At 69.7% G+C, this 55,046-nt stretch carries 60 protein-coding genes and 1 pseudogene (1 of these 61 running past the window's edge); 37 read left to right on the forward strand and 24 right to left on the reverse strand.

The window, feature by feature from the left end; all coding sequences use genetic code 11:
- Positions 1-82: 82 nt before the first annotated feature.
- On the forward strand, positions 83-1,453 hold the full coding sequence (locus tag ABD256_RS15320; protein WP_344418179.1) for a cytochrome P450: 1,371 nt from the start codon (positions 83-85) through the stop codon (positions 1,451-1,453).
- Positions 1,454-1,459: 6 nt separating this feature from the next.
- Here the strand turns inward: ABD256_RS15320 and ABD256_RS15325 are convergent, their stop codons facing one another.
- From ABD256_RS15325 to ABD256_RS15335, 3 genes are read right to left on the reverse strand one after another with little or no spacing between them, the layout of a single operon-like run.
- Positions 1,460-2,599: a sulfotransferase family protein gene (locus tag ABD256_RS15325; protein ID WP_344418181.1), complete on the reverse strand. Its 1,140-nt coding sequence runs from the start codon at positions 2,597-2,599 to the stop codon at positions 1,460-1,462.
- 10 nt (positions 2,600-2,609) lie between these two features.
- Entirely contained in the window at positions 2,610-3,392 is a 783-nt protein-coding gene (locus ABD256_RS15330; RefSeq protein WP_344418183.1) for an SDR family oxidoreductase, read from the reverse strand.
- A 3-nt stretch (positions 3,393-3,395) separates the two neighbouring features.
- Positions 3,396-4,562 (reverse strand): hypothetical protein, encoded by a 1,167-nt coding sequence (locus tag ABD256_RS15335; RefSeq protein WP_344418185.1) that lies wholly within the window; start codon positions 4,560-4,562, stop codon positions 3,396-3,398.
- 87 nt (positions 4,563-4,649) lie between these two features.
- Between ABD256_RS15335 and ABD256_RS15340 the strand changes: the two genes are divergently transcribed.
- On the forward strand, positions 4,650-5,540 hold the full coding sequence (locus ABD256_RS15340; protein WP_344418187.1) for a helix-turn-helix domain-containing protein: 891 nt from the start codon (positions 4,650-4,652) through the stop codon (positions 5,538-5,540).
- A 9-nt stretch (positions 5,541-5,549) separates the two neighbouring features.
- Here the strand turns inward: ABD256_RS15340 and ABD256_RS15345 are convergent, their stop codons facing one another.
- Positions 5,550-6,017: a nuclear transport factor 2 family protein gene (locus ABD256_RS15345; RefSeq protein ID WP_344418189.1), complete on the reverse strand. Its 468-nt coding sequence runs from the start codon at positions 6,015-6,017 to the stop codon at positions 5,550-5,552.
- Positions 6,018-6,109: 92 nt separating this feature from the next.
- Here ABD256_RS15345 and cysD point away from each other — a divergent pair, with 92 nt between their 5' ends.
- Entirely contained in the window at positions 6,110-7,018 is a 909-nt protein-coding gene (gene cysD / locus ABD256_RS15350) for a sulfate adenylyltransferase subunit CysD (RefSeq protein WP_344418541.1), read from the forward strand.
- Positions 7,018-8,871: an adenylyl-sulfate kinase gene (cysC, locus tag ABD256_RS15355; RefSeq protein WP_344418191.1), complete on the forward strand. Its 1,854-nt coding sequence runs from the start codon at positions 7,018-7,020 to the stop codon at positions 8,869-8,871. The genes cysD and cysC overlap by 1 nt, the downstream gene beginning before the upstream one ends.
- A 7-nt stretch (positions 8,872-8,878) precedes the next feature.
- Here cysC and ABD256_RS15360 read toward each other — a convergent pair whose 3' ends face one another.
- Positions 8,879-9,154: a hypothetical protein gene (locus ABD256_RS15360; protein WP_344418193.1), complete on the reverse strand. Its 276-nt coding sequence runs from the start codon at positions 9,152-9,154 to the stop codon at positions 8,879-8,881.
- Between the two features lie 314 nt (positions 9,155-9,468).
- Complete coding sequence (locus tag ABD256_RS15365) at positions 9,469-9,876, reverse strand: hypothetical protein (protein WP_344418195.1); 408 nt, start codon at positions 9,874-9,876, stop codon at positions 9,469-9,471.
- A 451-nt stretch (positions 9,877-10,327) separates the two neighbouring features.
- Between ABD256_RS15365 and ABD256_RS15370 the strand changes: the two genes are divergently transcribed.
- Complete coding sequence (locus tag ABD256_RS15370) at positions 10,328-11,953, forward strand: carboxylesterase/lipase family protein (protein WP_344418197.1); 1,626 nt, start codon at positions 10,328-10,330, stop codon at positions 11,951-11,953.
- A gap of 43 nt (positions 11,954-11,996) precedes the next feature.
- Here ABD256_RS15370 and ABD256_RS15375 read toward each other — a convergent pair whose 3' ends face one another.
- Positions 11,997-12,677 carry a response regulator gene (locus tag ABD256_RS15375; RefSeq protein ID WP_344418199.1) on the reverse strand — a complete coding sequence of 227 codons (681 nt, stop codon included), beginning with the start codon at positions 12,675-12,677 and terminating at the stop codon, positions 11,997-11,999.
- Entirely contained in the window at positions 12,674-13,894 is a 1,221-nt protein-coding gene (locus tag ABD256_RS15380; protein ID WP_344418201.1) for a sensor histidine kinase, read from the reverse strand. Before ABD256_RS15380 ends, ABD256_RS15375 begins: the two co-directional genes overlap by 4 nt.
- Before the next feature lie 165 nt (positions 13,895-14,059).
- Here ABD256_RS15380 and ABD256_RS15385 point away from each other — a divergent pair, with 165 nt between their 5' ends.
- The 8 genes from ABD256_RS15385 to ABD256_RS15420 all read left to right on the forward strand — a co-directional run bounded on the left by ABD256_RS15385 (position 14,060) and on the right by ABD256_RS15420 (position 21,715).
- Positions 14,060-14,389 carry a hypothetical protein gene (locus ABD256_RS15385; RefSeq protein ID WP_344418203.1) on the forward strand — a complete coding sequence of 110 codons (330 nt, stop codon included), beginning with the start codon at positions 14,060-14,062 and terminating at the stop codon, positions 14,387-14,389.
- Positions 14,386-15,708: a cytochrome P450 gene (locus ABD256_RS15390; RefSeq protein WP_344418205.1), complete on the forward strand. Its 1,323-nt coding sequence runs from the start codon at positions 14,386-14,388 to the stop codon at positions 15,706-15,708. Before ABD256_RS15385 ends, ABD256_RS15390 begins: the two co-directional genes overlap by 4 nt.
- A gap of 92 nt (positions 15,709-15,800) precedes the next feature.
- A complete protein-coding gene (locus tag ABD256_RS15395; protein ID WP_344418207.1) occupies positions 15,801-16,991 on the forward strand; it encodes a lipid-transfer protein in 1,191 nt (396 codons plus the stop codon).
- A 19-nt stretch (positions 16,992-17,010) separates the two neighbouring features.
- Positions 17,011-17,445 carry a type II toxin-antitoxin system Rv0910 family toxin gene (locus ABD256_RS15400; RefSeq protein ID WP_344418209.1) on the forward strand — a complete coding sequence of 145 codons (435 nt, stop codon included), beginning with the start codon at positions 17,011-17,013 and terminating at the stop codon, positions 17,443-17,445.
- Positions 17,438-18,298, forward strand: coding sequence for a MaoC/PaaZ C-terminal domain-containing protein (locus tag ABD256_RS15405; RefSeq protein WP_344418211.1), 861 nt, complete (start codon positions 17,438-17,440; stop codon positions 18,296-18,298). The genes ABD256_RS15400 and ABD256_RS15405 overlap by 8 nt, the downstream gene beginning before the upstream one ends.
- The gene (locus tag ABD256_RS15410; protein ID WP_344418213.1) at positions 18,298-19,167 is read left to right on the forward strand and encodes an SDR family oxidoreductase; all 870 of its coding nucleotides are present in this window, start codon (positions 18,298-18,300) and stop codon (positions 19,165-19,167) included. The genes ABD256_RS15405 and ABD256_RS15410 overlap by 1 nt, the downstream gene beginning before the upstream one ends.
- On the forward strand, positions 19,164-20,405 hold the full coding sequence (locus tag ABD256_RS15415; RefSeq protein ID WP_344418215.1) for an acyl-CoA dehydrogenase family protein: 1,242 nt from the start codon (positions 19,164-19,166) through the stop codon (positions 20,403-20,405). The genes ABD256_RS15410 and ABD256_RS15415 overlap by 4 nt, the downstream gene beginning before the upstream one ends.
- 311 nt (positions 20,406-20,716) lie before the next feature.
- Entirely contained in the window at positions 20,717-21,715 is a 999-nt protein-coding gene (locus ABD256_RS15420; RefSeq protein ID WP_344418217.1) for a TerC family protein, read from the forward strand.
- A gap of 7 nt (positions 21,716-21,722) precedes the next feature.
- Here the strand turns inward: ABD256_RS15420 and ABD256_RS15425 are convergent, their stop codons facing one another.
- Both ABD256_RS15425 and ABD256_RS15430 read right to left on the reverse strand, forming a co-directional pair.
- Positions 21,723-22,046, reverse strand: coding sequence for a winged helix-turn-helix domain-containing protein (locus ABD256_RS15425; protein ID WP_344418219.1), 324 nt, complete (start codon positions 22,044-22,046; stop codon positions 21,723-21,725).
- Entirely contained in the window at positions 22,043-22,546 is a 504-nt protein-coding gene (locus tag ABD256_RS15430; protein ID WP_344418221.1) for a hypothetical protein, read from the reverse strand. Before ABD256_RS15430 ends, ABD256_RS15425 begins: the two co-directional genes overlap by 4 nt.
- A 146-nt stretch (positions 22,547-22,692) precedes the next feature.
- Here ABD256_RS15430 and ABD256_RS15435 point away from each other — a divergent pair, with 146 nt between their 5' ends.
- Complete coding sequence (locus ABD256_RS15435) at positions 22,693-24,723, forward strand: ATP-binding protein (RefSeq protein ID WP_344418223.1); 2,031 nt, start codon at positions 22,693-22,695, stop codon at positions 24,721-24,723.
- 15 nt (positions 24,724-24,738) lie between these two features.
- On the opposite strand, the gene ABD256_RS15440 is transcribed toward ABD256_RS15435, so the two are convergent.
- Entirely contained in the window at positions 24,739-24,993 is a 255-nt protein-coding gene (locus ABD256_RS15440) for a hypothetical protein (RefSeq protein ID WP_344418225.1), read from the reverse strand.
- Positions 24,994-25,176: 183 nt separating this feature from the next.
- On the opposite strand from ABD256_RS15440, the gene ABD256_RS15445 reads away from it, so the two are divergent.
- Entirely contained in the window at positions 25,177-25,863 is a 687-nt protein-coding gene (locus ABD256_RS15445; protein WP_344418227.1) for a HEAT repeat domain-containing protein, read from the forward strand.
- Positions 25,857-26,870: a HEAT repeat domain-containing protein gene (locus tag ABD256_RS15450; RefSeq protein ID WP_344418229.1), complete on the forward strand. Its 1,014-nt coding sequence runs from the start codon at positions 25,857-25,859 to the stop codon at positions 26,868-26,870. The genes ABD256_RS15445 and ABD256_RS15450 overlap by 7 nt, the downstream gene beginning before the upstream one ends.
- A gap of 25 nt (positions 26,871-26,895) precedes the next feature.
- On the opposite strand, the gene ABD256_RS15455 is transcribed toward ABD256_RS15450, so the two are convergent.
- From ABD256_RS15455 to ABD256_RS15465, 3 genes are all read right to left on the reverse strand, one after another.
- Positions 26,896-27,273 (reverse strand): hypothetical protein, encoded by a 378-nt coding sequence (locus ABD256_RS15455; protein WP_344418230.1) that lies wholly within the window; start codon positions 27,271-27,273, stop codon positions 26,896-26,898.
- Complete coding sequence (locus ABD256_RS15460; RefSeq protein WP_344418232.1) at positions 27,245-27,505, reverse strand: hypothetical protein; 261 nt, start codon at positions 27,503-27,505, stop codon at positions 27,245-27,247. Before ABD256_RS15460 ends, ABD256_RS15455 begins: the two co-directional genes overlap by 29 nt.
- 63 nt (positions 27,506-27,568) lie before the next feature.
- Positions 27,569-28,009, reverse strand: a complete 441-nt coding sequence (locus tag ABD256_RS15465; protein WP_344418234.1) for a DUF6463 family protein — start codon at positions 28,007-28,009, stop codon at positions 27,569-27,571.
- 98 nt (positions 28,010-28,107) lie between these two features.
- Between ABD256_RS15465 and ABD256_RS15470 the strand changes: the two genes are divergently transcribed.
- Positions 28,108-28,680: a TetR/AcrR family transcriptional regulator gene (locus tag ABD256_RS15470; protein WP_344418236.1), complete on the forward strand. Its 573-nt coding sequence runs from the start codon at positions 28,108-28,110 to the stop codon at positions 28,678-28,680.
- 10 nt (positions 28,681-28,690) lie between these two features.
- Here the strand turns inward: ABD256_RS15470 and ABD256_RS15475 are convergent, their stop codons facing one another.
- On the reverse strand, positions 28,691-29,035 hold the full coding sequence (locus ABD256_RS15475) for a hypothetical protein (RefSeq protein ID WP_344418238.1): 345 nt from the start codon (positions 29,033-29,035) through the stop codon (positions 28,691-28,693).
- A 71-nt stretch (positions 29,036-29,106) separates the two neighbouring features.
- On the opposite strand from ABD256_RS15475, the gene vanH reads away from it, so the two are divergent.
- Genes vanH through ABD256_RS15500 form a run of 5 tightly spaced genes read left to right on the forward strand, consistent with a single transcriptional unit; the run spans position 29,107 to position 32,830 of the window.
- Positions 29,107-30,159, forward strand: a complete 1,053-nt coding sequence (gene vanH, locus ABD256_RS15480) for a D-lactate dehydrogenase VanH (RefSeq protein WP_344418240.1) — start codon at positions 29,107-29,109, stop codon at positions 30,157-30,159.
- Entirely contained in the window at positions 30,152-31,192 is a 1,041-nt protein-coding gene (vanA, locus tag ABD256_RS15485) for a D-alanine--(R)-lactate ligase (protein ID WP_344418242.1), read from the forward strand. The genes vanH and vanA overlap by 8 nt, the downstream gene beginning before the upstream one ends.
- Positions 31,189-31,797, forward strand: a complete 609-nt coding sequence (vanX, locus tag ABD256_RS15490) for a D-Ala-D-Ala dipeptidase VanX (RefSeq protein ID WP_344418244.1) — start codon at positions 31,189-31,191, stop codon at positions 31,795-31,797. The genes vanA and vanX overlap by 4 nt, the downstream gene beginning before the upstream one ends.
- A 17-nt stretch (positions 31,798-31,814) precedes the next feature.
- Positions 31,815-32,297, forward strand: coding sequence for a GNAT family N-acetyltransferase (locus tag ABD256_RS15495; RefSeq protein WP_344418246.1), 483 nt, complete (start codon positions 31,815-31,817; stop codon positions 32,295-32,297).
- On the forward strand, positions 32,294-32,830 hold the full coding sequence (locus ABD256_RS15500) for a GNAT family N-acetyltransferase (RefSeq protein ID WP_344418248.1): 537 nt from the start codon (positions 32,294-32,296) through the stop codon (positions 32,828-32,830). The genes ABD256_RS15495 and ABD256_RS15500 overlap by 4 nt, the downstream gene beginning before the upstream one ends.
- On the opposite strand, the gene ABD256_RS15505 is transcribed toward ABD256_RS15500, so the two are convergent.
- Both ABD256_RS15505 and vanR-Sc read right to left on the reverse strand, forming a co-directional pair.
- Positions 32,810-33,973, reverse strand: coding sequence for a sensor histidine kinase (locus ABD256_RS15505; protein WP_344418250.1), 1,164 nt, complete (start codon positions 33,971-33,973; stop codon positions 32,810-32,812). The two genes, ABD256_RS15500 and ABD256_RS15505, sit on opposite strands and share 21 nt — an antisense overlap.
- Positions 33,966-34,649 (reverse strand): VanSc-type vancomycin resistance response regulator transcription factor VanR, encoded by a 684-nt coding sequence (gene vanR-Sc / locus ABD256_RS15510; protein ID WP_344418252.1) that lies wholly within the window; start codon positions 34,647-34,649, stop codon positions 33,966-33,968. The genes ABD256_RS15505 and vanR-Sc overlap by 8 nt, the downstream gene beginning before the upstream one ends.
- 105 nt (positions 34,650-34,754) lie before the next feature.
- Between vanR-Sc and ABD256_RS15515 the strand changes: the two genes are divergently transcribed.
- The 3 genes from ABD256_RS15515 to ABD256_RS15525 all read left to right on the forward strand — a co-directional run bounded on the left by ABD256_RS15515 (position 34,755) and on the right by ABD256_RS15525 (position 37,457).
- The gene (locus tag ABD256_RS15515) at positions 34,755-35,267 is read left to right on the forward strand and encodes a D-alanyl-D-alanine carboxypeptidase family protein (protein WP_425546457.1); all 513 of its coding nucleotides are present in this window, start codon (positions 34,755-34,757) and stop codon (positions 35,265-35,267) included.
- 294 nt (positions 35,268-35,561) lie between these two features.
- Positions 35,562-36,059 (forward strand): DinB family protein, encoded by a 498-nt coding sequence (locus ABD256_RS15520; protein ID WP_344418256.1) that lies wholly within the window; start codon positions 35,562-35,564, stop codon positions 36,057-36,059.
- Between the two features lie 216 nt (positions 36,060-36,275).
- On the forward strand, positions 36,276-37,457 hold the full coding sequence (locus ABD256_RS15525) for a serine hydrolase domain-containing protein (protein ID WP_344418258.1): 1,182 nt from the start codon (positions 36,276-36,278) through the stop codon (positions 37,455-37,457).
- Between the two features lie 76 nt (positions 37,458-37,533).
- Here ABD256_RS15525 and ABD256_RS15530 read toward each other — a convergent pair whose 3' ends face one another.
- Together ABD256_RS15530 and ABD256_RS15535 are read right to left on the reverse strand one after the other, a co-directional pair.
- A complete protein-coding gene (locus tag ABD256_RS15530) occupies positions 37,534-37,674 on the reverse strand; it encodes a hypothetical protein (RefSeq protein ID WP_344418560.1) in 141 nt (46 codons plus the stop codon).
- A gap of 69 nt (positions 37,675-37,743) precedes the next feature.
- Positions 37,744-37,917, reverse strand: a complete 174-nt coding sequence (locus ABD256_RS15535) for a CsbD family protein (RefSeq protein ID WP_344418260.1) — start codon at positions 37,915-37,917, stop codon at positions 37,744-37,746.
- Positions 37,918-38,240: 323 nt separating this feature from the next.
- Here ABD256_RS15535 and ABD256_RS15540 point away from each other — a divergent pair, with 323 nt between their 5' ends.
- Positions 38,241-38,603, forward strand: coding sequence for a PRC-barrel domain-containing protein (locus ABD256_RS15540; protein WP_344418262.1), 363 nt, complete (start codon positions 38,241-38,243; stop codon positions 38,601-38,603).
- Positions 38,604-38,800: 197 nt separating this feature from the next.
- Here the strand turns inward: ABD256_RS15540 and ABD256_RS15545 are convergent, their stop codons facing one another.
- Complete coding sequence (locus tag ABD256_RS15545; protein ID WP_344418264.1) at positions 38,801-39,487, reverse strand: IclR family transcriptional regulator; 687 nt, start codon at positions 39,485-39,487, stop codon at positions 38,801-38,803.
- 115 nt (positions 39,488-39,602) lie between these two features.
- Between ABD256_RS15545 and ABD256_RS15550 the strand changes: the two genes are divergently transcribed.
- The 6 genes and pseudogenes from ABD256_RS15550 (at position 39,603) to ABD256_RS15575 (ending at position 44,385) form a co-directional block, all read left to right on the forward strand.
- Positions 39,603-39,995, forward strand: coding sequence for a nuclear transport factor 2 family protein (locus tag ABD256_RS15550; protein WP_344418266.1), 393 nt, complete (start codon positions 39,603-39,605; stop codon positions 39,993-39,995).
- Between the two features lie 20 nt (positions 39,996-40,015).
- Entirely contained in the window at positions 40,016-40,849 is an 834-nt protein-coding gene (locus ABD256_RS15555) for an SDR family NAD(P)-dependent oxidoreductase (protein WP_344418268.1), read from the forward strand.
- A gap of 49 nt (positions 40,850-40,898) precedes the next feature.
- A pseudogene (locus tag ABD256_RS15560) lies at positions 40,899-41,333 on the forward strand (SDR family NAD(P)-dependent oxidoreductase); the annotation flags it as partial.
- 115 nt (positions 41,334-41,448) lie between these two features.
- The gene (locus ABD256_RS15565) at positions 41,449-41,628 is read left to right on the forward strand and encodes an SDR family oxidoreductase (RefSeq protein WP_344418270.1); all 180 of its coding nucleotides are present in this window, start codon (positions 41,449-41,451) and stop codon (positions 41,626-41,628) included.
- Positions 41,625-43,043, forward strand: a complete 1,419-nt coding sequence (locus ABD256_RS15570; protein ID WP_344418272.1) for an FAD-dependent oxidoreductase — start codon at positions 41,625-41,627, stop codon at positions 43,041-43,043. Before ABD256_RS15565 ends, ABD256_RS15570 begins: the two co-directional genes overlap by 4 nt.
- 31 nt (positions 43,044-43,074) lie before the next feature.
- A complete protein-coding gene (locus ABD256_RS15575) occupies positions 43,075-44,385 on the forward strand; it encodes an MFS transporter (RefSeq protein ID WP_344418274.1) in 1,311 nt (436 codons plus the stop codon).
- Between the two features lie 400 nt (positions 44,386-44,785).
- Here ABD256_RS15575 and ABD256_RS15580 read toward each other — a convergent pair whose 3' ends face one another.
- Both ABD256_RS15580 and ABD256_RS15585 read right to left on the reverse strand, forming a co-directional pair.
- Positions 44,786-45,835: an alpha/beta hydrolase gene (locus tag ABD256_RS15580; protein ID WP_344418276.1), complete on the reverse strand. Its 1,050-nt coding sequence runs from the start codon at positions 45,833-45,835 to the stop codon at positions 44,786-44,788.
- Positions 45,836-45,873: 38 nt separating this feature from the next.
- Positions 45,874-47,199 carry a cytochrome P450 gene (locus ABD256_RS15585; protein WP_344418278.1) on the reverse strand — a complete coding sequence of 442 codons (1,326 nt, stop codon included), beginning with the start codon at positions 47,197-47,199 and terminating at the stop codon, positions 45,874-45,876.
- A gap of 163 nt (positions 47,200-47,362) precedes the next feature.
- Between ABD256_RS15585 and ABD256_RS15590 the strand changes: the two genes are divergently transcribed.
- The 4 genes from ABD256_RS15590 (at position 47,363) to ABD256_RS15605 (ending at position 52,383) form a co-directional block, all read left to right on the forward strand.
- Positions 47,363-48,184 carry an SAM-dependent methyltransferase gene (locus ABD256_RS15590; protein ID WP_344418280.1) on the forward strand — a complete coding sequence of 274 codons (822 nt, stop codon included), beginning with the start codon at positions 47,363-47,365 and terminating at the stop codon, positions 48,182-48,184.
- 123 nt (positions 48,185-48,307) lie between these two features.
- Complete coding sequence (locus tag ABD256_RS15595) at positions 48,308-50,461, forward strand: putative bifunctional diguanylate cyclase/phosphodiesterase (RefSeq protein ID WP_344418282.1); 2,154 nt, start codon at positions 48,308-48,310, stop codon at positions 50,459-50,461.
- 183 nt (positions 50,462-50,644) lie between these two features.
- Positions 50,645-51,502 carry an LLM class F420-dependent oxidoreductase gene (locus ABD256_RS15600; protein WP_344418284.1) on the forward strand — a complete coding sequence of 286 codons (858 nt, stop codon included), beginning with the start codon at positions 50,645-50,647 and terminating at the stop codon, positions 51,500-51,502.
- A 266-nt stretch (positions 51,503-51,768) separates the two neighbouring features.
- The gene (locus ABD256_RS15605) at positions 51,769-52,383 is read left to right on the forward strand and encodes a hypothetical protein (RefSeq protein ID WP_344418286.1); all 615 of its coding nucleotides are present in this window, start codon (positions 51,769-51,771) and stop codon (positions 52,381-52,383) included.
- 101 nt (positions 52,384-52,484) lie between these two features.
- Here the strand turns inward: ABD256_RS15605 and ABD256_RS15610 are convergent, their stop codons facing one another.
- Together ABD256_RS15610 and ABD256_RS15615 are read right to left on the reverse strand one after the other, a co-directional pair.
- On the reverse strand, positions 52,485-52,967 hold the full coding sequence (locus tag ABD256_RS15610; protein WP_486303467.1) for an MmyB family transcriptional regulator: 483 nt from the start codon (positions 52,965-52,967) through the stop codon (positions 52,485-52,487).
- 258 nt (positions 52,968-53,225) lie between these two features.
- Positions 53,226-54,356, reverse strand: coding sequence for an NsdA family TPR-like regulatory protein (locus ABD256_RS15615; protein WP_344418288.1), 1,131 nt, complete (start codon positions 54,354-54,356; stop codon positions 53,226-53,228).
- 475 nt (positions 54,357-54,831) lie between these two features.
- On the opposite strand from ABD256_RS15615, the gene ABD256_RS15620 reads away from it, so the two are divergent.
- Positions 54,832-55,046 carry the start of a hypothetical protein gene (locus ABD256_RS15620; RefSeq protein WP_344418290.1) on the forward strand. Its footprint extends 340 nt past the window's final position, so the window shows 215 of its 555 coding nt (coding positions 1-215); the start codon lies at positions 54,832-54,834; its stop codon lies beyond the right edge, outside the window.

Here is a 55,046-nt window from a genome sequence, read left to right on the forward strand (position 1 = left end):
ACGCACGCGACCGCGCCTCCTCGGCCACCGCGCTGATCGCCCTCGTCGACCACCTCTTCACCACCACCCGCCAGGAGCACCCGTGACCTCAGCCTTCCCACCACCCCGATGCCCGGCGCACAACGGCCGCGCGCAGCTCTACACCCCGGAGTTCGCGGCCGATCCCGCGGCGGTCTACGCGCGGCTGCGCGAGCAGCACGGTTCCATCGCGCCGGTCGAGCTCGCACCCGGCGTACCCGCGAACCTGGTGATCAGCTACGCCGCCGCGCTGGAGGTCCTCCGCGAACCGAGCACGTTCCCCCGCGACCCGCGGCGGTGGGAGCAGAGCCAGCCGCCGGACAACCCCGTGCTGCCGATGATGGGGTACCGGCCGAACTACCTGTACACCGACGGCGCGGTGCACGCCCGGTTGCGCGGCGCGGTGACCAGCAGCCTCGGCAGGGTCAACCCGCACCTGCTCCGCGGTTACGTCGAGCACCTCGCGCGCGGGCTGATCGGCAAGTTCGCCCACCTCGGCTCCGCGGACCTGCTTGGCGCCTACGCCACTTCGGTGGCGCTGGAGGTGTTCAACCACCTGTTCGGCTGCCCGCCCGGCCTCGGCGAGCGGCTCCTCGCCGGGGTACGCGGACTCTTCGACTTGGACGACCCCGAGAGGGCCAACAGGGAAATGGGACAGGCCATGGCAGAACTCATCGCACTCAAGCGGCGCGAACCAGGGCCGGACCTGCCGTCCTGGATGATGGCCCACCCGTCCCGGCTCACCGACGAAGAGCTGCTGCACCAGATGATCCCGATGCTGGGCGCGGGAACCGAGCTCGAGCAGAACCTGATCGCCAACGGGGTGCGGTTGCTGCTCTCCGACGACCGGTTCGCCGGTGACCTCGCCGGTGGCAGCATGCCGGTCGAGGAGGCGATCGACGAGATCCTCTGGACCGATCCGCCGATGGCCAACTTCTCGGCCACCTACCCGGTGGCGGACCTGGATCTCTTCGGCACGCGGCTGCCCGCGGACCAGCCGCTGTTGATCAGCTTCGCCGCGGCGAACACCGATCCGGCACTGGAGGGTTCGCACCGGGCAGGCAACCGCGCCCACCTCGCCTGGAGCGCCGGGCCGCACACCTGCCCGGCGCAGGTGCCGGCGCGGGTCATCGCCTCCGCGGCGATCGAGACGCTGCTCGACGTGCTGCCGGACCTGCGCCTCGCCGTGCCCGCCGGCCAGCTCGTGTGGCGGCAGGGCCCGTTCCACCGCGCGCTGACGGCGTTGCCCGTCACCTTCACCCCGGTCACCGTGCCGACCTCCGCGGTCCCGCCCGCCAGGGTGCCGGACGAGGGACGCTGGGCCGCCCCGTCCGTCTCGTCGGCCGGGATCTCCACGGCGCAGACGACCGGCACCGCGCGGCCGTCGCCACGGCGCTGGCGGAACTTCCTGACCGGCTGGTGGCGCGGCAAGTGATCCGGCTCAGGCGGGGAACCGTTCGTCCACTTCCTCCGCGCTGAGCCCGAAGTCGGCCAGGTCGTACCGGTGCACGGGCTTGCGCTCCCCGGAGCGGCTGGCCGCGTGCACGGCCGTCATCGCGTCGCGCGCCTCGGTGCTCAACGGCAGCCCGAAGTGCCGGTACGCGCCTTCGACCGTGCCGATCGGATCGGCCACGAAGTCCTCGTACCGGACGTCGTGGAACCGGGCCGGATCGTGCCGTGCCCTGGCTTCCCGGAACCGGTCGACACCGCGCGCCCAGAGGTCGAGCTGCCCGCGCCCGACCACGCTTCCCCGGAACTTCGACGACCAGCCTTCCGATGCCTGTTCGGTGAGGCTGCACACCGACGCGATGATCGTGCTCGGCGCCCGGTGGGTCTGGATGATCAGCGCGTCAGGGTAGACCGCCAGCAGCTCGTCGAGCGCGAAGAGGTGGCTGGGGTTCTTGAGCACCCAGCGGCGTCCGGCGTCGGGCAGCCCGATCAGCTGCAGGTTGCGCCGGTGCCTGCGGTACGCGTCGGTCCAGTCCTGGCCGTCGAGCCAGCGCGAATACGACGGCACGTGCGCGAGGCATTCGTAGGACACGGATTTCAGCGACTGCCGCAGTAGCTGCCAGCACTCCTCGACCTGGTCGGCTGACATGTGGTGCAGGCCCATGAACTCGGGGTGCTCCACGTGGTGCCGCTCGTACCCGGACTGGATCCGCTGGAACACCGGGTTGGCCGCCCAGGTCCCCCTCGGCGGCCGCGGCTGGGGCATCTCGGTCAGCCAGACCTCGAGTCCCTGGTGCGCGGGATCCTCGGTCAGCAGCCGGTGCAGCGCGGTGGTCCCGGTCCTCGGCAGGCCGGTCACGAAGATCGGGCGCTCGACCGGAACGGTGGCATACTCCGGATTCCGCTGCCACGACGCCTCGCTCAGCAGCCGCGCGACCAGCGCGCCGCGCAGGAACGCGCGGTGGACCTTGTTGCCGTACGGGGTCAGTTCGGCCTCGCGGGCGTAGGACTCCAACAGCACTCGCAGGCCTTCGAGGTGGTCGCTGCCGCCGAAGTCGTCCAGCCCGATCAGCTTCGTCGCCGACGCGTGCAGGTCCTCCACCGTGCCGACGTCTTCCCGCCCTGGAAGCATGCTCTCCCCTTCAGTGGTGGTACTCGCCGCCGTTGACGTCGAGGCATTGCCCGGTCACGCATCGGGCCAGCGCCGAGGCCAGGAAGACGACGGTGTCGGCGATCTCGTCCGGTTCCGGGAGGCGGCGGAGGTCGATCGTTTCCGCCGTCTCGGCGTACACCTGCTCCGGCGGCACACCTCGTTCCTTTGCCAGGTAACCGAAGTACCACTTCAGCGAGTCGGCCCAGATATAACCCGGCGCCACGGAATTGACCCGGACCCCCCGCGGCCCGAGTTCCGAGGCGAGGCTCTGCGCCAGTGCGAGCAGGCTGGCCTTCGCCATCTTGTACGCGCCGAACGTCCGCCGGGAATGCCGCAGCACCGCCGAATTGATCATCACCACCGAACCGCCGCTTTCTTCGAGCGCGGGCGTGCACAGGCGCGTCAGCCGGAGCGCGGCGAGCACGTTCGTCTCGAAGCCCGCCCGGACGGCGTCCAGGTCGACGTCGGCGAGATCCATGATCGGCGGGATCGCGAAAGCGTTGTGCACCAAGGTGTCCACTCGCCCGAACGCTTCCACCGCTTTCCCGGCCAGCGCTTCGGCGGAGGATTCGTCGGTGATGTCCGTCGGCACGGTGACCGCCCGCCGCCCGAGCGCGCCGATCTCCCCGGCCACTTCGGCCAGCCGCGACTCGGTGCGCGCCGCGAGCACGACGTCCGCACCGGCGAGCGCGCTGCGCACGGCGATGGACCGGCCGAGCCCCGGCCCGATGCCCGATACCAGGACGACCTTGCCGGCCAACAGATCCGTCATGGTTCAGCCCAGCATCCGGGAGGCGACGGCGGCCTGCCTCGCCGCGATCCGCCCCGCCCATTCGGCAGCGCTCACGCGCGCCTGCTCGTGGAACGGGAGCCGGTCGGCGAGCTCGCCGAACTTCACCACCTCGACCTCGGGACCGTCGGCGCCGGTCAGTTCGCGGGACAGCCGCTGCCAGCGGATCTGGACGTACCCGCGATCGTGCCCGGTGCGTTCGAGCCAGTTGACGAGGCCGGGATCGCGTTCGCTGAGCACGAACCGGATCTTCCCGTCGGGGTCGACGCGCGCCTGATCGGCGGTGAGGCTGGTCTGGTGGTTGATGTAGTCCAGCGAGAGGTACCACATGCTACCGAGCTGGATGCCCTGGTACGGCGCGTCCGATCGCGGCACGGTGACGATCATGACCTCGTCGTCGCCGAGTTCGTAGTGCCCTGCCGAGGAGTACTGCGTGGTCAGCCCGCCGGGGGTCGGGCGCGGTTCGGTCATCGTGTTCACCGGCAGGTTCAGGTAGAACCACTTCGGGAAGGCCAGGAAGGTCCGGAGCCTGCTCAGCAGGATCTTCCCGGTGACGCCGTACCGCTTCGCCATCGTGTCGCGCGTGGGCGGCGGGGGAGCGCCCCCCGCGGTGTCCTCGCACCGGATCTGGATCGAACCGCGGCGCTCGGTCCAGTCGCTGTGCACCTCGCGGACCACGAGCATCGACGATCCGGGGCCCAGCGCGAAGTAGTTCGGCCCGGGATCGGGTTTCGCCGGTCCGAAGCGGAGTTCGAACGAGCCGTCCTCCTCGATCCGGAGCCGGCGGTCGTCGAAGGCGGCCAGGCTGTCCGGCACCTCGACCGGCGAGTAGTCGCCGTTGAGCACCTGGAAGCTGAGATCGGCGGTCGTCCCGCGCGTGCCGGTGACGACGTACTCGCGGTCCTCCCTGATGTTCGCGTTGAAGTACAGCGTGTCCGGGTTGTCGAGCCCCATCTTCGTGTAGGGGCCGGTGGACTGGGTGAAGTACGGGAAGTCCCGTTCGTAGGCCCACGCCATCTGCAACGACGCCCGGATGCTGCCCGCGAGGTAGTCGTACCCCTCGATCAGGTCCTGTTCGGTCCGGACGTGCGGAGCTTCGGTGATGACCTTCTCGGCCTCGATGATCGCGTCGGCGAACGATTGGGTGAGCACCCGCGACTCCTCACGCTGGTACAAATACGTACCGAGTTGGTACGTTCTCGTCCGTCGCAGAGTAGAACGTGTTCTAAGGATGGGTCAATGGTTGTCACGCCGGCCGTCACGCGCCGCTCCCCGCCGACCGAACGGGTCGTGCGGCTGCTGGACTTCTTCGCCGCCCGTCCCGGCGAGCAGTTCGGGCTCTCCGACCTGGCTCGCGGGCTGGGCCTGGCCAAGCCGACCTGCCTCGGCATCGTGACCGAGCTGGTCGCGGGTGGCTACCTCGTCCGCGACCAGCGCACGGTGACCTACCGGCTCGGCCCCGCGATGATCGCCGCCGGGCGGGTGGCGGGGGAGGGCTTCGGCGCGGGCGAGATCGCGCGGCGGCACCTGGAGCAGCTGAGCAGGCGGTACGACGCCACGTGCACGGCGTCGGCCGTCTCGGGTGACCGGATCCTGATGCTGGCGAACGCGGGGCCCGGCAGGGTCGAACTCGGGCGGACCTACCCGTTCGCGCCGCCGGTGGGCCTGATGTACGTGCTGTGGGACTCCGACGCGGCCTTCGGCGACTGGCTCGCCAAACCGCCCGCGGTGCCGATCCGCCTCGACGAGGCGCACCTGCGCCGGGTGGTCGCCGAGTGCCGCGAGCACGGCTACCTCGTGGAAAGCCTGACTTCGACGGGGCGGCGGCTCTATTCGCTGATGGCCGGGGTCGCCTCGGACGACCTGCCGTCCGAGGTGCGGGACCTGGTCGGGCAGCTCGTGTCCAGCCTCGGCGAACGCGTGTACCTCGGTGCCGATCTGGCGCCGCGCCGCAAGCACGCCGTGAGCCTGCTGGCGGCGCCGACGTTCGACGCGTCCGGCCGCCAGGAACTCGTGCTCACGCTGGCGGTCGGCGAGTCGATCACCGGCGCCGAAATCGCGCGCCGCGGCGCGGAGCTGGTCGCTGTCGCCGACGCGGTGACGGCGGAGTCGGGCGGGCGCAAGGCGTGACGGTTCGGGTCACGCGCTCCAGCGGCTCGCGGTCAGCTTGAACCCCGGCAGGTCGTCGAGCGACATCATCGATTCGTAGAGCCGGTCGTAGCCGGTGTCGCTGATGAGCCAGGCGCCGTCCTCGCGCCGGTAGGTGTCCTCGTAGAACGCCGCGCCTTCGATCACCACGCGGTGCTCGGGCACGATCACCTTGTCCTGCAACAGCCACGTGCCCTTCGCGGTGTCACCGTCGAGGTCGATCTCCGGCTGCCCCGCGAAGTGCATCGTGATGATGCCCGGCCCGATCGTGGTCCGCATGAACTCGACGATCGCGTCGCGGCCGTCGAATTCGAGCGGTTCGCCGTAGGACGGGGTTCCGTAGCGCGCGCGGGCGTCGGCGGTCAGCGTCTCCGCCAGTTCGTCCCAGCGCTTCAGGTCGAGGCAGCGGAGGTAGCGGAATTTGACGCGCCGGATCTCTTCGAGTGCGACCAGGTCCATGGCAGCATGGTCCCGCGGCGCTTGACCAAGTGCAAGAACGTGTTCTACTTTGCTGATCTCGACACTCGGAAAGGGCGGGTCCGGTGGCTTCTCTGGCTTCCCCGACGTACGAGCTCACCCACCTCGAGGCGCTCGAAGCCGAAGCGGTGCACGTCTTCCGCGAGGTCGCGGCGACCTTCGAGCGGCCGGTGCTGCTGTTCTCCGGCGGCAAGGACTCGATGGTGATGCTGCACCTGGCGGCCAAGGCCTTCTGGCCGTCGCCACCGCCGTTCCCGGTGCTGCACATCGACACCGGGCACAACTTCGACGAGGTCATCGGGTTCCGCGATCGCACGGTGGCCGAGTACGGGCTGCGGCTCGTGGTCAGCCGCGTCCAGGACGACATCGACGCCGGGCGGGTGGTCGAAGACCCGAAGGCAGGGCGCAACCGGTTGCAGACGGCGGCACTGCTGCGCGCGGTCAAGGAGCACGCCTTCGACGCGGTGTTCGGCGGCGCACGGCGCGACGAGGAGAAGGCGCGCGCCAAGGAGCGGGTGTTCAGCTTCCGCGACGAGTTCGGCCAATGGGATCCCCGGAACCAGCGGCCCGAGCTGTGGAACCTCTACAATGGACGGCACCGCAAGGGCGAGCACATCCGCGTCTTCCCGCTCTCGAACTGGACCGAGTTGGACATCTGGCAGTACGTCGAGGCCGAGGGCGTCGGGTTGCCTTCGCTCTACTACGCGCACCGGCGCCAGGTGGTCCAGCGCGACGGGATGCTGCTCGCGCACACCCGGTTCGTCACCCTCGCCGAGGGAGAATCCCCTTACGAGGCAACGGTTCGCTTCCGCACCGTCGGCGACGCGACCTGCACCGGCTGCGTCGAATCGGCCGCGTCGTCGGTGGCGGAGGTGGTCGCCGAGGTCGCCACCACCCGGCTCACCGAACGCGGCGCGACCCGTGCCGACGACCGGATCTCGGAGACGGGCATGGAAGACCGGAAGAAGGAGGGCTATTTCTGATGCGTGGTCGGGAAACCGCGGGCGGGGAGCGCGTGACCACGCTACGGCTGGCCACCGCGGGCAGCGTTGACGACGGGAAGTCGACCCTGATCGGCAGGCTGCTGTTCGATTCGAAGACGGTGTTCACCGATCAGCTGGAAGCGATCGAGCGCACCAGCCGGGCGCGCGGCGAGGAGTGCCCGAACCTCGCGCTGCTGACCGACGGCCTGCGCGCCGAACGCGAACAGGGCATCACGATCGACGTCGCGCACCGCTACTTCGCCACGCCCAACCGGAAGTTCATCATCGCCGACACCCCTGGGCACGTGCAGTACACCCGGAACATGGTCACCGGTGCGTCCACTGCGGACCTCGCGCTGATACTGGTCGACGCCCGCAAGGGCGTGCTGGAGCAGTCCCGCAGGCACGCCTTCCTGGCGAGCCTGCTCGGCATCCCGCATCTCGTGGTGTGCGTCAACAAGATGGACCTCGTCGGCTGGTCGCGGGAGCGGTTCGAGGAGATCCGCGAGGACTTCCGCCGGTTCGCGATGAAGCTGCGAGTGCACGACCTGACCTTCGTGCCGATGTCGGCGCTGCACGGGGACAACGTGGTGCACCGCACTGCCAGCATGCCCTGGTACGAAGGAACTTCCCTGCTGCACCACCTCGAACAGGTCCACGTGGCCTCGGATCGCAACCTGATCGACGCGCGGTTCCCGGTGCAGTACGTGATCCGCGAGCACGGCCGCGAATTCCGCGGCTACGCGGGAACGGTCGCGGGCGGGGTGTTCAAACCGGGCGACGAGGTCACCGTGCTGCCGTCCGGGTTCACCACGACCGTGCGGGCGATCTGGGGCCCGGGGGGCACGGAGGTCGCCGAGGCGTTCGCGTCCCGGGCCGTCACGATGGAGCTTGCCGACGAACTCGACCTCGGCCGCGGCGACCTGATCTGCCGTCCCGGCAACCGCCCGCACCTCGGCCGCGACCTCGACGCCATGATCTGCTGGTTCTCCGAGCGGGGCGCGCTGACCCCCGGTGCGACCTACGCCGTGCGGCACACCACCCGCGAGACGGTGGCCGAGATCCGGGCACTCGACTACCGGCTCGACGTGACGACGCTGCACCGCGACGAGACCGCGGAGTCCTTGTCCCTCAACGAACTCGGCCGCGTCCAGCTCCGGACCAGGCAGCCGCTGATGTTCGACTCGTACCGCCGGAACCGGTCGATGGGCGGCTTCCTCCTCATCGACGAGCACTCCGGTGCCACGGTCGCCGCCGGGATGATCACGGGGCCCAGCACCACGCGGGCGAACGTGGTCTGGCACACCACGGCGGTCACCAGGGCCGAGCGCCCGACGCGGGGCTGCACGGTCTGGCTCACCGGGCTGTCGGCGTCGGGCAAGTCCAGTGTGGCCGTTGAACTCGAACGCGGGCTCGTCGCCGCCGGGCGGCCCGCCTACCTGCTCGACGGGGACAACCTCCGGCACGGGCTGAACGGCGATCTGGGGTTCGGCGCGGCGGACCGCGCCGAGAACGTGCGGCGGACCGCCGAGACCGCGAAGCTGTTCGCCGACGCCGGGCTGGTCGCGGTGGTCTCGCTGATCAGCCCCTACCGCGCCGATCGCGAGCGGGCCAGGGCGGCCAGCGAAGCGGCGGGGCTCCCGTTCCTGGAGGTCTTCGTCGACACGCCACTGGAGGTGTGCGAGGACCGCGACCCCAAGGGCATGTACGCGAAGGCGCGTGCCGGCGAGATCACCGGCTTCACCGGGGTAGACGCGCCCTACGAACGGCCCGAGTCGCCAGATCTGGTGCTGCGCCCCGAAAACGGAGATCCGGCCGCGATGGCCGCGATGATCCTGGCCGCACTGGACTGAACCTCCGTCAGGCGAGTTCGGCCGACACGACCGCCGGGAGTTCGCGAAGGCGCGCGAGCAGTTCCTCTGCCTCTTCGCCGGGCAGCAGGACGGCGCAGACCATGCTGCTTTCCCGGACACCGTCGCGGATGTCGACCGACAGCTCGTGCACGACGCGCCCACGCTGGGCCAGCAAGGCGACCAGGCGGGGGATTTCCGTGACGCCACCGACGAAGTAGGTGGCGATCCGGCGCCGGACCAGCAGGGGTGAACGAGCGTCGAGTGACGTGGAACCAAGGGACATGGCTGCGCTCCGCGGGAAGTGGGACTGACTGGCGGGAAACCGGGCCAGGTCCCGGGAGAATGCGGCTCGTCCGCGATCGCCAGCGCTGCGCGCCGGCGACCTGGCTCAGCCGGCGCGCCGGGTTACGAGTCGCTGGGACGTCATGAGGCGCTGCACGGCGACAGGCTAACACAAGCGCGCGCCGGGGGCGTCACCTCGGGTTTCCCGCGTTGAGGTCAGCGCGCTCGGGTGCGACTCCTGCTGCCCTGACGGTGACCTTCGGGGACGTGGATACCCCGAAGATCGCGGTGATGGCGCGCCACACCTGGCAGGGCCTACGGGCCGCCCATCAGGGTGTAGGAGACGTAGCATTCGCCGGAGGCCTCGACCAGGATCGTCATCACCGTCTCGCCCTGGGCACGGTTCGGGGTGGTGAAGACGGGGTGCGCTGCCCCGAACAAGGTGACGACCTCGTCGACCCGGACCAGGGGCCCGCTTCCGGCTGCCGGGTCCTCCCGTGGCGCGCAGTACGGCTTCGCCCTGTCCGCCGGGGTCTTTTCCGCCTCGCACCAGTCGGCGCCGGCGCACGTCATATGGCTGCGGTAATCGCGCCCGTGGTAGTGCACGCGGAAGGGTAGTCCGTGTTCACCTGGCAGGGCGTAGCCGAAGTGGTTCGCCAGCGGGGGAAGGAATGCGATCCCGGCGAGCGCGCCCAGCCCCAGCAACACCGCGGTCGATACCACCGTCGCGCGCCTGTTGATCCGTCTCCGTCGCGCCACCGGCTTATCGGGCGCATCTCCGTCCGTCATGGTGTGAGGACGTCCGTCCACGGGGCCGCGTTGCCTGCCCGCTCGACTCCGCTGCGGCGGTGACGCTGGCATTCGTGTGTTTCCGCGTCCGGTGCTTCGGCTCCGCGCTGGTCTGGACCAGTGCGCGCGATCGGGTCGGCTCATTGGTATGAACCAGTCCGCCATTTCGCCGCCGAAAGTGTTCCGCGCGCTGGCTGAATGGGGCACGCCCGAACGGCGGTTGCGGTTTTCGGGGTGGTGACCAGACTGGATATCGGCGAGAACGAGTTGTCCGCCAATAATGCGGAGACGGCCATTTTCCGTTGCCGTGTCCGGTAGCGCACCGCTGATCGTGTCGTGAATCTTTCCGTTCGGCCTTCCGGCCGAGGGGAGCAAGGGAGGATGAATGGGACCCGGCAGGAAAGGGGCCGCCGCACTGGTGGCCGTCGTGGTGATGGTGCTGTCGACCGGAGTGGCGTTCGTGGCAGGCGATCTCGGCCGGTCCGCGTCGACCGCGCCCGCGTGCTCCCCGGGCACCGCGGTGACGACCGACGACGGGCCGGTGTGCGGCGTGGCGAACGGCGAGGTGAAGTCCTGGCAGGGAATCCGCTACGCCGCACCACCGGTCGGCGAGCTGCGCTGGGAGCCACCGCGGCGGCCCGCCCCGTGGACCGAACCGTTCGCCGCGACGACGAAGGGGGCCGCGTGCCCGCAACCGGCCGGGATCGGTCCTGGCTCGGTCGACGAGGACTGCCTCAACCTGAACGTCCGGGTTCCCGTCAACGCGGGGCCGGGGCCGTTCCCGGTGATGCTGCAGATCCACGGCGGCGGCTTCCTGCTGCTCGAACCGAACGACGCCAGCCGCCTGGTGACGGGAGGCCACGTCATCAGCGTCGAGGTGAACTACCGGCTCGGGATCTTCGGCTTCCTCGCCCACGAGGCGTTCGGCGCGCACGCCGGCGACTACGGGCTCCAGGACCAGCAGGCCGCGTTGCGCTGGGTGCAGCGCAACATCGCGCGGTTCGGCGGGGACCCGCGCAACGTGACGATCTACGGCGCCTCCGCTGGCGGGTCGAGCGTCTGCGCCCACACCGTCTCGCCGGCCTCGGCCGGACTGTTCAAGCGCGGTATCGCGCAAAGCGGTGAGTACAACTCGCTGCTCGGCGTGGACACCTCGTGGCAGGCGCAGGACTGCAAGGCGGAGCTGCCCACCGAGGAGGAGGCGCAGCAGGCCGGGGCGCGGTTCGCCACCGCGCTCGGGTGCGGCACCGGCGACGCTGGTGCCTGCCTTCGCCGCCTACCGGTGCAGGCCCTGCTCGACAAGGCGGGCAACGGGATGGCGCCCGACAGCGGCACGATCGCGCCGATCGTGAACGGCACGACACTGCCGGCTTCGCCGGGGGAGGCCTTCGCCACCGGGCAGGTCAACAACGTGGCGCTGATGCACGGCGTGGACCGCGACGAGACCCAGCTCGCGTCCGCCTCGACGCCCGCCGACTACGACCGGTTGGTCGCGCAGCAGTACAAGCACCACGCGCCCGCGGTCCGCGAGACGTACCCGCTGAACCGGTTCCCCACGCCCGCCGCGTTCCTCGCCTACCGGACCATCGTCGCCGACTCGAACTCGGTCTGCCCCGCCCTGCTCAACGACGAGCGGCTGGCGCGGCACATCCCGGTCTACGCCTACCAGTTCGACGACACCGACGCACCGCCCGCGTTCTTCCTCGATGCCACCAAGCCGAACGGCGCGTACCACATCGCCGAATCGACATTGCTCTTCCCGGGGAACGCCAAGCTCACACCCAACCAGCAGGCGCTGTCCGACCAGCTCGTCGCGCAGTGGACGGGATTCGCCCGCACCGGCAACCCCACCGTCGACGGCACGCCACGATGGGACCGCTACACCAGGGACAACCCCGTCGTCATGTCGCTCAACGCGGCGGGGGACAGCCAGCTCACCACCGAGATTTCGCGCCAGCACAACTGCGAAAAGCTCTGGAACCGGCTGACCCCGTTCACCGGACGCCGCTGACCGGATGGTCCACAACAGACACTGATCGGTCTGTTGTGGACCATCACGGCAGGTGGCCGCGAGGGCTGACGATGCCGTGGTCGTAGGCGTAGACGATCGCGGCGGCGCGGTCGCGCAGGTCGAGCTTCGCGAAGATGCGCCCGATGTGGCTTTTCACGGTGACCTCGGAAATGACGAGGCTCTCGGCGATCTCGGTGTTGGTCTGCCCGCATCCGATGGCCTGCAGCACATCGCGTTCACGGGTGGTGAGCTGCGCCGCCGGCGTGGTCGCGGGATCGGGGTGCGCCGCTCGCCGGTAGGTGGCGAGCACCCGTGCGGTGACGGTGGGGTCGAGCCAGCTGTCACCGGCGGCCACCGTCCGCACCGCGCGGATCAGGTCCTCGGCCGGTGAGTCCTTGAGCACGAATCCCGCCGCGCCCGCCCGCAGTACGCCGGAGAGCAGTTCGTCGTCGTCGAAGGTGGTCAGGGCGAGCACCGGCGGGAGATCGCCCCGCGCGCGCAGCCGCCGGGTGGCCTCGATCCCGTCGATCCGCTTCATCCGCAGGTCCAGCACGACGATGTCGATCTCGTGCGCGGTGATCGCGGCCGGGACCTCGTCGCCGTCCGAGCACTCGGCGGCGATCACGAACCCGGCACGGCGGCGCAGGATGCGGCGCAGCCCCGAACGCACCAGCTCCTGGTCGTCGACGAGCAGCACCCTCGTCTCCGCCTCGGAGACGGTCACGACGCCGCCGTCCGAAATGGACACCCGAGGGGAGCGGGGCGCCCGCCCGGCACCGGCTGGTCGAGGGGCGCGCTCACCTCGATCGCCCAGTGTCCGTCGTCGCACGGCCGCGTGGTCAGGGTCCCGCCGAGCTGGGCGGCGCGGACGGCGATTCCTTCGAGCCCGGCGCCGTCGTGCTTGGCGCGCCGGTCCGGCTTGCCCTTCGGGAGGGTGTTGCGGACGGTGAGCCGGATCGTCTCGCCGATGTGCAACCCGATGCTGGCGGTGCTTCCCGGCGCGTGCTTGACGATGTTGGCCAGTGACTCCTGGGCGATCCGGTACAGGCCGAGGCCGCGGGTGGCGTCGATCGCGCCGAGATCGCCGCTCTGCTCGTAGTGCACCTGGACACCGGCGCCGCGGGTGTGCTCGACGAGGGTGGGGATCTGCTCGAGGTCCGGCAGCGGCTGGGTGCTCGGCTGGTTGGCCGGCAGCAGGCCGACGCTGCGGCGGATGTCGGTCATCGCGCTGCGCCCGATCCGCTCGGCGTCGGTGAGCGCTTCGATCGCCTCGGCGAGGTCGCCGTCGGTCTGCAGCGCGTGCCTGGCGCCGGTGACGTGCAGCAGGGTGATGCTCAGCGAATGCCCGACCACGTCGTGCACCTCGCGCGCGATGCGCTGCCGCTCCGCCAGTGCCGCCTGGTCGCGTTCGGTGACCCTGCTGGTCCGCTCGGCCGCGAGCGCCCTGATCTGCCAGCGCAGTGTGATGCCGACCTGGATCCCGAGCAGGACGCCGACCGCGTACACCGGTGCTCCTTCGAGCTGGCCCGCCAGCCCGGCGCCGATCGGGATCGCGCACCCGAGCGCGGCGGCGACCAGCGCCACGCGCGGGCGCGAGGTCGCGGCCACCTCGGCCGCCGCGACGGTGAGCAGGCAGGGCGCGATATCGGCCCGCACCGGATGGGCGAGCAGGACCAGCACCGCCGCGGCCACCAGCAGGGCGTCCATCCAGGGCAGCAGCATCCGGCCGCTCAGCGTCCACATCGCCAGGTGCCCGTACGCGAGCACGGCGGCCAAGGCGAGCAGCGCGGGCGGGAGCGCGTGCCGCTGGATCAGCGCGGCGGCGGCGATCGACGCACTCGCCGCGGTGGACCACGCCGGGATCCACCAGGGATACGGCACGCCGAGGCGGGCGCAGCTGCTCTCGATCCGCGCCTTCACCCGTGTCGCCACTACCAGCACGGACTCATCATAGGAAGGAACGGAACCCGCGGCTTCCGTCGACGGACGGCAGCCGGTTTCCTACCACGGTAGGAGGCCGATTGCCGTCCTCGGCTCGAAGCGGAAGAGGCCGGTGGCGCCCTAGTCTCGGACTCCGGACCGAGAGCCGACGCGGGAGGGGACCTCATGGGCTGGCCGGAAACACACCGCTATTACGCGGCCCTGCGCCAGGTGGAGCAGGACCTGGACCACGCCGGTGACGGCACCGTGCCGTGGCGTGCCGAGTACGCCGAGATCTTCGGCGACCGTCGCGGCCTTCTGCTCGCACTGCGACGGCGGTGGGACCTGATGGTGCAGGCGCAGGCCGAGCCGCCCGCCGCACAGCGGCTGCGCGAGCTCGCCGAAGAGCACCCCGGCCTGGTCCGGGCGCTCCACCTCGACACCGCGCGGTTCGGGGCCACGAAGTCCGCGCGGCGGTGGGCGCCCGTCCGCTGCCTGCTCGGCGGTGCGGCATGAACCGGGCGCGGTCGGCGACGGTGTGGGCGATCCGCTACGGGCTGCCGGGGATGGCCATCCGCGTGGCCGCCCGTCGTGGTGACCTGATCGCCAGGATCACCGCGGACGAGGCACTCCGCGAGAACCCCTTCGACGCCTACGACGAGCTGCGCGCCCGGGGTCCGGTGGTGTCCAACCGGCTCCTGAGCGCGACCGCGAGCCACCGGACGGCCAGCGAGATCCTGCGCGGCGACAAGTTCGTGGCCAGCGCCGGGGGCGGGGCGACCGGGCTGCTCGACCGGGTGCTGACCGCCGCGGTCGACCCGAGGGCGCTCGGCCCGGTGGACCCGCCCTCGCTGCTGGTCGTCCAGCCGCCGCAGCACACCCGGATCCGCAAGCTGGTCTCGCGCACGTTCACCCCGCGCGCGGTCAACCGGCTCACCGGGCGCATGCGCGAGGTCGCCGACGACCTGCTGGACCGCATTCCCGAAGGCGAGCCCTTCGACCTCGTCGAGGCGTTCGCCGCTCCGTTGCCGGTCATGGTGATCGCGGAGATCCTCGGCGTGCCGACCACGATGCGGGACCAGTTCCTCCGGTGGGGGAACGAGGCGGCCGCGACCCTCGACCCCGGCCTCGGCTGGCGCGCGTTCTGGCGCGCGGACTCCGCACTGCGGGGGCTGAACTCCTGGTTCGAAGGACATCTCGCGCACCTTCGCCACGCGCCGGGCGAGGACCTGCTGAGCAAGCTCGTCCATGACGTGGAGAACGGTGACCGGCTCAGCGACACCGAACTCCGCGCCACCGGCCTGCTCCTGCTCGGCGCCGGTTTCGAGACGACCGTCAACCTCATCGGCAACGCCGTCCGGTTGCTCCTCGACCATCCCGGGCAGCTCGCCGCGCTGCGCGCCGACCCGTCCGGCTGGGCCAACGCGGTCGAGGAGGTCCTGCGGTACGACTCGCCCGTGCAGGTGACCCTGCGGGTGGCGAGCCAGGATCTCCAGCTCGCCGGCCTGCCGCTGCCCGAGGGCCGCCCGGTGGTGACCATGCTCGGTGGCGCCAACCGCGATCCCGAGGTGTTCGCCGAGCCGCATACGTTCGACGTCACCCGTCCCAACGCGCGCGAGCACCTCGCCTTCTCGGCGGGCATTCACTACTGCCTCGGCGCGCAGCTCGCCAGGCTGGAAGCGTCGATCGCCCTTCAAGCGCTGTTCGAACGGTTCGACGGCCTCGCGCTCGCCGGCTCGCCCACGCGGCGTGGCACCCGCGTGTTGCGCGGCTACACCGAGCTTCCCGTTCGCGCCACCACGAAATCCGCCTCGGTGCCGGGAAAGAGGAGCTGATTCCGCGGTACCGGGCGCCCCTCAGGGCTTGAACAATACATTCAAGCCTGTATGTTTGTTGTCATGGCAACCACGGCACCAGGGGCGGCGCGATGGTGAACAGGGTGTACGTCGTCGGCGTCGGCATGACGAAGTTCGAGAAGCCCGGGCGTCGTGAGGGCTGGGACTACCCTCAAATGGCCAAGGAATCGGGGACGAAAGCGCTCGCCGACGCCGGTATCGGCTACGACGAGGTCGAGCAGGCCTACGTCGGCTACGTGTACGGCGAGTCGACTTCGGGGCAGCGGGCCGTCTACGAGCTGGGGATGACCGGGATCCCGGTCGTCAACGTGAACAACAACTGCTCGACCGGGTCGACGGCGTTGTACCTGGCCGCGCAGGCGGTCAAGAGCGGGCAGGCGGACTGCGCGCTGGCACTGGGGTTCGAGAAGATGAAGCCCGGCTCGCTGGAGTCGACCTACGACGACCGCGAGCAGCCGCTCGGCAACCACCTCCAGGCGCTCGCGGAGATCTCCGAAGTGCTCTTCCCGCCCGCGCCGTGGATGTTCGGCGCCGCCGGGCGCGAGCACATGAAGACCCACGGCACCACGGCCGAGCACTTCGCGAAGATCGGCGAGAAGAACCACCGGCATTCGGTGCACAACCCGTACGCGCAGTTCCAGGACGTCTACACGCTCGACGACATCCTCGGCTCGCGGATGATCTACGACCCGCTGACGAAGCTCCAGTGCTCGCCGACCTCGGACGGCTCCGGGGCTGCCATCCTGGTCAGCGAGTCCTTTGTGGACGCGCATGGGCTGGCGGGGCAGGCCGTGGAGATCGTCGGGCAGGCGATGACCACCGACTTCGCCAGCACCTTCGACGGCACCGCGAAGAACATCATCGGCTACAACATGAACGTCCAGGCCGCACGCCAGGTCTACGACCAGGCCGGGCTGGGCCCGCGGGACTTCCAGGTCATCGAGCTGCACGACTGCTTCTCCGCCAACGAACTCCTGCTCTACGAAGCCCTTGGCCTCTGCGCGGAGGGGGAAGCGGGGAAGCTCGTCGACTCCGGCGACACGACCTACGGCGGGCGGTGGGTGGTCAACCCGTCCGGCGGGCTCATTTCGAAGGGCCATCCGCTCGGCGCGACCGGGCTCGCCCAGTGCGCCGAGCTGACCTGGCAGCTGCGCGGGACCGCGGACGGGCGACAGGTCGACGGTGTCGAAGCGGCGCTGCAGCACAACATCGGGCTCGGCGGCGCCGCCGTCGTCACCGCGTACCAGCGCGCCGAGCGCTGAACCCACCGAGGAGAAGCACATGGGTCAGATCAACGCCTCCGTCGAACTCGACGCCGCTCCCGGCAAGGTGTGGCAGGAGTTCTCCAACCCCGGCAACTTCGAGAAGTGGCTGACCATCCACACCAAGTGGAAGGGCGAGGTGCCCGCCGAGTTCGCCAAGGGCGCGCAGGTGTCCGAAGTGGTCACGATGCTGGGGATGCCCAACACGATCACCTGGACCGTCGACGAGTTCGACGCGCCGAACCGGCTGGCGATCTCGGGCACCGGGATGGCCGGGGTGAAGGTCGGCTTCCGGCTTTCGGTCGAAGCCACCGGTACCGGCTCCACGGCCACGATCGACGCGGAGTTCAGCGGCCAGATGATCGTCGGCGCGCTGGGGAAGGCCGTGGAGAAGGACGGCAAGAAGAATCTCGACGCGTCGCTCGAGAAGTTCAAGGAGCTGGTCGGTGCCTGAAGAGCGGTTCGATCCGGCGGGGCTGGACCGCTGGACGGACGAAACCAGGTTCGAAGTCACCCGCGCGCGGCTCGCCGAGTACGCCGCCGCGACCAACGACCCGATCCCGGCGCATCGTGACGGCGACGTGGCGAGCCCGGTGTTCGCGATCGTGCCGGTGTTCGAGTCGCTGCTGGAACCGGCGCTGGAGGTCGTCCCGGCCGGACTGTTCGGCAGGGTGGTGCACGGGGAGCAGGACTTCCGGTTCCACCGCCCGATCCGGCCGGGCGACCGCCTGGTCGCGCGCGGCAGGATGACCGGCTACCAGGGGCTGCCCAACGGATCGCGCGCCGCGGTGTACCTGGAGACCCGTACCGAGGGCGGCGAACTGGTCAACGAGCAGTACGTGACGTTCTTCGTCCGCGGTTTCGACACGGGTGAGACCCGTGGCGCACTCGCCCCCGGCCACAAGTTCGCCGAGTCGGTGCGATCGGCCGCGCCCGTCGCCACGGTGAACCAGCACGTCGATGACGACCAGACGTTCCGGTACGGCCCGGCCGCGGGCGATCCGATGCCGATCCACCTCGACGAGGAGGTCGCGAAGGGCGCCGGCCTGCCGGGGATCATCGCGCACGGCCTGTGCACCATGGCGTTCACCTCGTGGGCGCTGCTCACCGAGGTCGGCGGGTCCGATGTGGACAGACTGAAGCGGCTCGCGGTCCGGTTCGCCAAGCCGGTGCTGCCCGGTCAGGACCTGGCAACGTCCATCTGGGACACCGGAGACGGTTCCTACGCCTACGAAACCACCATCGGCGACACGGTCGTGATCAAGGACGGCCTCGCCGAATTCACCGACCAGCGGGGAGAAGCGTGATGGGAGCACTCGACGGGCGGGTCGCGGTGATCACCGGTGCCGGGCGCGGCATCGGCAGGGAGCACGCGCTGCTGTTCGCGAAGGAGGGCGCCTGCGTCGTGGTCAACGACCTCGGCGGCGCCAACGACGGCAGTGGTTCGGACGCGGGCCCGGCGGGGGAGGTGGCCGACGAGATCACGGCGGCGGGCGGGAAGGCGGTCGCCAACACCGCGAACGTCGCCGACTGGGCAGGGGCGGCGCGGCTCGTCGAGCAGGCCGTCGCCGAGTTCGGGCGGCTCGACGTGGTGGTGAACAACGCGGGCATCCTGCGCGACGCGTTCATCGCCGGGATCGAGGAGGCGCAGTGGGACGCGGTGCTCGCGGTGCACCTCAAGGGGCACGCCGCGGTGCTGCACCACGCGGCGGCGTACTGGAAGGCGCGGTCCAAGGCGGGTGAGCAGGTCGCCGGTGCGGTGATCAACACCGCCTCGGCGTCCGGGGTGACCCTGCCCAACGCCGGGCAGGCCAACTACGGGGCGGCCAAGGCGGGGATCGCGGCGCTCACCCTGGTCGCCGCCGAGGAGCTGGCACGCTACGGCGTGCGGGTCAACGCGATCGCGCCGATCGCGCGCACCCGGCTCACCCTCGCCACGCCGGGCATGGGCGCGATCTTCGCCCAAGAGGTCGGGGAGGGTGAGTTCGACGCGTTCTCCCCGGCCAACATCTCCCCGCTGGTCGCCTACCTCGCCACCGAGAAGTGCCCGCTCACCGGAAAGGTGTTCGCGGTGCAGGGCGGTGCGATCTCCGAGCTCGCGGGCTGGCACGACGTCAAGGTGATCGAGACCGACGGCGCGTGGACGATCGGCGACATCGCGGGGAGGCTGCCGTGATCGCGTGGTCGGAGACCGATCTGCTGATCCGCGACGCGGTCCGCGAGTTCGTCGGCAAGGAGATCCGGCCGCATCTCGACGCGCTGGAAAGCGGCGAACTGCCGCCGTACGGCATCATCCGCAAGCTCTTCGCGTCGTTCGGCATCGACGCGATGGCGAAGGAAGCCGTCACCGGTCTGCTGGAACGGCGACGGGCCAAGGCCGCGGCCGGGCCTGCCAAGAAGAAGCGCGGTGGCGGGCTCGACCTCGGCGGCCAGGAGACGATGGCCGTGATCGCGATCAGCGAACTGGCCGGGGTCAGCCTCGGCATCGTCGCCTCCGCCGGGGTCAGCATCGGGCTCACCGCGCAGACCATCCTGTCGAAGGGCACCCTGGCGCAGCAGGAGCGGTGGCTGCCGGAGCTGGCGACCTTCGAGAAGATCGGCGCATGGGCGATCACCGAGCCCGATTCCGGCTCCGATGCGTTCGGCGGTATGAAAACCCACGTCCGGCGCGACGGCGACGGATATGTCCTCAACGGACAGAAGACGTTCATCACGAACGGCCCCTACGCGGATACCACGGTGGTCTACGCCAAGCTCGACGAAGGCGACGGAGCGGACCGGCGCGACCGCAAGGTGCTGACCTTCGTGCTGGACAAGGGCATGGCGGGCTTCACGCAGGGCAAGCCGTTCAAGAAGATGGGCATGATGTCCTCGCCCACCGGTGAGCTGTTCTTCGACAACGTCGAGCTCGGCCGCGACCGCCTGCTCGGCGAAACCGAACCCGGCGGGGGCGGGGACAGCAGGGCCGAGGTGAAAACGGGCTTCGCCGCCGAGCGGATGGGCGTCGCCGTGCTGGCGCTGGGGATCATCAACGAATGCCATCGCCGGTGCCTCGCCTACGCGAAGAGCCGGACGCTGTGGGGCCAGGAGATCGGCCGGTTCCAGCTCGTCCAGCTCAAGCTGGCGAAGATGGAAGTGGCGCGCATCAACGTGGAGAACATGGTGTTCTCCACCATCGAAAGGATCCGCGCCGGGACCACGCCGACGCTGGCCGAGGCATCGGCGATGAAGCTGTACGCCTCGGAGGCGGCCACCGAGGTGGCGATGGAGGCCGTGCAGCTCTTCGGCGGCAACGGGTACATGGCGGAATACCGGGTCGAACAGCTCGCCCGCGACGCGAAGTCCCTGATGATCTACGCGGGCAGCAACGAGATCCAGGTGACCCACATCGCGAAGGGCCTGCTCGCGGACTGACCGCCCGATCGGGTGGAGTGCCGGTCCGCACGAGGCGCCGGGGGACACCCGCGCACTCGTGCGGACCGGTTTCGTGTTCCCGTGTGGGAACCGGAGCCCTGGGGGCGGCTCCAGCTTCCAGTGAACCAATTCGGGCCGTCCGGAACCAGTAGTGCCTGGTATAGGGAATTCGGTAGTCCTGCCTCTACCGCCGAACGGGGGCGGTTCCGGACCGGAGCCGCTGCTGTCTCCACTTCGGACCGAGTGGCCGAGCCGGGTGGCGTCCGTAAGGTGGTGGTCAAGCCGTCCGATCCGACCTCCCCGGAGTGCGCATGCTCGAGATCAGTGTTGTCACCTGGGTGGTGACGGTCGGGTTCATCCTCGTTCTGCTCGCCGTCGACCTGGTGCTGGCGGCGGTGCGCCCGCACCGGGTCGGGTTCGCGGAGGCGACCGCGTGGTCGGTGTTCTACATCCTGGTCGCGGTCGGGTTCGGGGTGTGGTTCGCGATGCGGTACGGGGGAGGGGCCGGTGCCGAGTACTTCGCGGGGTACATCGTCGAGAAGAGCCTGTCGGTCGACAACCTGTTCGTGTTCGTGATCATCATGACCACGTTCGCGGTACCGGAGAAGCACCAGCACAAGGTGCTGACGTTCGGGATCATGCTGGCGCTGGTCATGCGCGCGGCGTTCATCGCGGTGGGCGCGACCCTGCTGTCGTTGTTCACGTTCATGTTCCTGATCTTCGGGCTGGTGCTGATCTTCACCGCGGTGCAGCTCTTCCGGCACCGGGACGAGGATCCCGACGTGGAGAACAACGTGGTGGTCAGGGTCGCGCGCCGGTTGCTGCCGACCACCGAGGAGTACGTCGGCGGCAGGCTGGTCGCCAAAGTGGACGGACGCCGGATGGTCACGCCGCTGTTCGTGGTGCTGGTGGCCATCGGCGGGGTCGACCTGCTGTTCGCGCTGGACTCGATCCCCGCCGTGTTCGGGGTCACCGAGGAGCCCTACATCGTGTTCGCCGCGAACGCGTTCGCCCTGCTCGGGTTGCGCGCGCTGTTCTTCCTGGTGAAGGGCTTGCTGGACCGGCTGGTGTACCTGTCCGCCGGGCTGGCGCTGATCCTGGCGTTCATCGGCGTGAAGCTGATCCTGCACTGGGCGCACGTGGACATCGATCCCGCCGTGCCGGAGATCCCGACCCCGGTCAGCCTCGGTGTGATCATCGGGATCCTCCTGGTGGTCACCGTGGCGAGCCTGATCAAGAGCGGCCGGGAACCCGAGGCCAGGGCCCACCCCGGATCCCTGCGCTCCCACCACGACGGTGACGACGGCTGACCGGGGGCTAGGTGGGGCGGGGAGTCCGCTCGACGATCGCCTGCAAGGCCCTCACGTGCCCGAGGAAGCGGGCACGGCCGTCGTCGGTGGCCCGCACCGTCGTCTTGGGCACCCGGCCGGAGTACTTCCGCTGCTGCTCGACGTACTCGTCGTTGCGGAGGGTGGTCAACTGCTTGGACAGCGCGGAGTCCGACAGCGAGACGGCCTTTCGCAGGAACGCGAAATCGCACCAGTCCACTTCGGACAGCGCGGACATGATCGCCAGCCTGGTCGGGTCGGACAGGAGCCGGTCGAGGCCGGGGGTGTGGCCGGGCGGGGGAGCGCTGGTCATCCGGTCTGCCCCCGCTGGGACTTCGCGAGCAGGAACCGGCCCAGCGCGAACAGCGCGGTGAAGGCGGCGCCGTAGAGGACGCCCGCCACCGTGTTGGGGTACTGCGGCAGGCCGGCCGCGTTCGCGATGTCGTGCGTGAACTCGGTGCCGTACTGGAAGATGAGCCATGCGCCCACCCCGCCGACGGCCGCCACCGCGCCGAAGGCCCTCGGTTCGAACGCCTCCCGCGGCCGCACCCCGCGGAGCCGGTTCAGCGGAGCGGACCCGCTCGCGAAGGTGACGGCCAGTGTGACGACCAGCACTGCCACGATCACCAGCGCGACCATCTTCGCGCCGCTCACGGTGACGAAGTCGTTGGCCGCCGTGGCGCCGGCGCACAGCACGAACACCGCCAGAGAGGCCCACCAGGGCAGCCGCGCCGCGCGCCGGGTCCGTTCCTGCTGGGTGCGCACCGTCGCCAGTGCCTCGGCGGCTTGCGACCGCTCGTCTCGTTCGTTCACGACCTCATCTCCTCCTGACTAGTTGCCTACCTAGAAAGTAGATACTACTTTCCGACCGGTCAAGTAGAGGTCGACGAGTGGGTCCCTCGGGATGTGCCCTAGCGTGTCGATGTGGGACTCGTGCGGGCGAAGTGGGTGGCGTTGGCGTGAACGACGTGGTTCGCAGGCTGCCCGTCGGCGCGCCGTGGCGGCGTTCGATGGCCGATCAGGTCCGGGATTTCCGTTCCGAGGGTTTCGTCGGGCGGGGCGAGCAGCGCCGCGTTTTCGCCGCGGCCATGCGCGGCGACCGGGACTGCGCCCGGGTGCTGCTGGTGCACGGCCCCGGCGGGATCGGGAAGTCGGCGTTGCTGCGGCGGCTGGCCGACGACGCCGAAGAGTCCGGGCGCACCGTGGTGCGAGTGGACGGTGAGTACGTGCTCGCCTCCGCCGCCACCTTCGCGGAGCAGGCGGCGGCGGTGCGCGCGATGGACCGGCCGGTGCTGCTGGTCGACGGGTTCGAGCACTGCCAGGCGCTGGAAACCTGGCTGCGCGAGGACTTCCTGATGACGGTGCCGGAGGACGCCGTGGTCGTCGTGGCCGGGCGGCGGCGCCCGCAGCCGCAGTGGACCCTGGATCCGGGGTGGCGCCATCTCGTGCGGTCCATCGCGCTGGAGCCGTTGACCGCGGAGGACGCGGTCGCGCTGCTGGAGGAGCGCGGGGTGTCGAGCGCGCTGCGATCGAGGGTGAACGAGTTCGCGGGCGGGCACCCGCTGGCGCTGTGCCTTGCCGCCGAGGCAGCGGGTGCGGGCACCCCCGGCGACGACACCGAGTGGGAGCCGGGCCCCGACGTCATCGAGACGTTGCTGGCCAGGCTGATCGATCGGGTGCCCTCGGCCGCGCACGTGTACGGGTTGCGGGTGTGCGGGCACGCGCGCCACGTCACCGTCGACCTGCTGCGCACCGGCCTGGCCGAGCAGGACGCCCTCGTCGTGTTCGACTGGCTCAGCGGGTTGCCCTACCTGGAGCCCGGCCCGCACGGGCTGGTCGCGCACGAGCTGGTGCGCGACGTGCTCGACTCTTCGTTCCAGTGGCGCGATCCCGCCGCCTACGCCGAGCTGCACCTCAGCCTGTGGCGCCATCTCTGCGCACGCGCACAGGCCGCGACCGGCAAAGCCGCCGCCGTGGCGGTGTCGGAACTGCTGTACCTGAACCGCTACGCCAGTTCCTCGCACGCGGAAATGTACGACACGCACCTCGAAACGCTGTTCGAACGGGAGTACGCGCCGGGGATGCGGGAGAAGGTGCTGCGCCTGGCGCACGAGGACCAGGGCGACGAGCACGTCCGGCTGGTGGCCCGCTGGCTCGATCGCCAGCCCGGCGCGTTCTCCGTCTACTGCCGGGCGGGCGACCTGGAACCGGTGGCCTTCTTCGCCTGGCTGCGCCTGCACCCGGACACCGATGACCTGACCGGCGATCCCGCGCTCGCTCCGGTCGCGGAGTACCTCGAACGCGCCACCGCGATGCGCGCCGGGGAGTACGCCGGCGTCGCCAGGTTCCTGGTGCCGATGCCCGCCGCCGACCGGTACGTGACCGGGGCGAACCTGCACGCCACGCGCATCTCGACGGAGTCGATCCAGCAGCACAACGGCCTCGCGGTCAGCTTCATGGTGTTGCCGGACGCCGAATCCTTCGGCGCGATGGTCGGGGCGTTCGACTTCCATCTGCTCCGCCCGGTGCCGGAACTCGGCGACGGGGGCTGGGGGATGTTCGTGCACGATTGGCGGGAGGTCCCGCTGGCGGAGCACCTGGAGCGGGTCGTGCCCGCGATCGGCTCGGCGAAGCCCCCGGCGACTTCGCGCGACACCGCTTTGCCGATGTCCCGCGAGGTTTTCGACACCGCGGTCAAGCAGCTGCTGCGCGACTGGCACGACGACGACGTCGCCGCCGCGAGTCCGCTGGTACGGGTGTACGGCGATGTCGATGCCTTGCGCGATGCGGTGTTCGCCGCGGCTGAAGCCCTCGGCGAGGAGCCGCGCCGGCTCGGCCAGCAGCGCGCGGTACGAGCCACCTACCTGGACCGCACCACCACCCAGGAAGCGGCGGCGACCCGCCTCGGCATCCCGTTCGGCACCTACCGGCGCCACCTTCGCGCCGGCCTGAACCACCTTTGCGACGCGCTCTGGAACAGCCGCGCCTAGGGTGCGCCGTGCCGCTCAGCTCAGCGGGTCGATGATGACGCTCGCGAACCGGACGTGGCGCATCCGGACCGTGCCGATCCCGCTGGCCCTGGCCAGCAGGATTCGCGTTCCCTGCGAGGCGCGGTCGTCGAGGCTCGCGCACCGCGCGCAGCAGGGCGCTGCCTCGATCGTGAAGACCTGCCCGCGCTGATCGAGCTGGCTTCCGTTGTAGACGACCTTGACGCCGACCTTCGGCGTTTCCGCGCGGGTAATACCGCTGTGGTCGTGCACGCAGTGCCTCCCGGGCCAGATGTGGTCGCCTCGTGCGTACTTCGGCGAGTACGGCCACCACCCCTTGAGGTCGTGACGTGATCGAGTGTAGCCAAAATCGCCCGCCCGGCGCGTGCGTCACTCGCGGTGGAAACTGTGACCTTGACGTTGACACTGTGACAAGGTCTTCACTGGGCGCAGGAGGTGGTTCCCATCAACTCGCCACACCGGACTGCACCGGACACGCGCCTGCTCGGCGCCCTGGGTGCCGGGAACTCGTCGACGCGGCTCAAGGCCGCGCTGGCGGCAGGCACGCGCCCCGACCCCGGCCTCGCCGACGCGCTCGTGGCGCGGTGCGCGATCGAGCCGGACTTCTTCGTGCGCGACATGCTCACCTGGGCACTGACGCGCCTCCCGGCGGAGGTCACCGTGCCAAGGCTGCGCGCGGAGCTTCGTTCCGAGCACGCCCAGGCCAGGAGCCAGGCGCTGCACACGCTGTCCAAGATCGGGGACGGGACCGCGTGGCCCGCGATCACACGGTCGCTGCTGCACGACACCGACGACGAGGTCGCGCGAAGCGCGTGGCGTGCCGCCGTCGTCCTCGTGCCAGCCGGGGAACGGGAAGGGCTGGCCGCGGACCTGGTCGCACAGCTCGGTCGCGGTGACCGGGCCGTGCGGCTGAGCCTCAGCCGGGCGCTCGTCGCACTCGGAGACGTGATCGAACCCGCACTGCGGACGGGACTGGCGAATGCCGACCCGGTGGTGCGCGCGCACGCCCGCGCCACCGAGCGGCTGCTGCACGACCCGGATGCCGGTTTCGACTCGGCCTTCGACGAGGCGAAGCGGATCGTCGCGCTCGGCCCGGAACGAACGGGAGGATCGGCGTGCTGATCGGCGAGGTGGCGCACCGCTCGGGGGTGAGCACCCGGATGCTCCGGCACTACGACTCCCTCGGGCTGGTGCGCCCGACCGGCCGCACCGTCGGCGGCTACCGCGAGTACTCCGACGAGGACATCCGCCGGATCTTCCACGTGGAAAGCCTGCGGTCGCTGGGACTGTCGCTGCGGCAGATCGGGCGCGCGCTGGCGGACCCCGCCTTCGCACCGTCCACATTGGTCGGTGACCTCATCCGGCGGACCGAGGACCGGGTGAAGCGGGAGCAGGAGTTGCTCGAACGGCTCCGCGCGGTCGATGCCTCGGCGCCCTTCGGCTGGGAGGACGTCCTGCGCATCGTCGAGCTCCTGCACGGGCTCAGCTCGCCCAGTCCCGCGCGGCGGCAGCAAACCGTCCTCGCCCCTGGCGAGGACGTGCCGGTTCCCGCCGAACTGCTGGCCGAGGCGGTCCTCGCCGAAGCCGATCCGAACGTCGCAGGCGCCCTGCGGTGGGCGCTGGCGCGAGCGGGCGGTGACGGTGTCGCGAGCGTGGCGGCCGGTGTGCGTTCGGAGGACGTCGCCGTCCGGCGGCGCGCGGTACTGGCGATCGCCGGGATGTCCGGTGACGAGGCGTCCGCGGTGCTCGCGGAGGCGCTCGGTGACCCGGACGCGACGGTGCGCGGGCCCGCGGCGCTGGCACTGGGCGCGCGCGGCGCCACCGCGGCCGTGCCGGCGCTCGTCGGCATGGTGGTCGAGGGCACGAACGACGTCGAAGCGGCCGAGGTGCTGGGAACCCTGTCACGGGACCCCGTGCGCGCGGAGGAGATCATGACCGCGCTGCGCGGCGAACTCGCCGCGCACACCGCGGATCCCGCGGTGCGGATACGCCTGACCCAGGCGCTCGCCGAGATGCCGGCGAGCATCGCGGTGGACGTCCTGCGGGACTTGGCCCACGACGATGACCGGTCGGTCGCCCTCATCGCCTCGGCACTCGCGAGAGTGCTCGAAGAGCGTTCCCGCGACTGAACCGAAGGGCGTTTCGCTGCCGCCCTCACCCGTCGGCGAGGCGCTGGATGGTGGTGCTGAGCCATTCCCGGAGATCAGCGGGGTCGCCGAGTTCGGAACGCAGCACCCGGCGACGGGTCGAGACGCCGAGCCCGAAGGCGTCATCACGGCGGCTCCAGCGAGTTCGTGTCGAGGAAGGCGGCCAGCGCCTCCGCCGCCTCCGGGCGTTCGCCGGACGCGCGTTGCAGCACGACGAGCGGATCGTCCACCAGCGCTCCGCGGGCTGCTGCACGGCTGGCCGGACTCGGTGCTGCGGTTCGAGCGCGTCCTGCCGTTGCTCGCGGACCTGCACGTGGTGGTTCCCGCGCTGCCGGGCTTCCCGTTCGCGGCCCCGCTCACCGTCCGGCGGCGATGTGGGTGGCACCGTCGCGGAACTCCTCGCGGCCGAGCACCCGGGCCGGGTGGCCGCCCTGCACCCGACGAACGTTGCCCCGCAACACGCGTTCACGGCGGACCCGGCCACGCTCGCACCCGACGCGGCCGAACACGCTCGCTGTCGCGCTCGGCGACTCGCCCGCCGGGCTCGCGGCGTGGATCGTCGAGAAGCTGGAGTCCTGGTCCGGCGAGTCCGCCTTCACCACGGACGAACTCCTCACCTGGGTCACCGCCTACTGGGTCACCGGCACGATCGGCGCCTCTTTCGCCACCTACGCCGGTGACTACGAAGCCGAGCTGGTGATCTGCACGGAAGAAGAACCAGTAGCGTTCTCGGCTGCCATCCGGTCGCGGGTGGTCGCGCGCCGGATTCCGGCCAGCAGCAGGACGTTCGCGACCAGGATGATCGGCCAGGGCGCCGGTTCGAGGATCACGGCGCCGAGTACTGCCCAGCCACCGAGGAGCCAGCCGATGAACGCGGGTGGCGTGATGCCGCGGCGATCCAGCCACAGCACCGTCAGCCCGGCCACGACGAGTGGCACGCCGAAGCTGGCCAGGCTCAGCCAGTAGGCACTGTTCGCCGGGCTCATGGCGGCGAGGTCGTCTCCCCACAGAGCCCCGCTGAACCAGCCGCCGACGTACTGCGCGGCCTTCTCCAGTGTCAGGGCGCCGATCGTGTGCGCGGCCCCGAACAACACCATGAGCCAGCCGGCCCATTTGATCATCACTGCCTCCCGAAGCGTTATACGATGCCGTATAGAGCGAGGTTAGACCGGTTATACGGCACCGTACAATGAGTCGAGAGAGTGAAGTGGGCCACAGCATGGGTGCATTGCGGACGCCGCGCGAGAAGTGGGTCGAGGAGGGGCTGCGGGCGCTGGCCGAAGGCGGCGTGGATGCCGTGCGCGTCGAGGCGCTCGCCAAGAAGCTCGGCGTGACCAAGGGCGGGTTCTACGGCTACTTCGCCGACCGCGGCGCGCTGCTGGACGAAATGCTGGACGCCTGGGAGCGGGAGAGCGTCGACGACGTCCTCGCCCGGATCGAACGAGAGGGCGGCGACGCGCTGGACAAGGTCCAGCTCGCCGGGCGGCTCACCTTCTCCGGCGACCGCCTGCTCCCCATCGACCTCGCCGTCCGCGACTGGGCCCGCCGCGACCACGCCGTCGCCGAACGCCTGCGCCACGTGGACAACCGGCGCATGCAGCTCTCCCGCGACGCGATCAGCACCTTCTGCGACGATCCCGACGAGGTCGAAGCCCGCAGCCTGCTTGCCTTCTGCGCGGCGATCGGCAGCCACTTCCTCGCCGCCGACCACCCCGGCTCCACCCGCGCCCAGGTCCTCGCCCGCGCCGCCGGCCTCATCCTCGACCGGCCGTCGGACGGTCCCGGCCGGTGACCCCGGCGGGCTATTCAGCGCGCAGTGCGAGCTTGTCCGGCGCAGCCCTGGTCGCCGCCGAAGCGGTTCGCGTCGACCGGGATGGGCACCCCGGCGACCTTGGTCTTGTCCGTGTGCTGCCAGCGGGTCCAGCGCTGCCAGCCGGCGGGGCCCGGTCGTAGTTGACCGCCCACGGCACGGTGCCGCCCGCGAAGACCCTGCTGTCCACCTCGCGGCCGGTCAGGAAGCTCTGGCTGGTGTGGACGATCGGGCCGCGGTGGAACCGGGTGCGCACGATGTCCGGGAACTGCTTGGCGCCCGCGGCGCCGTAATCGGGGCAGCGGCCGTCGTGCGGTGCGAATCGCGTGCCAGCCACCTGTGTTACTGGGCGGTAACATATCGTCGGCATATCGAAAATCGGATACGTGCCGGCAACACCGTGCCGACTTGACTGGCGGCATGATCCACGGCGAACCAGCTCGCACGGCGGCCCGTCCCGGCCGATCGCCGGCGTCCGCGTCCTCCCTGGCCGTCCGGACGACGAGAATCGCGATCTACGGCTGCGGGCCGGACGAGGCCGTCCTCTTCCGGGAGATGGCGCCTCGCTTCGGTGTGATGGCGACCATTACCGGTGAAGCGGTGTCCGAGGCCAATATCGAACTGGCATCCGGAATCCGATGCATCAGTATCGGCCATAAAACGCGCATCGCGAACTCGACTCTTCTCGCGCTCAGCAAGGCCGGTGTGGCGTACATCTCGACGAGAAGCATCGGGTACAACCACATCGACGTGAAATACGCGGCGAGTGTCGGTATCTCCGTCGAGAATGTCGCCTACTCGCCCGACAGCGTGGCCGACTACACGCTGATGCTCATGCTGATGGTGGTGCGAAACGCGAAATCCGTCATCCGCCGCACGGACGTGCACGACTACCGGTTGGCCGAGGTGCGCGGAAAGGAACTGCGCGATCTGACCGTCGGGGTGGTCGGCACCGGGCGCATCGGCGCGGCGGTGCTGGACAGGCTGCGGGGCTTCGGCTGCCGCGTGCTGGCTCATGACACCCGTCCCAGTGCCTCCGCCGACTACGTGCCGCTCGACGACCTGGTGCTGCTGAGCGACATCGTAACGCTCCACACGCCGCTCAACGCGGATACGCACCACCTGCTCGACGGGCGGCGCATCGAGCGGTTGAAGCACGGCGCGTTCGTCGTCAACACCGGGCGCGGCGCACTTCTCGACACCGAGGCCCTCGTTCCGGCGTTGGAAAGCGGCAGGCTGGGCGGTGCGGCGCTGGACGTCATCGAAGGGGAAGAGGGGATATTTTACGCGGATCGGCGGAGCGAGCCCGTTGAAAGCAAGCAGTTGCTGCGGCTGCAGGAACTGCCCAACGTGATCGTCAGCCCGCACACCGCCTACTACACGGACCACGCCCTGAGCGACACCGTCGAAAACTCGATTGCCAACTGCCTGAAATTCGAAAGCGGAAACCAGCATGGATAAAGTGAAGGTCGGAATCATCTTCGGGGGCTGTTCCGAAGAGCACACTGTCTCCGTCAAATCCGCGCGCGAGGTCGCGAAGCACCTGGATGCCGAAAAGTACGAACCGGTCTACATCGGGATCACGAAGAGCGGCGCCTGGAAGCTCTGCGACGGCCCTGAAGAAAACTGGGAAGACGGTGCCTGCCGCCCGGTCGCGCTGTCGCCGGACCGGAGCGTGCGCGGGCTGCTCGTGCTGGAGCAGGGGCGATACGAAACGATCGGCCTCGACGTGGTGCTTCCCGTTCTGCACGGCACGCTCGGCGAGGACGGTGCGATGCAGGGCCTGCTGGAGATCTCCGGCATCCCCTACGCCGGCTGCGACGTCCAAAGTTCCGCCCTGTGCATGGACAAGTCCCTCACCTACCTCGTCGCGGGCAGTGCGGGAATCGCCACGCCGAACTTCCGGACCGTCGCGGCGAACGAGAACGTCGATCCCGACGGGCTCACCTATCCCGTCTTCGTGAAGCCTGCCCGGTCGGGCTCGTCCTTCGGCGTCAACAAGGTGTCCGGGAAGGAAGAACTGCCGGGCGCGGTGGAGGACGCGCGGCAGTACGACTCGAAGGTGCTGATCGAAGAGGCCGTCGTCGGCAGTGAGATCGGCTGCGCCGTACTGGGGAACGACCTGGAGCTGATCGCGGGCGAGGTCGACCGGATAAAGCTCTCCCACGGCTTCTTCAAGATCCATCAGGAGAGCGATCCGGAAAACGGTTCCGAGAACGCCACGATAGTCGTTCCCGCGGACATTCCGGCGGAGTCGCGCCTGCTCGTCCAGGAGACCGCGAAGGCCGTGTATCGCGCCTTGGGGTGCCGGGGGCTCGCACGGGTGGACCTGTTCCTCAAGGAGGACGGGAAGGTGGTGCTCAACGAGGTCAACACCTTTCCGGGCATGACACCGTACAGCCGATACCGGCCGATGATGGCGGCCGCCGGGGTGCCCTTCGCCGAAGTGCTCGATCGGCTGGTGTCACTGGCGTTGACGGGAAAAATGCGATGAGGGAAGATTTCGTCTTCGTGGACGAGCTCCTGCCCGGCGTTCGCTGGGATGCCAAGTACGCCACCTGGGACAACTTCACCGGCAAGCCGGTGGACGGGTACCTGACCAATCGGATCGTCGGCACGAGGGCTTTGTGCGCGGCCTTGGAGAGCGCCCGCGAAAAAGCCGCCTCCTTCGGCTTCGGGCTGCTCATCTGGGACGGGTACCGCCCGCAACGCGCCGTGGAGTGCTTTCTGCGCTGGTCGAAGAAGGCGGAAGACGGCCGGAACAAGCAGCGGTACTACCCGAACATCGACCGGGGCGAGATGTTCGAAAAAGGGTACGTGGCCGAGAAGTCGGGCCACAGCCGGGGCAGCACCGTCGACCTGACGCTCTACGACCTGGCCACCGGTGAGCTCGCGCCGATGGGTGGCGACCACGACCTGATGGACGCGGTGTCCCATCACGGGGCGCCGGGAATCACCGCGGCCGAAGCGCAGAACCGGAAATACCTCTGTTCGATCATGGAGTCCTGCGGTTTCCGCCGGTACGACCACGAGTGGTGGCACTACACGCTGCAGGACGAACCTCATCCGGACACCTACTTCGACTTTCCGATCGCATAGTGGCAAGAAGGGGCGTCATGCCTGACGACCGTGCTGAGCCGTGGACGATCCGGCCGATCCGTGCCGCCGACGCTCCGCGTCTCACCCGGCTGCTGGCCCAGCTCGGATACCCGAGCGAACTCGACGCGGTGACCGGCAGGCTGGCGGGCATCCTGGATTCGACCACCCGGCAGGTGCTGGTCGCGGTCACGGCCGACGACTCCCGCATCGACGGTTACCTGGGTGTCGAGCGGCGGCTGCTCCTGGAACAGGACGAACACGTCGAGATCACCGGCCTGGTGGTCGATTCGGCGGCCCGCCGGTCCGGCCTCGGCCGCACTCTGGTGAACGCCGCCGAACAGTGGGCGTCGCGGCACGGCCTGCATGTGGTCGTGGTCCGGTCGAATGCCGCGCGCACCGAATCCCACCCGTTCTACACGGGAATCGGGTACCAGCGGACGAAGACCTCGCACGCCTACCGCAAGGAGATCCAGGGCGCGCCCGGCAGGCAGGTGTCGTGAGCACGGCCCATGAGCGCGACGGGCTCCCGCGCATCCGGACCGGCGGCGGGCCGGACACCGCCGAGATCGCCCGCGTCCACCTGGCGACGCGGCGAGCCACCTACCGGGGGTTGCTGCCGGACGACGTGCTTGGCGCGATGACCCCGGACTCGGTGGAGAACTGGTGGCGGGCGTACCTGCCGCGGGCGCCGCGGCCGAACACCCTGCTGGTGGCCGAGGACGGCGGCGCCGCGCAAGGATTCGCCTTCCTGCAGCGGGACGGCGGGCGGGGTGAGATCTTCGCGATCCACGTCCACCCGGACACGCAGGGGCGGGGCGTCGGCAGGCTGCTGATGCGGCACGCCCTGGACGTGCTGGGCCGCTGGGGATGCGATCGTGCCGTGCTGTGGGTGCTGGCGGGAAACCATGGCGCCCAACGGTTCTACGGCAGGCTCGGATGGACGCCGGTGCCAGGGGGAGTCCGGGTCGAGAACATCGATGGTGCCCGAGTGGACGAGGTCGGCTTCGAGCTGTCACTTGCCGGCGGGCGGTGAAGCGGCCGGTAGCCGCACCATGACGCGGAGGCCGCCGGCGGGGCGGGGGGCGAGGGTGAGGGTTCCGTCGTGTGCCTGGGTGATGCTCTTGACGATGGCCAGACCGAGGCCGACCCCGGGGTGATCGGTGCGGATGCGCTTGGTGCCGCGCTGGAACGGCTCGACGAGGGTGGAAACCAGGTGCGGGGCGAGCTTCTTGCCGGTGTTCTCGACCGTGAGCGCCACGGTGCCGGGACGAACGCTGGTGGTGACCCACACGGTGCCGCCCTCCGGCAGGTTGTGCACGATCGCGTTGTGCACGAGGTTCGTGGTCAGTTGCAGCAGGAGCGCGTGCGAGCCGGTGGTGGGCGCGATGTCGCCGGAGGTCTCGATGGTGATGCCGCGTTCTTCGGCGAGGGGGAGGAGCGTCTCGGCGGCTTCTTCCGCGGCGAGGGAGAGGTCGACCTGCTCCCGGCTGAAGGACCGCTGATTGGCGCGGCTGAGCAGGAGCAGCGCTTCGGTGAGGTCGATCGCCCTGGTGTTGATGAAGCGGAGGCGCTCGACGAGTTCGCCGGTGTCGCGGTCCGGATCGTTGCGGGCCACGTCGAGCAGTGCCTGCGTGATCGACAGCGGGGTGCGCAGCTCGTGGGAGGCGTTGGCCGCGAATCTCCGCTGTTCGGCGTCATGTGCTTCGAGCTGCGCGAGCATGGTGTCGAAGGCGTCGGCGAGTTCGCGGAACTCGTCTTCGCGGCCCTCCAGTTCGATCCGGTGGGCGAGCGATCCGGTCGCGGCGAGGCGGGTGGCGCTGGTGATGCGGGTCAGGGGCGCGAGCATCCGGCCGGCCAGGATCCATCCTCCGACGAGGCCGAACACCAGCAGGAACGCCAGCATCGCGATCGCCTTCGGGGCGAAGGCGCGCACCAGGTCGGACTGGTTGGGTACGGAAATCGGGCCGGGCGCGCCGTGCCCGCCGGGCGGACCTGGCGCACCGTGCCCGCCAGGTGGGCCGGGCGGGCCCGACGACGGGATGAAGATCACCTCGGGCACGTACCGCAGCAGGAACAGCCAGACGACCGCGAGCAGCAGGACACCCGCGACCATGATGAACCCGGCGTAGCTGAGGGTGAGTTTGAGGCGAGCGCTCAGGCCGGGTGCCCTAGCCACGGGCCCCTCGCTCAGATCCGGTGTCGATGCGGTAGCCGACACCGGCCACGGTGGCGATGAGCCAGGGTTCGCCGAGCCGCTTGCGCAGCGCCGAGACCGTGATGCGCACGGCGTTGGTGAACGGGTCGGCGTTTTCGTCCCACGCCCGTTCCAGCAGCTCCTCGGCGCTGATCACCCCGCCTTCGGCGGCGACGAGCACTTCGAGCACGGCGAACTGCTTCCTGGTCAGCGCGACGTACCGGCCGTCGCGGTAGACCTCGCGGCGGAACGGATTCAGCCGCAGGCCCGCGATCTCCCGCACGGGCGGCCGGTTGTGCGCGCGCCTGCGGTCCAGCGCCCTGAGCCTGAGCACGAGCTCCTGCAGTTCGAACGGCTTGGTGAGGTAGTCGTCGGCGCCGAGTTCGAATCCGGAAGCCTTGTCGTCGAGCCGGTCGGCGGCGGTGAGCATCAGGATCGGCATCCCGCTGCCGGAGGCGACGATGCCTTCGGCGATCTCGTCACCGGACGGCCCGGGAATGTCGCGGTCGAGGACGGCGATGTCGTAGGCGTTGACGTTCATCAGTTCGAGCGCGGTGTCGCCGTCACCGGCGATGTCGGCGGCGATCGCTTCCAGGCGCAGCCCGTCGCGGATGGCCTCGGCCAGGTAGGGCTCGTCCTCGACGATCAGCACGCGCATGGTCCCGATGCTACGAGCCCGCGCATATCGTCGGCATACCGGAAACCGCATACGCGCCGGCAACACCGCACTGCCTTGACTGGCGGCATGCCCTACCGCGAACCAGTGCGAACAGCGGCCCGTCGCCCCCGATCGACGGCGTCCTCGACCGTCCGGAGTGCACTCGGCAAGGCACACGGCGCCGTCCCCGACCCCGTGCCGGTCTTCGACGACGGGACCCCGGCCGTGGCCAACCTCGACCCCGATCTGCTCGCCGCCCTGCGCGAAGCGGCGGCCGACGCCGCGGACGACGGGGTCGAAATCTTCGTCAACGGTGGCTGGCGTTCCCCGGAGTACCAGGAACAGCTGTTGCGCGAGGCGATTTCGAAATACGGCTCGGCAGCCGAAGCTGCCCGGTGGGTGGCCACCCCCGGCACCTCTGCCCACGTGGCCGGGGAGGCTGTCGACATCGGACCGTCCGCTGCGAGGGCGTGGCTGTCCGAGCACGGCGCCGGATACGGGCTGTGCCAGATCTACCGCAACGAGCCGTGGCACTACGAACTGCGCCCCGAAGCCGTCGAGCACGGCTGCCCGCCCATGTACGCCGATCCGACGCACGACCCGAGGATGCGGCGGTGACCGGCGCGCGGCACGGCCGAGCCCCGCTTCGCCGACCGCATTGACCCCACCGTCGAGGACGCGATAGGTTGACGACATCGGCGCCTTCACCGGCTCTGCCCGGCGACCGATCTCGGCTGCGGTGTTTCAGGTCTGCCCGCATCGACACGCTCCCACCGCCGCACAGCGGTGAGCACATCGAACGCCTCGACGTCCCCCGCTCTTTGCAGCTTCGGGGTACTCGTCCCTGCCCTCGAACCCCGCGTCGAACCGCGGCCCTGTCGCCGAGCGCACGCAAAGAACGGAGTAAAGCCCATGAGTACCACCAGAATCACCGACGGTCTCGAACGAACGGTCATCGAGAACATGCTCGATCGCAACCGCGAGGCCCTGATCGAGACCGCGCGCGGTCTCTCCGAGGCCGACGCCCGCCGACGGCTCGTCACCTCGCTGACGACACCGATCTCCTTGCTCAAGCACGCCGCGGGCGCCGAACGGATCTGGTTCCAGCGGTTCTGGGGCGGCCTCGACGAGTCCGAATGCGACGGATACTCGAAGCGGGACGAGGGCACCTTCACCGTCACGGACGACGAGTCGCTGGCCGACGTGATCGCCGAGTTCGAACGCGCGAGCCGGCGATCACGGGAGATCGCCGCCCGCTTCGACCTCGACGAAACCAAGGACATGCCCGGTGAAGGAACGGTCAGCATGCGGTGGACCCTGCTCGCCATGATCGAAGAGTTCGCGCGGCACGCGGGACACGGCGACATCCTGCGCGAGCAGATCGACGCGGACCCGCGGCCGAACCCGTGAGACCCCCGCCGCCCTCGACCGTCCATTGTGGATAGGGGCAGTCGAGGGCGGCGGCCGCGAGGTACCGGCACCGGCACAGGGGGCGGCTTGCGCCCCCGGCCACCGCACCTCCGACGGGGCGCGACACCGCGCCTGTGCTCTCGTTTCACGGCTTCTTCATCGCGACTTGCCATCCTGGCGTCGCCAGAAGGCGACAACGAGGAAAAGGGGTACGTCGTGAGCAGGACCAGTGTCCGCCGCTCCGTAACAGCCGTGCTGACCGCCGCCATCGCGGGTGCGGTGCTGACCGGCGGCATGGCCGAAGCCCGACCGGCGCAGCCGGACCCAACGCACTCCGACACCAGAGCGGTGCTCGGCAGATACCAGGCGAAGGCGGGCCCCGGTGCCGCGGTGTACGCGGGCGATGCCGCCGGTTCTTGGCACCTGTCGGCGGGGACCGCGGCGATCAACGGCCCCGTGCGGGCCATCACGCCCGACGACCACTTCCGGATCGCCAGCCAGACCAAGACCTTCACCGCCGCGGTCGTCATGCAGCTGGTCGACGAGGGCAAGATCGAGCTGGACGGGCCGATCGAGCGCTACCTGCCCGGTGTGGTCGACGGCAACGGCTACGACGGCAGCAGGATCACCGTCCGGCAACTGCTCCAGCACACCGCGGGCATTCCCGACCCCAACGTGTTCGCCTACGCCCAGAAGGCCGCCGGGATCGTCAAGCCGGACGGCAGCGTGGAACTCGCCGACCTGGTGCGGGTCGGGCTGCAGAACTTCCCGCCCGCGTTCCAGCCCGGTGCCGGCCTCGCCTACTCCAACCTCGGCTACCTCATCAACGGGCTGCTGATCCAGCAGGTCACCGGTATGCCGGTGCGGGATGCGATCACCAGCCGGATCATCACCCCGCTCGGCCTCACCCAGACCACCTACCCCGCGTCGGGCGACCGCTCGCTACCCGCCCCGTACCTGCCCGGGTACACCGGCGGCAGGATCGGACCGTTCTTCTTCTGGACCGAGACGGGCTCGGCCCCGTTCCTCAGCGAGCCGTCGATCGAAGGCTCGGCGGGCGCGGTCGTCTCGACGCTGCCGGACGTGTCCAAGTTCTACCGGGCACTGCTGGACGGCAAGGTCGTTTCCGCGGCCTCGCTGGCCGAGATGCAGAAGGTGCAGCAGACGCCAGGAATCCCGGAGTACCGGGGAGTCGGTCTCGGCCTGCAGGAGATCGCGCTGCCGTGCGGCGGGGTCGCCTGGTTCCACAATGGATTCAGCCCGGCCGGCTGGGCATCGGTGACCGCGGTGACCGAGGACGGCAGGTACGCCTCGATGGTGACCAACACGATGGAAATGGCGGGCACCCGCCCGCTGGCCGTGGACGTGGTCGACACGGCGCTCTGCGACATCCGCTGACGAGGTGAGCCCGGCGGTGGTTTCCCGGCAGGGGAACCACCGCCGCTGGCCCTCCGGCCGCTCGCCGGGAAGCCGATCAGAACCAGTGGCTGCGGCCGGCCACCTTGGTGCCGGCGCGCCCCAGCACGGCCAGTACGAGGCCGATGACCACGAGAGCGATACCGATGGACCACAGAACCGGAATGGAAGCGACGAAACCGATAATCAACAAAATCACGCCGAGTACTATCAACGGTCAAGCCTCCTGAAATGGGGGTTCGGGGAGAATCGTCCAGTGGGCGGCAGCTCAGTCCTTGACCGCGTCTTTGATCTTCTCGCCCGCCTGCTTGACGTTCCCCTTGGCCTGATCCGTCTTGCCCTCGGCCTCGAGTTCCCGGTCCCCGGTGGTTTTGCCGAGACCTTCCTTGGCCTTGCCCTTCAAGTCTTCTGCCTTGTTGCCGATCTTGTCGCCAGCGCTCATAAGAAATCCCTTCGGTGCAGGACTGGACAGCTCAAGGGGAGGATGCCCGTGGCGGTCGGTCCTGAAACTCGTTCGCGTGAAGTTCCTTATTTTCCGGTCAGCGGCCGACTTCGTTCTGGCAGGACGACAGGCAGGCCCGGTGCCGGACGCGGATTTGGTGCCGCGGGGAGGTGTGCGACCCGGCCCCGCCGGGTACTCCCCCTGGTACGGACGCTTCGAGGCCCTGCTCTCGCTTCCGCGTTCCGATCTTCGTTGTGCCAGGGCCTTTCGCGTGCGCGCCGGCACCTCGTGACCTGCCCTGACCGCGCACGCCGGAGGAACGAGTGACCACTTCGGACAAGATCAACTTCGACGCCTGCGGCCCGGACGCCATGATCGGTGCCCCGGTTCGCGACAACGACGGTGGCAAACTCGGCAAGATCGAGGCCGTCTACTTCGACGACGGCGGCACCAAGCCGGAATGGGCCGCGGTGAAAGGCGGCTTGTTCGCCGGTCACCTCACCCTGGTGCCGCTGGAGCGCGGCAAGTGGGACGGCGCCGAACTCACCGTGCCGTTCGACAAGGCCGCGTTCCAAGCAGCGCCGCACCACGTACCCGACGACGCCCTCAGCGAGAGCGAGGAACAGGCTCTTTGCCACCACTACGGGATATCCGCCGGCCAGGACCGCCGCGGCGAACACGGCTAGGTTCTAACGACACGACAGCGATGCGCTGCGGCAGGCCGCGCCGGATGAACAGTTCTGGCCTCGCTGTCATGCTGTGGCGGCGCGTCCGAGGCCGACTTCGTCCGTTCGGCTGAGCGGCCACGCCTGGGATCGGCGATCCGGTGGAGCCGCGACCCTGGGGTGATCGACGGCGGCGTTCCGTTGCCACGGCTGGAGTCCTAGCTGAGCAGGGCGCTGAGGCGCTGTGCCGCCGCCATTACCAGGCGGCCCAGCGCGTCCGGGTCAGGGGCCTCGAACAGCGACAGCCCGATGCTCGTCCCCGGCCGGTCGGAACCGGGCACGGCCGCCGATATTCCGGTGATCCCGGGCGCTATCTCTCCCTTCGAGACCGCGAATCCGCGCTCTCGCGCCAGTGCCACCTCGGCGCGCTCGCCGGGAACCGGCGGACTCGCCGCCAGCAGGGCAAGGCCCGCCGAGCCGCGGCCGATCGGGTCGAGCTGGCCGGTGCGGAACGCCACGTGCATCGCGGCGCGGCGGGGCTCCACGATCATCAGCATGCGGGCCTGTTCCGCGTTCTCCCGCACCACCAGGTGTCCCGACGCCTGCGCCGAATCCGTCAGCTCTTCCAGCACCGGGCGCGCCAGCGTGCGCAGGTCCTGCTCCACCGGTTCGGCCAGCCGGACCAGGCCCGTGCCCAGCGAGATGCGCTTGAAGCGGTCACGACGGCAGAGGTAGTGCGCCTCCAGCGTCCGCACCAGCCGGTGCGCGACCGTGCGGTGCACGCCGATGCCGTCGGCGATCTCGGTCAACGTCAGCCCCTGCGGATGCCCCACCAGGAGTTCCAGCGCCTGCAACCCGTGGTGCAGGGTCTTCGACGTGCCGGACGCCGGCGGCGTCGATTCCATAGTGGACACACGGCTCCCTTGACGAGGTGACGGGCGCGATCTATCGTCCTCTCAATAATCGCACACTGCGTGCGAATATAGCACGCAACGGATAGCTGGGCCAACGGAGGTTCCGATGACGGTGGTGGCGACCGAAGACGTCGTGGCCGTGCACCAGCTCTACGGACGGCAAAGCCATGCCATCGACTCGGGCCGCGCCGCCGAGTGGGCCGCCACCTTCACCGCGGACGGTGAATTCCACTCGCCGAGCTATCCCGAGCCCGCCATCGGCACCGGCGGGCTCACCGCGTTCGCCGCGCGGTTCCACGAGTCCGGCGAGCAGCTCCGCCACGTCGTCAGCACGGTCCACGTCCGGCGGGGAAACACCACGGACACCCTGTTCGCCGACGCCTACCTGCAGATCGTCGCAAGCACGCGCCTGGTGCGGCTGACCGTCCTCGAAGACGAACTGGTTCGCACCGAAGGCGGATGGCGGGTGCGGCGGCGCACCGTCCACCGCGATTCCTGACCACGGAGGAGAAAACCACGATGATGGGCAACGAGCCCTCGGGGCCGGGGCGGGTCCTGCACCAGCCGGTCCTCACCCGGTACCCGGAGTTCCCCGGCAAGGTCGCCGTGGTCACCGGCGCCGCCCGCGGGATGGGTGCCCGCTTCACCACCGCGCTCGCCACGCGCGGGGTCGACGTGGTCGGCGGCGACATCGACGGCGACGCGATGGCCGCCACGGCGGCCGAGCTGACCGCGGCGCTTGACGAGAGCTCCCTGGAAGCCGGCCCGGGCCGGATCGTGCCCGCCGTCCTCGACGTCACGAAGGCGGCCGACCACCTGGCACTCGCTCAGCGCGCCGTCGACGAGTTCGGGCGGATCGACTTCTGGGTCAACAACGCCGGGATCTTCCCGTTCGCCGAGATCGCCGACATCGCCCCGGAGCAGATCCGCGCGACGCTGTCGGTGAACGTCGAGGGCGTGCTGTTCGGCGCGCAGGCCGCGGCCAAGCACCTGCCTCCCGGCGGCGCGATCGTCAACATGTCCTCGGTGTCGGCCGTGCGCGTGCGCAAGGGCCGCGGTGCCTACTGCAGTTCCAAGGCCGCCGTCGCGCACCTCACCGAGTCTCTCGCCGTCGAACTCGGCGACCAGGGCATCCGGGTCAACGCGATCGCGCCCGGCTACATCGACACCGAGATGACGCGCTGGATCCAGGACGACCCGCCCGCACTGGCGAAGGCACTGGACGCGGTACCGCTGCACCGGATCGGCTCGCCGGAGGAAGTCGCGGGCGTGCTGCTGTTCCTGCTCTCCGACAGCGCCCGGTACGTCACGGGGCACAGCATCGCCGTCGACGGCGGTTCCCGGCATGTCTGAGCACGTCCGCTACCCGGACGTTGTGCTGGTCACCGGCGCGGCGGCCGGCATGGGCGCGTCCCACGCCCGTGCGCTCGGTGCCCGCGGCGTCCACGTCTGCGTCGCGGATGTCGCCGATCCCGCGGAAACCACCGAAAAGATCCTCGCCGACGGGGGATCGGCGTCCGCGCACCGGCTCGACGTCACCGTCGCCGGTCAGTGGGCCGCGGTGCTCGCCGAGATCCGCGAGCGGCACGGTTCGCTCGGCGGGCTGGTGAACAACGCCGGGATATCGCGACGGCTGGAGTTCCTGGACACCACCGCCGAGGTGTGGGACGAGGTGCTCGCGGTCAACTTGACCGGGCCGTTCCACGGGATGCGCGCCGCCGCACCGCTGATGCGGGACTCCGGCGGCGGGTCGATCGTCAACATTTCGTCCATCTCCGGCCAGATCGGCTACTTCTCGCCCGCGTACTCCGCCAGCAAGTGGGGCCTTACCGGACTGTCCAAATCGGCCGCAGGCAACTTCGCGCGCTGGGGAATCCGGGTCAACTCGGTCCACCCCCGGACTGGTCGGAACCGCGCTGCTCGCGGGCGCGGACACCTTCGTCAAGTCCGCTGTGGACAGTGTGCCCGCTGGTCGGATGGCGAGGCAGGACGAGATCACGGACGCGGTGCTGTTCCTGCTCTCGGACCGATCGAGCTACATGACCGGCAGCGAGGTCACCGTCGACGGCGGCCTCGTTTCGAACGGGCTCTACCACCGCATCGTCGCGGAGTCGGGAGGTGACCTCGGATGAGCACCGGGGAAGAGTTCGACGTCGTCGTGATCGGGGGCGGGGGAGCGGGGCTCGCGGCCGCCGTGTCCGCGGCCGAGCGCGGCGCGTCCGTCCTGCTGTTCGAAGCCGAGAAAGAGCTCGGCGGATCGACGCGGCTGTCCGCAGGCATGTTCACCGCCGCCGGTACGAGCGTCCAAACCGGACTGGGCATCGACGACACGCCGGAGAAGTTCTTCCAGCACTACATGGACCTCAACCAGTGGCAGCTCAAGCCGGGGCTGGTGCGGGCTTTCTGCGAGGAGGCAGGGCCCGCGCTGGAATGGTTGATCGGTCTCGGCGCCGAGATCCCCGCGAAGGTGTCGCACAACGCGCATTCGCCCGGCCTGACCCGCGCCGGTGTCGAGGACGTGTGGCGCGGGCACGTCCCGAAGGACCAGGGCTACGGCCTCGTGCAGGTCCTGGACAAAGCCCGCCGGAAGGCAGGCGTCGAAGCGGTGGTGAACACCAGGGTCGACCGGCTGCTCGTCGAAAACGGCCGCATCACGGGCGTGGTCGCGGACGGGATCGACGTCCCGGCGCGCGCCGTCGTCGTCGCGAGCGGCGGGTTCGCCCAGGACCCGGCACTGCGCGCGCGCCACTACCCGGACGCGGATGCCGCGGGCGGCGCCCTGTTCGTCGTCGCGGCACCCGGCTCACGGGGTGACCACTTCGGATTCGGCGAACAGGTCGGCGCCGCGATCACCGGCGACGGCTGGGGCCTGCTGCTGCCCACCGCCTACTTCCAGCGGCTGCACCACTGGCAGTCCGGGTTTCCGCCGGTGTCGCGGGTGATGGTCAACGGCCGCGGCAGGCGGTTCATGAACGAGGACGCCTCCTACGCCGTCTCCAGCGGGATCATCGACGCCCAGGGCGGTCCGGTGTGGACGGTCTTCGACGAGCAAGCGCGGCTGAGCCTGCCAGCCGGGTACGCGCACTGGGATGCCGCCCACGTCCTAGCCGAAGCCGAGGCCGGGCGCACCGTGCGCGCCGACAGCGTCGAAGAGCTGGCCGGGAAGCTGGGCGTGCCCGCCGACGCGCTGCGGGCGACGATCGACCGCTGGAACACCCAGCTACCCGAGGGCGGGGACGACCCCGATTTCCTGCGCCACCACTCGCTGATCGCCAAGGGCCGCACCGAATCCGTTGAGCCGATCGGGAAACCGCCCTTCTACGCGGCGCACACGCTGCCCGCCGAACTCGTCTGCACCCACGCCGGGCTGGAGATCGACGGCGGCGCCGCCGTTCTCGACGCGCGAGGCGGGCGCGTGCCCGGGTTGTACGCCGCGGGGGAAGCCGGAGCCGGCGTGCTCGGGCCGCGGTACGTCGGTGGCGGCAACGCCGTCGCCAACGCGATCACCATGGGCCGGGTCGCCGGCCGAGCCGCGGCCGCCCGCTGAGCGGCCACCCACACCGAGCCGAGGACAACCCATGACCGTCCACAACGGATCCACCGGCACCGAGGTCGGCAGCCGCACCGTCCGCAAGGTCGCCGTGCGGATCATGCCGATCGTCGGCCTGCTCTACATCTTCAACTACCTGGACCGGGCCAACATCGGCTACGCCCAGCTCGGCATGTCGAAGGAACTGGCGATCGACGCCGCCACGTTCGGCGCGGCGTCGGCGATTTTCTTCCTCGCCTACGTCGTGTTCGAGATTCCCAGCAACATGATCATGAAGCGCGTCGGCGCGCGGCTGTGGCTGAGCCGGATCGCGGTGAGCTGGGGCATCGTCACGGTGGTCACCGGGTTCGTCGCGAACACGACGCACCTGGTGATCGCGCGCATCGTGCTCGGCATCGCCGAAGCAGGGCTCTTCCCCGGGCTGCTGCTGTACCTGACGCTGTGGTTCCGCGGGAAGGAACGCGGCCGCGCCATCGCCACGCTCGCACTCGCCCAGCCGATCGCGCTGATCCTCGGCAGCCTCACCGGCGGCTGGATCCTCGACCACGCGCACTGGTTCGGCATGAGCAGCTGGCAGTGGGTGTTCGTGCTGCAGGGCGCGCCGGCCGTGCTGATCGGCGTCGTCACTTTCCGCTGGCTACCGGACAAGCCGGCCGACGCGCGGTTCCTCACCGAACAGGAGCGCCGCTGGCTGCAGGCGGAGATCGACAAGGAGTACGTGCCGGAGGAGAAGGAGACCTTCCTCGGCCAGCTGCGCGCCATCCGCAACGGCAAGGTGCTGCACCTCGCCTTCGCGAACCTGTTCATCGCCTGCGGCCTGTACGGGCTGACGTTCTTCCTGCCGCTGATCGTCAAGCAGCTCGACTCGAAGTACTCCTCGACCAACATCGGCCTGCTCGGTGCGATCCCGTACGTCGTCGGCGCGATCGGCATGGTGGTGCTCGCGCGCAACTCCGACCGCACCGGGGAGCGCAAGGGACACGTGATCGCGCTGGTGCTCGTCGCGGCGCTGGGCTTCTTCGGCGCGATCCAGTTCAAGTCGGTGCCCGTGCTGTCGCTGGTGAGCCTGTCGTTGGCAGCGATCGGCGTGCTCGGTTACCTGGCGCCGTACTGGGCGATGGCCGCGAAGGTGCTGTCGAAGGAGCACACCGCCGTCGGACTGGCCGCCATCAACTCGATCGCGGCGCTGGGCGGGTTCTTCGGCCCGTACGCGATCGGGCTGGCCGCGACCGACACCGACGTCACGGTCGGGCTCTACTTCCCGATCGGCTGCCTGGTGGTCTCGGCGGTCATGCTCGCCTTCCTGCAGGTGCCGCGGGAAACGGGGGCGCGTCGGTAGGGCGCGCGCGTCACCGCTGTCCGTGCCGAGGCCAGCGAGCGGGGGCAGACCGTCTTCGGCGGGGATGCCGACGGAGCCCGAGTCGCTCAACAGCTCGTTGAAGGAGCTCGCGGTGTCCACATCGGAGGCAACGGGGCACCAGGTGCGGGTGAGCGGCATCGAGGTGCTGCCGCCGTTCGTGCTGTACGGCCCCGACCGGATGACCGCGATGACTACTCCGACTTCGCCAAGGCATGGGAGCAGCGCCTGCGCACCCTGGAGCCGACCGAGCCGACCGAGCCGATCGCGTTCCGGCGGCAGGGCTCCGGCGACTACGAGATCCCCTCGCCGCACCTGGAAGAGGGCCTGGAGCCCGTCGGCCGCACGGGTTTCGGGCCGCACGTGCGCGGCTGACCGCTGATCAGCGACCCACCTCCCGGTCGGCCCAGCCGGCGACGGCCCGGAAGTAGTCGGGTGCGTTGGGCGCGTAGTTGATCGCGTGCCCGTAGCCGGACAGTGCGTAGGTGTGCAGGTCCGCGGCAGGCGAGTAGTACGGCAGCTCGGTCCGCTTGATGCCGTTCGCGGACGAGCAGTCGGTGGCGAGCAGGCCGCAGAAGACGGGGTCCTGGCCCAGCGCGATCATGACCGGCTTGTCGATCAGGGCCGAGTACGGCGTGATCACCCCGAGCGCGAACAGGTCCAGCGCCTGGGTGTGCACCGAAGTGTCCTTTGTGGCCTCGTCGAAGGCGATGGCGCCCGGCACCTTCGGGCCAGGCTGGTGGAAGAGCGAGTAGCGGCTGCCGGGCAAGGAGGTGATGTAGGCGGGATCGCGGACGGCCCCGGCGAACTTCGGGTCGAGCACCGCCGGGTACATCGAGGTGAACACCGGGATCGCGCCACCGAGGTTCACCCGGTGCGCCAGCCCGGTGATCAGGACGCCGTCGACGTCGTGGAAGGTGGCGGCCTCGACGATCGCGATCGCGGATCCGTACGAATGGCCGCCGAGGACCACCTTGGCGAACCGCGGGCCCCGTTCGCCGGATTTCAGCTGCTGGATGACGTCGTGCACCGTGAAGGCCTCGGTGATCGTGGTCAGCAGGACGCTCAGCGGGATGGAGCTGGCGCCGGTGCCGAGCCGGTCGAGTGCGAGCGTGGCGTACCCGGCCCGGTTCATCGCCTGCCGGTAGGACCGGATCTCCGGCTGGTACCCGATGTCCCAGTACGAGCTGTTGTAGGTTCCCCCGGGGACGAGGACGTGCACCGTGCTCGCGCCACCGTCGGGGACGCACAGCGTGCCGTGCATCGTCTGGGAAGTGGCGACGAGCGTCACCGGGAAGGACATCTCCCGGCAGGACGACCCGGCCGCCTGCGCGACGCCGGGTGCCGGCAGGAAACCGAACAGCGCGATGGCCGAGGCGATGGCGATGAAGCGGCGGGTCGAAGCGCGGCGCCTGCCGCGGAACAAGTACACGGGCGATTTCTCCAGTCGTGACTGATGCGGGGGATGGATCAGGTTCGCGGCACCGCGGTCATCGGCATCCGGTCGGGATGGGCGGCCGAGGTCACCTTGGTCCGCACTGGTTTCCCCGGTACCGGGACGAGGCGCCACCGGGTCATGACGGTGGCCGCGACGATGGTGATTTCGGTTTGCGCGAACGACTTTCCGATGCACTGGCGGGAGCCGGTGCCGAACGGGACGAACGCGCCCTTCGGCACCAGTGCGGCCCGCTCCGGCAACCAGCGGTCCGGGTCGAAGCGGTCCGGATCGTCGTAGTACCTCGGGTCGAAGTGCAGCGAGTACGGGCTGAGCATGAATTCCGTTCCCGCGGGCAGCGGGAATCCGCCGATTTCGACCTCCACCAGCGCCCGGCGCATCAGAATCCAGATCGGGTACATCCGCAGCGTTTCGGTGACGACCCGCCGGGTGTACTCCAGCCCGGGCAGGTCGTCGACGGTGGCGGGACGGCCGGCCAGCACCTGGTCCAGTTCCGTCATGATGCGCCGCTCGATCTCGGGATGCCGCGCGACCTCGTGGAAGAACCACGTCAGCGCCACGGCGCTGGTCTCGCTGCCCGCCGTCAGCAGGGTGATCACCTCGTCGTAGACCTGCTGATCGGTCATGCGGTCACCGGTGTCCTCGTCGGCGGCGAGCATCAGCATGGACAGCAGATCGCCGTGGTCCTCGCCGTCCGCGCGCCAGGAGGCGATCACTTCGAGCACGATGTGCCGGAGCCGTTCGATGGCCCGGTCGAACCGCCGGTTGGCGGGGATCATCGGCAGGTGCTCGAAGATCTTCGGGGACAGCGCCCTGATCATGCCCTCCTTGAGCACCACCGGGATCGAGCGGCGCGCCTCGGCAACGGCCTGCTTGCCCAGTTCGGTGGAGAACAGCGTCTCGCCGACGATGGTGATCGCCAGGCGTTGCATGTCGTCGTCCACCTGCCGGACCTCGCCCGCCCGCCAGCTCGCGGTCAGGTCCGACGTGGCGTGCGCCATCGCCTTCGCGTAGGAGGCGATGCGGGCGCGGTGGAACGCGGGCTGCACCAAACGGCGCTGACGCCGGTGGAAAGCGCCCTGCGACATGACCAGCCCGTTACCCATGAACGGCCGGAACCGGTCGAAAATCGCACCCTTCGAGAAATTCGCTCCCTCGGTCACCAGTACCTGGTTGACCAATGCCGGATTCGTCAGGAAGAACGCGCGAATCGGGCCGAGGTGGATCTCGACCACGTCGCCGTGTTCGCGCAGCGAGGAAGTGAACTCCACGCGATGGCGCAACAGCGACGGCGTGTGCCCGAAAAAGATCAATCGGCCGGGGGCGACTGGGGCAGGCATTCCCTCTCCTCGGCTGAGTGGGGCGGATGAGCCACCATAGGCGTCGCCCAGCTCGTCGCGACAGTACCCGATGGTGGAAATGCCATCACGCGGATGGCCCTGTCCGGTGTGCACGCGGGGTGAGTAAGTTTGCGGGCTCCCAGCTGAACGAGGTGTTCGGGCAATGCCGCAGCAACAGGACTGGGTTCCCGCGGGTATCGATACGGCGACCCCGAGCGGGGCTCGGACGTACGACTACTTGTTAGGAGGCGCACACAACTTCCAGGCCGACCGGGATGCCGCGGTGTACGCCGAAAAGATCATGCCGGGAGTCCGTGACATCGCCCGCCTGAATCGAGCGTTTCTCGGCAGGGTCGTCCGGTTCATGGTGCACGAGGGAATCCGGCAGTTCATCGATCTCGGCTCGGGAATTCCGACCGTCGGCAACGTGCACGAGGTCGCGGCCGGGATCCACCCGGACTGCCGGGTGGTCTACGTCGACCGCGATCCGATCGCGGTGGCGCACAGCAGATTGTTGCTGAAGCCGATCGGCAGCGCGGCGATCGTGGAAGCGGATTTCGGTGACCCCGAAGCGATCTTCACCAGCCCGGAGGTGCGCCGCCTGCTCGATCTGAGCGAGCCGGTGGGCGCGCTGATGGTGGCGCTGCTGCATTGGATTCCGGACGAGAAGGGCCTTCTCGCGCTCCTTGCCGAACATCGGGCACGGCTCCCCGCTGGGAGTTATCTGGCGATTTCGCACCTGAGCAGTGATCAGCAGGCCGCCAGGATCGACGGCGCGGTGGAGATGTTCAACGGGGCGAAGGGCCGCGACAAGGCGACCACCCGAAGATACGACGAGATCGAATCGATGTTCGGCGATTTCGAACTGGTCGAGCCGGGACTGACCGGATGTGCGCTGTGGCGGCCGGGCGGGCCGGGCGACATTTCGGAGAACCCCGAAGCCAACGCGCAGATCTACGGCGGCGTCGCCAAGAAGATCCGCTAGGGAGGGCACCACTCGCGCTGCCCCCGAAAGGCCGGGCGCGCGCAGGTTCACACCGGGGTCGGAACGACAACGGATATCGGCACGAAAAGCCCGACAAGGGCACGGATCAGGGAGCCGGGCGTCATGACAAGGCCGTTACCTTCCGATGGGCAGCAGCGGCCCGCCGGAACGCAGCCTCTTTCGTCGGAGCGGGAACGCCTCAAGGTCGCGCGGAAATGGGCCTATCTCGTCAGGCGGGCCACTTACATCCCCTTGCCGGACGACGAGATCGAACGGCGGTTCCTCGGTCTGCTCGATCGGCTGCTCGACGCGCTGTGCGGCGACCAGCCCACCGAGAGCGCGTCGGAGGTCGGGGCCGAACTCGTCCGGCTGCACTGCGTCGGCAAGACGAGCCTGCAGTGCACCGTGGACGTGCTCGCCTCCGCGTTGCTGGCGCCGACGGAGGGACGGCTGGCCGATCGGCTGCCGGAGCGCGTCGGCAAGCTGCTCGGCGCGCTGGCGTCCGGTTACGTCGACGCGATCCGTTCCTCGATCGTCGAGCAGCAGGACACGCTCAACCAGGCGCTGTTCGCCGCGGTCCGTGCGTCGCAACACGAACTGGAGGCCAGTGAGGCCCAGCTCGACGAGATCTTCGTCAGCTCGCCGAGCGGGATCGCGGTCACCGGGCCCGACGGGCAGTTCGTCCGCACGAACCCCGCCCTGCACCGGATCCTGGACCGGACGGCGAGCGAGGTGGCGGGCGGCAACCTGTACGAGTTCGCGCACGAGACCGATCGCGGGCTGCTGCGGGACGGCTACCGCGATCTCCGGGACGGCAAGATCGACCGGCTTCGCTCGCGCCCGCGCTTCACCACCAAGGACGGCGATCTGTCCCAGGTCACGCTCACCGCTTCGCTCCTGCGCGAGGCGCACGGCAGGACCGGTCAGTACGTCACGATCGTGGCCGATGACGCGGAACTGGCGCTCCTGCAGAACCGGCTGCGGCACCAGTTGCTGCACGACCTGCTCACCGGGCTGCCGAACCGGCAGTTCTTCGGCACGCACCTCGAACACGTGCTGCACCGGTCGAATTCGGCGACGCTGTACCACGTGGACCTGGACGGGCTGTCGTTCGTCACCGACGGTCTCGGCAGGAAAGCGGGCGACAGCCTGCTGCGGACCGTCGCGGACCGGCTCAGGTCCGTGGTGGCGGGCGAGAGCGCGATGGTCGCCCGGTTCGAGAGCGACAAGTTCGGGATTCTGGTCGAGCGTTCGGCGACCGGGCCGGACGCGGCCACGATGGTCGCGCGGATCAACGAGACGCTGTCCGAGCCGGTCTACGTCGACGGCGTTGGCCTGGCGGTGACGGCGAGCTTCGGCGTGGTCGAAGACCTTTCCCGCACCGCCGAACCCGCTGAGCTGCTGCGGTCGGCGGACCTGGCGATGCGGCGGGCCAAGAGCGCGGGCCCCGGCCGGTGGGAGCGGTACGACCCGGTGCTGGACGTACCGGCGAGAGAGGCACTCGGCCTGGTGGCCGCCATGCCCGGCGCGTGGGAGAGCGGGGAACTGGCGGTCGGTTACGAGCCGCTGGTGCGACTGGCCGACGGCGAGCTCGCCGGCGTCGAAGCGCGGCTGCGGTGGGAACATCCGGAGCTGGGCGTGCTGCCGGAGCAGCGATACCTCGACCTGGCCGAGCGCACCGCGCTGATCGGCCCGCTCGGAGCGTGGCTCGTCGAGCGCGGCTGGCAGGACAAGGCCGCGGGCGGTGGCGCGGACCTGTCACTGCTCGTTCCGCTCACGCCGAACCAGCTGAGTGATCCCGGGCTGGCCGAACGGATCCGGCGCATCCTGGACGACGCCGCGCTGCCCGCCGAACGGTTGTGGCTCGGCCTGCCGACGAGGGCGCTGCTCGGTACCGGGCACGAGGCCGCCGACAACGCGCACGTGCTCGCCGAGCTGGGAATCGGCGTGGTGCTGTACGACTTCGGCGCGACGCCGGGCGAGCTGGTGCTGCTGGAGGAGTTCCCGGTGCGGGCCGTGCGCCTCGACTCCCGCCTGGTGTGGCGTGCCGTCGGCGAGGAGTCGATCGCCGTCGCCGGGGCGGACTACCTGATCGCGCTCCTGCGCCGGGCGGGCATCGTGGTGGTCGCCGGTGGTCTCGAGACCAGCGAACAGGCACGGCGGTGGCAGCGCGCGGGAGTCGAGCTGGGGACGGGCCCGCTGCTCACCGGCGACGCCGGGCCCGCGACCGACCTCGAATCCCTGATCGGCGGCGGCAGGGCCGGTCGCGGGTACTGACGCGGTGTCGCACGCTGCGGTGGTTTCCGGGCCTGTTCGACGCCAACTTCTACGACGTCGAGACCGGGGAACCCGGCTGTCCGGCCGCGAATAGCGCGGCTACGCCCCGCATGGCAGCCTCCCCTCGACATGTAGAACGTGTTCTACTATCGTCGGACGGGTCGGCGAGACGAGGGAGTGCGGGTGCGATACGGCGTCGTGTTGTTCACCAGTGACCGGGGCATCTCTCCGTCGGCGGTCGCGCGGGCCGCGGAGGAGGCGGGCTTCGCTTCGTTCGCGGTGCCCGAACACACGCACATCCCGGTGCGGCGCGAGGCGGCACATCCCGGCACGGGCACCGAGGAGCTGCCCGACGACCGCTACCTGCGCACGCTGGACCCGTGGGTCGCGCTGGCGACGGCCGCCGCCGTGACCGAGCGGATCGCGCTGTGCACCGCCGTCGCCCTGCCCGCCGAGCACGATCCCATCGCCTTGGCGAAGACCATCGCGACACTGGACCACCTTTCCGGCGGCCGCGTGACGCTGGGCGCCGGTTTCGGCTGGAACACCGACGAACTGGCCGATCACGGCGTCCCTGGCGGACGGCGCCGGACCGCGCTGCGCGAGTACCTCGACGCCATGCGAGCACTGTGGACGCAGGAAGAGGCGAGCTACGAAGGCGAGTTCGTGCGGTTCGGGCCCAGCTGGGCGTGGCCGAAGCCGGTGCGCGCCGGGCGGGTCCCGGTGCTGCTCGGCGCGGGCGGCACGGATCGCAACCTCGCCTGGATCGCGCGGTACGCCGACGGCTGGATCACCACCCCGACCGATCGCGACGTCGGCGACCGGACCCGCCGGCTGCGGAAGCTTTGGCAGGAAACCGGCCGGGAGGGGACACCCGAAGTGGTTGCCCTCGCCGGAAAACCGAACCCGGACGAGCTGGCTGTCTGGGCGGAATGCGGCGTGACCGAAGTCCTCTTCGGACTGCCGGACGCGGAGGCCGATGTGGTGACCGGTTACCTCACGCGGCTTTCCGAACGTCTCGGGCTGTCCCGCGGCGAATGACTGCGAGGTCGCCAGAGACCATGATCAGCGGTCGCGGATGGCGGCGAGCCGGGTCAGCGCCGCGGGCGCTCGAATCTTAGTCCATTGTGGACTTTTTGGCGGACGCCGAGCCGTCTGCCGGGCGCACGGGCAGGATTCCCGCGGCTGGGGAAGACGGTTGCCTGCGACTCTTCTGCGCGGCGGCCGGGGACGCCTTAGGCTGGGTTGGCCGGAGCCGGTTTTCGCTTCGGCGCACCCCGGACCCTGGTGGCTCACGCACGGCGGGCGTGAACGAGCGGAGCGGTCATGGGCAGTGCCGGGCAAACAAGGGAACCAGCGCTTGCGGCGAGTTGTTTTCGCTGGTCGCGGCCGTGTGGATGCGGGCGGGCGTCGTGACCGTCCGGTTGTGGTCGCGGCGCGGGCGAACGGTACGCGTGGCCGATGTGCCATCGTGGGTGCGCGAGCGCCCCGACGTTCCCGAGCGGATGGTGACGCTGGTCTACCGGGTCGGAGTCGGCCTCGGCCGTTCACCGCGGGGGTGTGCCCGGCTGTGCTCGCGGGTTCTGGTCCGTTCCGCCGTGCTGGGCGCGGAGCCGTCGACGCGGGATGAACAGGTGTGGATCGATCCGGGCAGGCGGGTGCGCACGAGGGTCGTCGTGGTGCTGCGCGCGGATCTGGGGGCGCGGATCGACCTGGCGTACCTGGATTCGGTGGTGCGCGACGCGATCTTCCTCGACGAGATGGCGTTGCTGCCGCCGCGTCAGCGGCTGGCACTGTGGATGACGACGCTGGGCGACGGCACCGTGCCCGATATCGTCGCCCGGACCGGATGGACGACGAGCCAGACGACCCGTCTGCTGCGGACCGCACTCCAGAGCGTCACCGCGCACAGCCCCGGATAGCGCGGCGAGCCACATGGGCCGCGTGTCAGCTCGGTGTTGCTGCTATCGAGCAGTATTCGCTGCCTCGCGCGGCCGGTGGCAACGCCGCGGCGATCTCGGACTCAGTGCACGAAGGGACGGTTCGACATCACCATGCGCACAGCCTGTCCAATGCGGACTGGCTCCTCGTCGGCGGCGCGGTAGATCACCAGCAGCTGGTCCGGATCTTGAAGCGGCGTAAGCGTTTCGAACTGCACCTCGATCAACCCGGCAACAGGATGCCGCATCACCTTGCGCCCGCGGCCGTTGACCTTGACGTCTCGCTCGGCCCACAATCGCGCGAATTCCTCGTCACGAGTGATGCATTCGGCGATGAGGTCGGTCAACGCCTGATCCTCCGGATGCGCGGCCCACGCAGCACGCAGGTGGGCGACTTCCTCCCGCACGACGCGTTCGCGGTCGACATAGAACTCCCGTGACTCTGGGCGCAGCAGGCACAGCCACATCGCATTGCGCTGCGGCGGCGGCAGGGTGTCGAAATCCAGGAGCAGCTTCGCCATTTCGCTGTTCCAGGCCAGGATGTCGCAGCGGCGGTTCATCAGCATGGCAGGCAGCGGCGACAAGTCGGCGACCAGCCGGGCCAGCGGCGGCGCCGCGGTGGTGGCGAGCTTGTCGGCGTCACGGGGGCGTTGCCGGGCCAGGCCCGAAGAGGTAGGCGCGTTCGTCGGAGGCCAAGCGCAGTGCCCGGGCGACCTTCGACACCTATGTCGAGCGCGGCGGCAACTTCATCGACACGACGATGTCAACGAATTACTCCGCTCAACCTGACCAGGCAAACATGCTTGTGACAGCAGTTAGACGAGCTACAGCGAGGCTGACAGCAGCTCTCGAAGATCCTTCAGGCTGCTCGCCGCGCGGCCGGAACGTACATCTGTCAGCGCCGCATCAGCTTGATCCGCGAGACTTCGCGCCTCCTCCAGGCGTCCCTCCTGTGCGTACAATGTGCCGAGGCTGATTACGAGCCCGGCCCTCGCGCGGGCTCGATCCGGCCCGAACTGCGGCAAGATCGTCTCGAATCGGCGTATCGCCTCTTGACGTTCGCCCGCTGCGCTCAGGGACTCGGTGATCAGCTTGTCGACGTGGGCAGGAGTCAGGAAAGTGGCCCACGCTGGCGCGTCACCTCCACGCGCGGATAGTTGCTCGGCGAGGTGGATGTGGCGCCGCGCGTTCGAGGTTTCCCCAGCGTTCGCCAAGTGCCGCGCGCACACCGCGTGAAGGTTGGCTTGTTCGAGCGCACAAACACGCTTGTCCGAGAAAGCAACACTGACGATCTTCGCAGCCTCGGCTGGCTCGTCCTTGCCGATCTGAGACGCTGTATCGATTAGGACATGGGCGCGCAGGTCTCGATCGTCACCCTCGTTGGCAGTTCGTAGTGCCAGCTCGGCCAGTCGACGGGCAGAGTACTTCCGGCCGGCGTCGTAATGCGTCCATGCGGTTCGGTCGGCCAACGCTGCGACAGCCGAGGACAGGGCGGTCCTGGTCGAAGTTGTCATGGACGCGTCGAGCAGGCTGACAGCCCACCTCAGCGCACCCGTGGATACGTCGGCGGCGGCTGCACCACCCAGCCGGAGATCGATCGCGGTGTAGGCGTTGGTGGCTTGGAGGACTGCGTTGACCTCTGACGTTCCAACCTCGGAAGGCACCTCCGGTGAGACCAAGCCGTCGAGCAAGCGTGACAGCGGCTCAGGCACTGCGGCACCAGCGGCCATCGCCGCAACCGCGGCCAGGAGTTCCCTGCGATTCACATCCTCACCTAGCCCTTGCACGCCGAGCGTGCGTTCGTAGGCGGCTACCAGCTCTGGGGTAGCTGTCCGCGTCCCATTCTCCACCCGGCTCAGCATCGACTTGCTGTAGCTGGTTTTCTTCGCCATGTAGTCGAGGCCGATATTGGCCTCTTCGCGCGCCGCGCGGAGCACCCTTCCCGATTCAGACACCTCAGCGGCCCCCTCGCGCGGTTGTCAACGGCAGTCAACAGTTGATCAGTTCCAAGTACGCCGCGTAATGCCGAGACTACTTGAGGGCGTAAGCGTCACCAACCTCCGCGATCCGGAGGGGCGCGTGCCCGCGAGTGCCAGCACCCAGTGTACCGGCACTCCAGGCTCGGATGGAGGCGCTGCCACGCGCCTTGCCAGGAAGGCGTTGCTCATCGTCGACCCCCTGTCGATGGCTGAGCGCGTCTCCGTCCGGGGCGTCGCGGGATCGACGGAGAGGCGGACGGCATGGCTACCAGGCAACACGGCGACGCAGACGCGAAGCTGATCAAGCATGGAACAAGGGTGCGGCGGCTGCCCAGCGCGGCCGTCCTGGGCCACGTGAGCGCGCTCGGGGCGAAGTGGGTCGAGGTCAGGACGTGGGGCAGGCGCCGGCCGATTCGGATCGACCCTCGCGTGCTTCGGGTGGTGGCCCTCAATGGGTGACCGCGGCGCTATCTGGATCATCTGTGGTCCGCTGTTCTTCGTGGCCGGAGCATTGACCCTCTACAAGTTGTACCTGGCCTACGCGGGCCGGAGTACCAGAGGCAAGCACACCAACTACTGTCCCGAGACTTCGGTGAAGGCGCTCGCGAAGACGGTTGCCAAGAGCAAGGTCCCGAAGGTGCCTCGGCCGGACTCACTGGAGCGTAC

This window comes from Amycolatopsis minnesotensis, assembly GCF_039529815.1.
GTDB classification, from domain to species: Bacteria; Actinomycetota; Actinomycetes; order Mycobacteriales; family Pseudonocardiaceae; genus Amycolatopsis; species Amycolatopsis minnesotensis.

Bases quoted from the DNA above. Each gene is read 5' to 3' on its own strand.
- ABD256_RS15325 (WP_344418181.1), bottom strand. From the start codon at position 2,599: ATGCTTCCAGGGCGGGAAGACGTCGGCACGGTGGAGGACCTGCACGCG.
- ABD256_RS15330 (WP_344418183.1), bottom strand. From the start codon at position 3,392: ATGACGGATCTGTTGGCCGGCAAGGTCGTCCTGGTATCGGGCATCGGG.
- ABD256_RS15340 (WP_344418187.1), top strand. From the start codon at position 4,650: ATGGTTGTCACGCCGGCCGTCACGCGCCGCTCCCCGCCGACCGAACGG.
- ABD256_RS15345 (WP_344418189.1), bottom strand. From the start codon at position 6,017: ATGGACCTGGTCGCACTCGAAGAGATCCGGCGCGTCAAATTCCGCTAC.
- cysC (WP_344418191.1), top strand. From the start codon at position 7,018: ATGCGTGGTCGGGAAACCGCGGGCGGGGAGCGCGTGACCACGCTACGG.
- ABD256_RS15360 (WP_344418193.1), bottom strand. From the start codon at position 9,154: ATGTCCCTTGGTTCCACGTCACTCGACGCTCGTTCACCCCTGCTGGTC.
- ABD256_RS15370 (WP_344418197.1), top strand. From the start codon at position 10,328: ATGGGACCCGGCAGGAAAGGGGCCGCCGCACTGGTGGCCGTCGTGGTG.
- ABD256_RS15385 (WP_344418203.1), top strand. From the start codon at position 14,060: ATGGGCTGGCCGGAAACACACCGCTATTACGCGGCCCTGCGCCAGGTG.
- ABD256_RS15390 (WP_344418205.1), top strand. From the start codon at position 14,386: ATGAACCGGGCGCGGTCGGCGACGGTGTGGGCGATCCGCTACGGGCTG.
- ABD256_RS15395 (WP_344418207.1), top strand. From the start codon at position 15,801: ATGGTGAACAGGGTGTACGTCGTCGGCGTCGGCATGACGAAGTTCGAG.
- ABD256_RS15400 (WP_344418209.1), top strand. From the start codon at position 17,011: ATGGGTCAGATCAACGCCTCCGTCGAACTCGACGCCGCTCCCGGCAAG.
- ABD256_RS15410 (WP_344418213.1), top strand. From the start codon at position 18,298: ATGGGAGCACTCGACGGGCGGGTCGCGGTGATCACCGGTGCCGGGCGC.
- ABD256_RS15420 (WP_344418217.1), top strand. From the start codon at position 20,717: ATGCTCGAGATCAGTGTTGTCACCTGGGTGGTGACGGTCGGGTTCATC.
- ABD256_RS15425 (WP_344418219.1), bottom strand. From the start codon at position 22,046: ATGACCAGCGCTCCCCCGCCCGGCCACACCCCCGGCCTCGACCGGCTC.
- ABD256_RS15465 (WP_344418234.1), bottom strand. From the start codon at position 28,009: ATGATCAAATGGGCCGGCTGGCTCATGGTGTTGTTCGGGGCCGCGCAC.
- ABD256_RS15470 (WP_344418236.1), top strand. From the start codon at position 28,108: ATGGGTGCATTGCGGACGCCGCGCGAGAAGTGGGTCGAGGAGGGGCTG.
- vanA (WP_344418242.1), top strand. From the start codon at position 30,152: ATGGATAAAGTGAAGGTCGGAATCATCTTCGGGGGCTGTTCCGAAGAG.
- vanX (WP_344418244.1), top strand. From the start codon at position 31,189: ATGAGGGAAGATTTCGTCTTCGTGGACGAGCTCCTGCCCGGCGTTCGC.
- ABD256_RS15495 (WP_344418246.1), top strand. From the start codon at position 31,815: ATGCCTGACGACCGTGCTGAGCCGTGGACGATCCGGCCGATCCGTGCC.
- vanR-Sc (WP_344418252.1), bottom strand. From the start codon at position 34,649: ATGCGCGTGCTGATCGTCGAGGACGAGCCCTACCTGGCCGAGGCCATC.
- ABD256_RS15520 (WP_344418256.1), top strand. From the start codon at position 35,562: ATGAGTACCACCAGAATCACCGACGGTCTCGAACGAACGGTCATCGAG.
- ABD256_RS15535 (WP_344418260.1), bottom strand. From the start codon at position 37,917: ATGAGCGCTGGCGACAAGATCGGCAACAAGGCAGAAGACTTGAAGGGC.
- ABD256_RS15545 (WP_344418264.1), bottom strand. From the start codon at position 39,487: ATGGAATCGACGCCGCCGGCGTCCGGCACGTCGAAGACCCTGCACCAC.
- ABD256_RS15550 (WP_344418266.1), top strand. From the start codon at position 39,603: ATGACGGTGGTGGCGACCGAAGACGTCGTGGCCGTGCACCAGCTCTAC.
- ABD256_RS15555 (WP_344418268.1), top strand. From the start codon at position 40,016: ATGATGGGCAACGAGCCCTCGGGGCCGGGGCGGGTCCTGCACCAGCCG.
- ABD256_RS15570 (WP_344418272.1), top strand. From the start codon at position 41,625: ATGAGCACCGGGGAAGAGTTCGACGTCGTCGTGATCGGGGGCGGGGGA.
- ABD256_RS15575 (WP_344418274.1), top strand. From the start codon at position 43,075: ATGACCGTCCACAACGGATCCACCGGCACCGAGGTCGGCAGCCGCACC.
- ABD256_RS15585 (WP_344418278.1), bottom strand. From the start codon at position 47,199: ATGCCTGCCCCAGTCGCCCCCGGCCGATTGATCTTTTTCGGGCACACG.
- ABD256_RS15590 (WP_344418280.1), top strand. From the start codon at position 47,363: ATGCCGCAGCAACAGGACTGGGTTCCCGCGGGTATCGATACGGCGACC.
- ABD256_RS15595 (WP_344418282.1), top strand. From the start codon at position 48,308: ATGACAAGGCCGTTACCTTCCGATGGGCAGCAGCGGCCCGCCGGAACG.
- ABD256_RS15610 (WP_486303467.1), bottom strand. From the start codon at position 52,967: ATGCTGATGAACCGCCGCTGCGACATCCTGGCCTGGAACAGCGAAATG.